General features: G+C 71.9%; 52 protein-coding genes and 1 pseudogene (1 of these 53 running past the window's edge). 25 read left to right on the top strand and 28 right to left on the bottom strand.

The annotated features are described in order from the left end of the window. The first annotated feature begins 123 nt into the window (after positions 1 to 123). Together ACTMTF_RS45355 and ACTMTF_RS45360 are read left to right on the top strand one after the other, a co-directional pair. A complete protein-coding gene (locus ACTMTF_RS45355; RefSeq protein ID WP_441116288.1) occupies positions 124 to 462 on the top strand; it encodes a YciI family protein in 339 nt (112 codons plus the stop codon). Beyond that, on the top strand, positions 459 to 1,667 hold the full coding sequence (locus ACTMTF_RS45360) for an RNA polymerase sigma factor (RefSeq protein ID WP_441116289.1): 1,209 nt from the start codon (positions 459 to 461) through the stop codon (positions 1,665 to 1,667). The genes ACTMTF_RS45355 and ACTMTF_RS45360 overlap by 4 nt, the downstream gene beginning before the upstream one ends. On the opposite strand, the gene ACTMTF_RS45365 is transcribed toward ACTMTF_RS45360, so the two are convergent. Further along, complete coding sequence (locus ACTMTF_RS45365) at positions 1,668 to 2,438, bottom strand: SDR family NAD(P)-dependent oxidoreductase (RefSeq protein WP_441116290.1); 771 nt, start codon at positions 2,436 to 2,438, stop codon at positions 1,668 to 1,670. A gap of 56 nt (positions 2,439 to 2,494) precedes the next feature. Between ACTMTF_RS45365 and ACTMTF_RS45370 the strand changes: the two genes are divergently transcribed. After that, positions 2,495 to 2,833 carry an ArsR/SmtB family transcription factor gene (locus tag ACTMTF_RS45370; RefSeq protein ID WP_441116291.1) on the top strand — a complete coding sequence of 113 codons (339 nt, stop codon included), beginning with the start codon at positions 2,495 to 2,497 and terminating at the stop codon, positions 2,831 to 2,833. 27 nt (positions 2,834 to 2,860) lie between these two features. Here ACTMTF_RS45370 and ACTMTF_RS45375 read toward each other — a convergent pair whose 3' ends face one another. Beyond that, a complete protein-coding gene (locus ACTMTF_RS45375) occupies positions 2,861 to 3,226 on the bottom strand; it encodes a YybH family protein (protein ID WP_441116292.1) in 366 nt (121 codons plus the stop codon). A gap of 70 nt (positions 3,227 to 3,296) precedes the next feature. Between ACTMTF_RS45375 and ACTMTF_RS45380 the strand changes: the two genes are divergently transcribed. Continuing rightward, the gene (locus ACTMTF_RS45380; RefSeq protein ID WP_441116293.1) at positions 3,297 to 4,193 is read left to right on the top strand and encodes a LysR family transcriptional regulator; all 897 of its coding nucleotides are present in this window, start codon (positions 3,297 to 3,299) and stop codon (positions 4,191 to 4,193) included. A 17-nt stretch (positions 4,194 to 4,210) separates the two neighbouring features. Here the strand turns inward: ACTMTF_RS45380 and ACTMTF_RS45385 are convergent. After that, a pseudogene (locus ACTMTF_RS45385) lies at positions 4,211 to 4,802 on the bottom strand (helix-turn-helix domain-containing protein). 208 nt (positions 4,803 to 5,010) lie between these two features. Between ACTMTF_RS45385 and ACTMTF_RS45390 the strand changes: the two are divergent. After that, positions 5,011 to 6,483, top strand: a complete 1,473-nt coding sequence (locus tag ACTMTF_RS45390) for an MFS transporter (protein ID WP_441116294.1) — start codon at positions 5,011 to 5,013, stop codon at positions 6,481 to 6,483. A 16-nt stretch (positions 6,484 to 6,499) separates the two neighbouring features. Beyond that, positions 6,500 to 7,297, top strand: a complete 798-nt coding sequence (locus ACTMTF_RS45395) for a DUF1684 domain-containing protein (RefSeq protein WP_441116295.1) — start codon at positions 6,500 to 6,502, stop codon at positions 7,295 to 7,297. A 30-nt stretch (positions 7,298 to 7,327) separates the two neighbouring features. Here ACTMTF_RS45395 and ACTMTF_RS45400 read toward each other — a convergent pair whose 3' ends face one another. After that, entirely contained in the window at positions 7,328 to 7,891 is a 564-nt protein-coding gene (locus ACTMTF_RS45400; protein ID WP_441116346.1) for a TetR/AcrR family transcriptional regulator, read from the bottom strand. Positions 7,892 to 8,011: 120 nt separating this feature from the next. On the opposite strand from ACTMTF_RS45400, the gene ACTMTF_RS45405 reads away from it, so the two are divergent. Further along, on the top strand, positions 8,012 to 8,797 hold the full coding sequence (locus tag ACTMTF_RS45405; RefSeq protein ID WP_441116296.1) for an oxidoreductase: 786 nt from the start codon (positions 8,012 to 8,014) through the stop codon (positions 8,795 to 8,797). 29 nt (positions 8,798 to 8,826) lie between these two features. Here ACTMTF_RS45405 and ACTMTF_RS45410 read toward each other — a convergent pair whose 3' ends face one another. Next, entirely contained in the window at positions 8,827 to 9,786 is a 960-nt protein-coding gene (locus ACTMTF_RS45410; RefSeq protein WP_441116297.1) for a helix-turn-helix transcriptional regulator, read from the bottom strand. A gap of 317 nt (positions 9,787 to 10,103) precedes the next feature. Here ACTMTF_RS45410 and ACTMTF_RS45415 point away from each other — a divergent pair, with 317 nt between their 5' ends. The 5 genes from ACTMTF_RS45415 to ACTMTF_RS45435 are packed head-to-tail and all read left to right on the top strand — an operon-like array spanning position 10,104 to position 22,672. Continuing rightward, a complete protein-coding gene (locus ACTMTF_RS45415; RefSeq protein WP_441116298.1) occupies positions 10,104 to 18,035 on the top strand; it encodes an SDR family NAD(P)-dependent oxidoreductase in 7,932 nt (2,643 codons plus the stop codon). A gap of 11 nt (positions 18,036 to 18,046) precedes the next feature. Continuing rightward, positions 18,047 to 19,066, top strand: a complete 1,020-nt coding sequence (locus ACTMTF_RS45420; RefSeq protein WP_441116299.1) for a 3-oxoacyl-ACP synthase III family protein — start codon at positions 18,047 to 18,049, stop codon at positions 19,064 to 19,066. A gap of 5 nt (positions 19,067 to 19,071) precedes the next feature. Further along, positions 19,072 to 20,778: a fatty acid CoA ligase family protein gene (locus ACTMTF_RS45425; protein ID WP_441116300.1), complete on the top strand. Its 1,707-nt coding sequence runs from the start codon at positions 19,072 to 19,074 to the stop codon at positions 20,776 to 20,778. Continuing rightward, complete coding sequence (locus ACTMTF_RS45430) at positions 20,775 to 21,761, top strand: NAD-dependent epimerase/dehydratase family protein (protein WP_441116301.1); 987 nt, start codon at positions 20,775 to 20,777, stop codon at positions 21,759 to 21,761. The genes ACTMTF_RS45425 and ACTMTF_RS45430 overlap by 4 nt, the downstream gene beginning before the upstream one ends. Continuing rightward, positions 21,758 to 22,672 (top strand): alpha/beta fold hydrolase, encoded by a 915-nt coding sequence (locus ACTMTF_RS45435; RefSeq protein ID WP_441116302.1) that lies wholly within the window; start codon positions 21,758 to 21,760, stop codon positions 22,670 to 22,672. Before ACTMTF_RS45430 ends, ACTMTF_RS45435 begins: the two co-directional genes overlap by 4 nt. 35 nt (positions 22,673 to 22,707) lie before the next feature. On the opposite strand, the gene ACTMTF_RS45440 is transcribed toward ACTMTF_RS45435, so the two are convergent. Together ACTMTF_RS45440 and ACTMTF_RS45445 are read right to left on the bottom strand one after the other, a co-directional pair. Beyond that, positions 22,708 to 23,151: an alpha/beta hydrolase fold domain-containing protein gene (locus ACTMTF_RS45440; protein ID WP_441116303.1), complete on the bottom strand. Its 444-nt coding sequence runs from the start codon at positions 23,149 to 23,151 to the stop codon at positions 22,708 to 22,710. A 304-nt stretch (positions 23,152 to 23,455) separates the two neighbouring features. Beyond that, complete coding sequence (locus ACTMTF_RS45445) at positions 23,456 to 24,100, bottom strand: dihydrofolate reductase family protein (RefSeq protein ID WP_441116304.1); 645 nt, start codon at positions 24,098 to 24,100, stop codon at positions 23,456 to 23,458. A gap of 175 nt (positions 24,101 to 24,275) precedes the next feature. On the opposite strand from ACTMTF_RS45445, the gene ACTMTF_RS45450 reads away from it, so the two are divergent. Genes ACTMTF_RS45450 through ACTMTF_RS45460 form a run of 3 tightly spaced genes read left to right on the top strand, consistent with a single transcriptional unit; the run spans position 24,276 to position 25,490 of the window. Then, complete coding sequence (locus ACTMTF_RS45450; protein ID WP_441116305.1) at positions 24,276 to 24,644, top strand: YciI family protein; 369 nt, start codon at positions 24,276 to 24,278, stop codon at positions 24,642 to 24,644. Positions 24,645 to 24,651: 7 nt separating this feature from the next. After that, on the top strand, positions 24,652 to 24,990 hold the full coding sequence (locus ACTMTF_RS45455; protein ID WP_441116306.1) for a YciI family protein: 339 nt from the start codon (positions 24,652 to 24,654) through the stop codon (positions 24,988 to 24,990). Then, entirely contained in the window at positions 24,987 to 25,490 is a 504-nt protein-coding gene (locus ACTMTF_RS45460; protein WP_441116307.1) for a sigma factor, read from the top strand. Before ACTMTF_RS45455 ends, ACTMTF_RS45460 begins: the two co-directional genes overlap by 4 nt. Before the next feature lie 10 nt (positions 25,491 to 25,500). On the opposite strand, the gene ACTMTF_RS45465 is transcribed toward ACTMTF_RS45460, so the two are convergent. Beyond that, positions 25,501 to 26,364, bottom strand: a complete 864-nt coding sequence (locus tag ACTMTF_RS45465) for an SDR family oxidoreductase (protein ID WP_441116308.1) — start codon at positions 26,362 to 26,364, stop codon at positions 25,501 to 25,503. Between the two features lie 125 nt (positions 26,365 to 26,489). On the opposite strand from ACTMTF_RS45465, the gene ACTMTF_RS45470 reads away from it, so the two are divergent. Beyond that, positions 26,490 to 26,885: a winged helix-turn-helix transcriptional regulator gene (locus tag ACTMTF_RS45470; RefSeq protein WP_441116309.1), complete on the top strand. Its 396-nt coding sequence runs from the start codon at positions 26,490 to 26,492 to the stop codon at positions 26,883 to 26,885. A gap of 2 nt (positions 26,886 to 26,887) precedes the next feature. Here the strand turns inward: ACTMTF_RS45470 and ACTMTF_RS45475 are convergent, their stop codons facing one another. Genes ACTMTF_RS45475 through ACTMTF_RS45485 form a run of 3 tightly spaced genes read right to left on the bottom strand, consistent with a single transcriptional unit; the run spans position 26,888 to position 30,110 of the window. Continuing rightward, complete coding sequence (locus ACTMTF_RS45475; protein WP_397015060.1) at positions 26,888 to 27,334, bottom strand: response regulator; 447 nt, start codon at positions 27,332 to 27,334, stop codon at positions 26,888 to 26,890. Further along, entirely contained in the window at positions 27,331 to 28,938 is a 1,608-nt protein-coding gene (locus ACTMTF_RS45480) for a sensor histidine kinase (protein WP_441116310.1), read from the bottom strand. Before ACTMTF_RS45480 ends, ACTMTF_RS45475 begins: the two co-directional genes overlap by 4 nt. Continuing rightward, complete coding sequence (locus ACTMTF_RS45485) at positions 28,935 to 30,110, bottom strand: PP2C family protein-serine/threonine phosphatase (RefSeq protein WP_441116311.1); 1,176 nt, start codon at positions 30,108 to 30,110, stop codon at positions 28,935 to 28,937. The genes ACTMTF_RS45480 and ACTMTF_RS45485 overlap by 4 nt, the downstream gene beginning before the upstream one ends. Before the next feature lie 298 nt (positions 30,111 to 30,408). On the opposite strand from ACTMTF_RS45485, the gene ACTMTF_RS45490 reads away from it, so the two are divergent. Further along, positions 30,409 to 30,831, top strand: coding sequence for a YciI family protein (locus tag ACTMTF_RS45490; protein WP_441116312.1), 423 nt, complete (start codon positions 30,409 to 30,411; stop codon positions 30,829 to 30,831). 9 nt (positions 30,832 to 30,840) lie between these two features. Continuing rightward, positions 30,841 to 32,079, top strand: a complete 1,239-nt coding sequence (locus tag ACTMTF_RS45495; RefSeq protein WP_441116313.1) for an RNA polymerase sigma factor — start codon at positions 30,841 to 30,843, stop codon at positions 32,077 to 32,079. A 33-nt stretch (positions 32,080 to 32,112) separates the two neighbouring features. On the opposite strand, the gene ACTMTF_RS45500 is transcribed toward ACTMTF_RS45495, so the two are convergent. The 8 genes from ACTMTF_RS45500 to ACTMTF_RS45535 all read right to left on the bottom strand — a co-directional run bounded on the left by ACTMTF_RS45500 (position 32,113) and on the right by ACTMTF_RS45535 (position 38,365). Then, positions 32,113 to 32,406: a DUF6204 family protein gene (locus ACTMTF_RS45500; RefSeq protein WP_441116314.1), complete on the bottom strand. Its 294-nt coding sequence runs from the start codon at positions 32,404 to 32,406 to the stop codon at positions 32,113 to 32,115. Beyond that, a complete protein-coding gene (locus ACTMTF_RS45505; RefSeq protein WP_441116315.1) occupies positions 32,394 to 33,044 on the bottom strand; it encodes a TetR/AcrR family transcriptional regulator in 651 nt (216 codons plus the stop codon). The genes ACTMTF_RS45500 and ACTMTF_RS45505 overlap by 13 nt, the downstream gene beginning before the upstream one ends. 70 nt (positions 33,045 to 33,114) lie before the next feature. Next, positions 33,115 to 33,636: a pyridoxamine 5'-phosphate oxidase family protein gene (locus tag ACTMTF_RS45510; protein WP_441116316.1), complete on the bottom strand. Its 522-nt coding sequence runs from the start codon at positions 33,634 to 33,636 to the stop codon at positions 33,115 to 33,117. 88 nt (positions 33,637 to 33,724) lie between these two features. Continuing rightward, positions 33,725 to 34,672 (bottom strand): DUF418 domain-containing protein, encoded by a 948-nt coding sequence (locus tag ACTMTF_RS45515; RefSeq protein WP_441116317.1) that lies wholly within the window; start codon positions 34,670 to 34,672, stop codon positions 33,725 to 33,727. A 66-nt stretch (positions 34,673 to 34,738) separates the two neighbouring features. After that, positions 34,739 to 36,856 (bottom strand): 2Fe-2S iron-sulfur cluster-binding protein, encoded by a 2,118-nt coding sequence (locus ACTMTF_RS45520; protein ID WP_441116318.1) that lies wholly within the window; start codon positions 36,854 to 36,856, stop codon positions 34,739 to 34,741. A 41-nt stretch (positions 36,857 to 36,897) separates the two neighbouring features. Continuing rightward, a complete protein-coding gene (locus ACTMTF_RS45525; protein ID WP_441116319.1) occupies positions 36,898 to 37,236 on the bottom strand; it encodes a transcriptional regulator in 339 nt (112 codons plus the stop codon). After that, positions 37,233 to 37,676, bottom strand: coding sequence for a hypothetical protein (locus ACTMTF_RS45530; RefSeq protein ID WP_441116320.1), 444 nt, complete (start codon positions 37,674 to 37,676; stop codon positions 37,233 to 37,235). The genes ACTMTF_RS45525 and ACTMTF_RS45530 overlap by 4 nt, the downstream gene beginning before the upstream one ends. Before the next feature lie 203 nt (positions 37,677 to 37,879). Then, entirely contained in the window at positions 37,880 to 38,365 is a 486-nt protein-coding gene (locus ACTMTF_RS45535; protein ID WP_441116321.1) for a winged helix-turn-helix transcriptional regulator, read from the bottom strand. A 280-nt stretch (positions 38,366 to 38,645) separates the two neighbouring features. Here ACTMTF_RS45535 and ACTMTF_RS45540 point away from each other — a divergent pair, with 280 nt between their 5' ends. From ACTMTF_RS45540 to ACTMTF_RS45560, 5 genes are all read left to right on the top strand, one after another. Continuing rightward, the gene (locus tag ACTMTF_RS45540) at positions 38,646 to 39,635 is read left to right on the top strand and encodes an alpha/beta fold hydrolase (RefSeq protein WP_441116322.1); all 990 of its coding nucleotides are present in this window, start codon (positions 38,646 to 38,648) and stop codon (positions 39,633 to 39,635) included. 332 nt (positions 39,636 to 39,967) lie between these two features. Next, complete coding sequence (locus ACTMTF_RS45545; RefSeq protein WP_397015089.1) at positions 39,968 to 40,294, top strand: PadR family transcriptional regulator; 327 nt, start codon at positions 39,968 to 39,970, stop codon at positions 40,292 to 40,294. Further along, entirely contained in the window at positions 40,291 to 40,647 is a 357-nt protein-coding gene (locus ACTMTF_RS45550) for a DUF1048 domain-containing protein (RefSeq protein ID WP_441116323.1), read from the top strand. Before ACTMTF_RS45545 ends, ACTMTF_RS45550 begins: the two co-directional genes overlap by 4 nt. Before the next feature lies 1 nt (position 40,648). Beyond that, on the top strand, positions 40,649 to 40,975 hold the full coding sequence (locus tag ACTMTF_RS45555) for a DUF1048 domain-containing protein (protein ID WP_441116324.1): 327 nt from the start codon (positions 40,649 to 40,651) through the stop codon (positions 40,973 to 40,975). 66 nt (positions 40,976 to 41,041) lie between these two features. Next, a complete protein-coding gene (locus tag ACTMTF_RS45560) occupies positions 41,042 to 42,631 on the top strand; it encodes an FAD-dependent oxidoreductase (protein ID WP_441116325.1) in 1,590 nt (529 codons plus the stop codon). 67 nt (positions 42,632 to 42,698) lie between these two features. Here ACTMTF_RS45560 and ACTMTF_RS45565 read toward each other — a convergent pair whose 3' ends face one another. The 3 genes from ACTMTF_RS45565 to ACTMTF_RS45575 are packed head-to-tail and all read right to left on the bottom strand — an operon-like array spanning position 42,699 to position 47,057. Further along, positions 42,699 to 44,414, bottom strand: a complete 1,716-nt coding sequence (locus tag ACTMTF_RS45565; protein ID WP_441116326.1) for an ABC transporter ATP-binding protein — start codon at positions 44,412 to 44,414, stop codon at positions 42,699 to 42,701. Further along, complete coding sequence (locus tag ACTMTF_RS45570) at positions 44,411 to 46,159, bottom strand: ABC transporter ATP-binding protein (protein ID WP_441116327.1); 1,749 nt, start codon at positions 46,157 to 46,159, stop codon at positions 44,411 to 44,413. Before ACTMTF_RS45570 ends, ACTMTF_RS45565 begins: the two co-directional genes overlap by 4 nt. 1 nt (position 46,160) lies before the next feature. Next, positions 46,161 to 47,057: an alpha/beta hydrolase gene (locus ACTMTF_RS45575; RefSeq protein WP_441116328.1), complete on the bottom strand. Its 897-nt coding sequence runs from the start codon at positions 47,055 to 47,057 to the stop codon at positions 46,161 to 46,163. Positions 47,058 to 47,174: 117 nt separating this feature from the next. Here ACTMTF_RS45575 and ACTMTF_RS45580 point away from each other — a divergent pair, with 117 nt between their 5' ends. Together ACTMTF_RS45580 and ACTMTF_RS45585 are read left to right on the top strand one after the other, a co-directional pair. Next, positions 47,175 to 48,209, top strand: a complete 1,035-nt coding sequence (locus ACTMTF_RS45580) for a PucR family transcriptional regulator (protein WP_441116329.1) — start codon at positions 47,175 to 47,177, stop codon at positions 48,207 to 48,209. Positions 48,210 to 48,284: 75 nt separating this feature from the next. Further along, positions 48,285 to 48,920 (top strand): TetR/AcrR family transcriptional regulator, encoded by a 636-nt coding sequence (locus tag ACTMTF_RS45585; protein WP_441116330.1) that lies wholly within the window; start codon positions 48,285 to 48,287, stop codon positions 48,918 to 48,920. Here ACTMTF_RS45585 and ACTMTF_RS45590 read toward each other — a convergent pair. The 6 genes in view from ACTMTF_RS45590 to ACTMTF_RS45615 are tightly spaced (at most 59 nt apart) and all read right to left on the bottom strand, a layout consistent with a single transcriptional unit that may run on beyond the window. Further along, positions 48,910 to 49,731 (bottom strand): SAM-dependent methyltransferase, encoded by an 822-nt coding sequence (locus tag ACTMTF_RS45590; RefSeq protein WP_441116331.1) that lies wholly within the window; start codon positions 49,729 to 49,731, stop codon positions 48,910 to 48,912. The two genes, ACTMTF_RS45585 and ACTMTF_RS45590, sit on opposite strands and share 11 nt — an antisense overlap. A gap of 59 nt (positions 49,732 to 49,790) precedes the next feature. Then, on the bottom strand, positions 49,791 to 51,236 hold the full coding sequence (locus tag ACTMTF_RS45595; RefSeq protein WP_441116332.1) for an ABC transporter ATP-binding protein: 1,446 nt from the start codon (positions 51,234 to 51,236) through the stop codon (positions 49,791 to 49,793). Continuing rightward, positions 51,233 to 51,937 (bottom strand): energy-coupling factor transporter transmembrane component T family protein, encoded by a 705-nt coding sequence (locus tag ACTMTF_RS45600; RefSeq protein ID WP_441116333.1) that lies wholly within the window; start codon positions 51,935 to 51,937, stop codon positions 51,233 to 51,235. Before ACTMTF_RS45600 ends, ACTMTF_RS45595 begins: the two co-directional genes overlap by 4 nt. 19 nt (positions 51,938 to 51,956) lie before the next feature. Next, positions 51,957 to 52,562, bottom strand: coding sequence for an MptD family putative ECF transporter S component (locus ACTMTF_RS45605; protein WP_441116334.1), 606 nt, complete (start codon positions 52,560 to 52,562; stop codon positions 51,957 to 51,959). Positions 52,563 to 52,588: 26 nt separating this feature from the next. Further along, positions 52,589 to 54,331, bottom strand: a complete 1,743-nt coding sequence (locus tag ACTMTF_RS45610; protein ID WP_441116335.1) for an ABC transporter ATP-binding protein — start codon at positions 54,329 to 54,331, stop codon at positions 52,589 to 52,591. Continuing rightward, a protein-coding gene (locus tag ACTMTF_RS45615) for an ABC transporter ATP-binding protein (RefSeq protein ID WP_441116336.1) crosses the window boundary here: on the bottom strand, positions 54,328 to 55,595 show its 3' portion. The gene runs 496 nt beyond the window's last position; only the last 1,268 of its 1,764 coding nucleotides appear in the window; the start codon falls outside the window, past its right edge — the gene reads right to left on this strand; it ends in the stop codon at positions 54,328 to 54,330. The genes ACTMTF_RS45610 and ACTMTF_RS45615 overlap by 4 nt, the downstream gene beginning before the upstream one ends.

Genomic DNA, 55,595 nt, shown 5'->3' on the forward strand with positions numbered 1-55,595 from the left:
CCCGGCGCTCTACGACGAGGCCCGCGCCCCGGTCGACGGCTACTACACCTGAGCCAGGACGGCTGTCGATTCGCGGGGATGTCGTTCGTATAGAAGGTGAGACAGCAAGGGAGGACATCCGCGATGAAGCAGTATCTGCTCAGCATCTACCAGCCCGACGGCGACCCGCCTCCGCCTGAGGTCCTGGAGCCGGTCATGCGCGATCTCGAAGCGCTCAACGCCGAACTCCGGGCGGCGGGCGCGTGGGTCTTCGCCGCCGCGCTGCACCCGCCCGGCACCGCCACCGTGCTGCGCCCGCAGGCGGGCGAGGTGCTCATGACCGACGGCCCGTTCACCGAAGGCAAGGAGCACCTGGGCGGGTTCACCGTCATCCAGGCGCCCGACCTCGACGCCGCCCTCGCCTGGGGCCGCAAACTCGCCCGCGCCACCACGCTGCCGATCGAGGTGCGGCCGTTCCAGTGACGTCCCTCTCGGCGATCGAAGGCGTCTTCACCCAGGAGTACGGGCGCGCGGTCGCCGTCCTGGTCCGCGTCTTCGGCGACATCGACATCGCCGAAGAGGCGGTCCAGGACGCCTTCACCGTCGCGGTGGACCGCTGGCCCGCCGAAGGGCTGCCGCCGAGCCCGGCGGGCTGGATCATCACCACCGCCCGCAACCGGGCCGTCGACCGCCTCCGGCGTGAGGCCTCCCGCCAGGACCGGCACGCCCAGGCCGCCCTGCTGCACGCCCGCGACGAACCCGTGGAGGAAGGCCCCGTGCGCGACGACCGGCTCCGCCTGATCTTCACCTGCTGCCATCCGGCGCTCGCCAGGGCCGCCCAGGTCGCCCTCACGCTCCGGCTGCTGGGCGGGCTCACCACCGCCGAGATCGCCCGCGCCTTCCTGGTGCCGGAGCCGACCATGGCCCAGCGCCTCATCCGCGCCAAGGGCAAGATCCGCGACGCTCGCATCCCGTACCGGATCCCGTACGAGGCCGATCTGCCCGACCGCCTGCAGGCCGTGCTGGCCGTCATCTACCTGATCTTCAACGAGGGTTACCTGGCCGGTTCGGGCGACCGGCTGGTCCGCGAGGACCTGTGCGCCGAGGCCGTCCGCCTCGGACGGCTGCTGGCCGAGCTCATGCCGGACGAGCCCGAGGTCGCCGGGCTGCTCGCGCTCATGCTCCTGCTGGAGTCGCGCCGCCCCGCCCGTGTCTCGCCGGACGGCGAGCTCGTCCTGCTCGCCGACCAGGACCACGGCCTCTGGGACCGGGCGCTGATCGCCGAGGGCCAGGAGCTGGTACGGCGCTGCCTGCGGCGTGGCCGGCCCGGGCCGTACCAGGTCCAGGCCGCGATCAACGCCGTGCACAGCGAGCCGCCCACCGACTGGAGGCAGATCGTGCTGCTGTACGACCAGCTCATGGCGATCGCCCCGAGCCCGATCGTGGCGCTCAACCGGGCCGTGGCGGTGGCCGAGGTCGACGGCCCGCAGCCGGCGCTCACCCTCGTCGACGCCCTCGATCTCGACGGCTACCGCCTGTTCCACGCCATCCGCGCCGATCTGCTGCGCCGGCTGGGCCGCGTCACGGAGGCGGCGTCCGCCTACGACGTGGCCCTCGACCGCACCGCGAACGAGGCGGAGCGGGCCTTCCTGCGACGAGCCCGGCAGGCGCTCGGCGGGTTCGCCTGATCAGACGAGCTCGTACCCGCCGTCGACCGTGAGAATCTGCCCGGTGAGCCAGGCGGTGTGGGCGTCGGACAGCCGCAGGATCCAGGCGGCCACCTCGGCGGGGTCGCCGCGCCGGCCGAGCGGGATGCGGGCGGCCTCGTCGTCCTTGATCTCGTCGATGACGGCCTGCGGCAGGCCGGCCGAGGCCAGGGCCTCGCTCTCGGTCGGGCCCGGGGCCACCGCGTTGACCCGGATGCCCTCCGGCGCGAGCTCCAGCGCCCAGCTGCGGGTGAGCTGCTCGATCGCGGCCTTGGTGGCCGCGTAGTGGGAGGCTCCCGCGATGGGCCGGTGGCCGAAGGTGCTGGACACGTTGACGATCACTCCGCGCGACGCCCGTAGGTGCTCCAGTGCGGCCGACGCCAGGAGGCTGGGGGCGGTGACGTTGGTGGTCAGCATGTCGGTGATCCGGGCGGCGGTGACCTCCGCGAGCGGCATCATCCCCGTGATGCCGGCGTTGTTCACCACGACGTCCAGGCGTCCCCATCGGTCGATCGCGGCCCGCACGACCTGGTCTGCCGCGCCCTCGGCACAGATGTCCAGGGGGAACGCGACGATGCGGGGGTGCTCGGCCTCGGTGGCGGCGAGGGCGTCGGGGCGTCGGCCGACTCCCAGCACATGGGCTCCGGCGCGGGCGAAGGCGATCGTGGCGGCGCGTCCGATGCCGGAGCCCGCGCCGGTCACGATCACGACCTGACCGGTGAAGTCGCCGGTCGTATGGTCGGGTGCAGTCACAGAAGGCTCCATCATTCGAAGTTCGACGAACAACGAACGAAGGTAGCATTGGAATCGTGAAGGATCCTCACCACCCCCACCCCTCCGAGATGACGCTCATCCGGGTCTTAGGCGCGATCAGCGATCCCATCCGGCTCGGGCTGGTCCGGGTGCTGGCCGATGACCGGGAGCGGGCGTGGGGCGAGTTGCGCGCGCCCGTCGCCAAGTCGACGCTCAGCCACCATCTGAAGGTGCTGCGGGACGCGGGCATCACCCGGACCCGCCAGGAAGGCACCCGCTGCTACGTCCGGTTGCGGCGCGCCGACCTCGACACCCGCTTTCCCGGCCTGCTGACGGCCCTGCTGCACGTCGCGGACGCCGACCGCGTCGGCGGCGAGGTCGGCGTCGCCGACTGAATCCGGGACGCGCTGTCGGTCGCGCTGTCAGCCGCGCGGGCTGACGAACTCGGGCTGGTCGAGCAGGCGGAGCCAGCTTCCGTCGGGCTGGCGCCGCACCACCTGCGCGCGGGCGCCCGCGTTGTCCTTCGGCGGGGTCGAGGTGAGCGCGATGTCGCCGCTGATCAGGGTCGGCAGCGGTTGTTCCTGCTCGAAGCGGGGCCGGTTGGCCAGCACCTTCTCCCACAGGGCGCGGATCGCCTCCCGGCCCACCGTCCGGCCGCCCGGCGGATAGGCCAGCACCGCGTCCTCTTCGTACAGCGCGGCGACACCGGCGGCGTCACCGGCGTTGGACCGCTCCACGAACAGGCGGGTGATGTCCTCGGGCCGCATGGCCTTCTCATATTCGGTCATGCTTTCAGGGTGGCAAGCACCTAGCCAGAAGTCCAACAGCTGCTTCTGATGGAAACTATGATTGCCAGTTATGGATCTGAGGCAGCTCGAATACTTCGTCGCGGTCGCCGAGGAGCGTAACTTCACCCGGGCGGCCGAGCGGGTGCACATCAGCCAGTCCGGCGTCAGCGCCCAGATCCGCCGGCTCGAACGCGAGCTCGGCGCGGAGCTGTTCGACCGCTCGGCGCGCGCCGCCACCCTCACCGTCGCGGGCAAGGCCGCGCTCGGGCCCGCCCGCGCCGCGCTCGCCGCCGCCGGCGCCGTCGGCCGCTCCGTGGGCGAGGTGACCGGCCTGATCCGGGGACGGCTCACCGTCGGCATGGTCATCGGCTGTACGGTCACCCCGCTGTTCGACGCCCTGGCCGCCTTCCACCGGGCGCATCCCGGCGTGGAGCTCTCGCTGCAGGAGGACAACTCCGACCGGCTCGTCGACGGAGTCCGGGCAGCGACCATCGACCTGGCGCTCGTCGGCACCGCGACCGCCACCCCCGACGGTCTGGACGCGCTGACCATCATCAGCGAGCGACTCGTCGCGGCGGTCCCCTCCGGGCATCCCCTGGCGAACCGGCGGCACGTCAGCCTGCGCGAGCTGGCCGACCACCCGATCGTCTGCATGCCACTGGGCACCGGCCTGCGCACGGTGTTCGACCAGGCGTGCGCGGCGCGGCACGTCCAGCCGGTGATCGCCCTGCAGGCCAGCGCCGCCGAGGCCATCGCCGACCTGGCCGCTCGTGGGCTCGCCGTCGCCGTCCTCAGCGAGTCGATGGCCGCCCGCTACCGCGACCGGCTCACCGCCCTGACCATCGACGACGTCGACACGCCCGCTCTGCTCGCCCTGATCTGGCAGGGCACGCACAACCCCGCCCTGCGCGAGCTGCTCGCCCACAGCCGAAAGGCGTTCGGCGAGCTCGGGGCCCAGCCGAAGTAGGCCCGGTTCGCGAAAGGTCAGCGGTCGTCCGGGCGTGGCCGGGCGCGGACGTGGGCGCGTTCCCCCTGAGGCCCGAACAGGATGAGCAGCTCGACCGGTGTGGCCCCGGCGTTGCCCATCCAGTGCGGGACCCGCGTGTCGAACTCGGCCACCTCACCGGACGCCAGCGTGAGGTCCCGGTCACCGAGCACGAACCGTAGCCGGCCGCTGAGCACGTACAGCCACTCGTAGCCTTCATGGCTCTGCAGATCGGGCTCGGCGGTGCCCGTCGCGCCGGGGATGATCAGCTTGTACGACTGGGTGCCGCCCGCCTTCTGGGTCAGCCGGATGTACGTCATGCCGTCGCGCCGGATCGGCCGCAGGTGGACGCGCGGGTCGCCGGTCTGCGGCGCACCGATGAGCTCCTCCAGCGGCATGCCGTGCGCCCTGGCCAGCGGCAGGAGAAGTTCGAGGTTCGGCCGCCGCAGGCCGCTCTCCAGGCGCGACAGGGTGCTCTCCGATATGCCGGTCTCCGCGGCCAGGTCAGCCCAGGGTCCGGCCGCGATGGCGGCGCAACCGCCGAAGCCTGGGGCCCATTGCCGTCAGCGCGGCGTCGAGATCGTCGTCCACAGTGGCCATCCTTGCTGACTCGGCAACGAGGAACACAGGCGCCGGGCACGGGTCCGCATCCGGCCATGGCGTCAACCATCCAGGTGCGCGCCGGAATTCCCCGCGGAGCGTCTCTTGCCGAGTCGGCAATTTCTTGTGCGTCCGCACCCGGAGGTGACGCAGACTCCCAGCCGCACGACGCCGGCCACTGTCAGAAAGGACGCTCACGATGAGCACCCGACCCCTCCAGAGCTCCGGGCACGATCCGGGCCACGACCGCGTCATCCCGCCGCCGCATCAACGGACGGCGGCCGGCGGCGACCACCCATCCGCCGCACCGCGACTGCGCTACCCGGCGGTCATCGTGCTGTCCCTCACCCAGCTCATCCTGGTGATCGACAACAGCGTGGTGAACGTCGCGCTGCCCCAGATCCGGCACGCGCTGGGCTTCTCGGCGACCGGCCTGTCCTGGGTGGTCACCTCCTACGCCCTGGTCTTCGGCGGTCTGGTTCTGCTCAGCGGCAAGGTGGGCTCGATCGTCGGCCCGCGCCGCACGTTGCTGATCGGCGTGTCGATCTTCACCGCCGCCTCCGCGCTGGGCGGTGCGGCCACGACGCCGGCGATGCTCATCGCCGCCCGCGTCCTGCAAGGTCTGGGAGCGGCCCTGGCCGCGCCGGGCACGCTCGTGCTGTTGATGTCGATCACCAGGCCGGGTCCGCAGCGCGCGCGGGCGATGAGCGTGTTCGTGCTGGCCATCGGCCTCGGCGCGGCGAGCGGTCTGGTGCTCGGCGGGGTGCTGACCACATCCCTGGGCTGGGAATGGGTGATGTTCGTCAACATCCCCGTCGGCCTGGTCGTCCTCGTGGGGGTACGCCTGCTGGTGCCGGAGGCGCCCCGCGCTCCGGCCCGCCTGGACGTCGGCGGGGCCGTCGCGTCCACGGCCGGCATGACCGCCCTGGTCTACGGCCTCGTCAACGCCGCCTCCCACGGCTGGGCCGACCCGGTCGTCCTCGGCTCGTTCGCGGTCTCGATCGCCGGGCTGCTCGCCCTGGTCCTCATCGAGCGGCGTCATGCCGCACCGGTCGTGCCGCTCGGGTTCTTCACGAGGATGCGCAGCGCGGCCCCGCTGCTGGCCATGATGCTGATCCCGGCCGGTCAGGCAGGCTTTCTCTACTTCGCCGCGTTGTTCACCCAGAACGCCCTGGGCTTCACCCCGCTCCAGACGGGGCTGTCCGTCCTGCCCTTCACCGCCGCGCTGCTCGTCACGAACCTCCTGACCAGCCGCCTGGTGACGCGGCACGGAGAGCGGATCATCGGTTCCCTCGGGATGCTCGGCCTGCTCGCCGGGCTGTGGTGGATGTCGCGGATCGATGCCGCCGACACCTTCGCCGGTGGCCTGCTCGGGCCGTTCGTCCTGCTCGGCCTCGGCGCGGGACTGACCGTCGCGCCGCTCACCGCCGTCATCATGCACCAGGCGCCGCCGGCCCAGGTCGGCGCCGCCTCCAGCCTCAACCAGGGGATGCAGCAGCTCGGCGGCGCGCTCGGCCTGGCCGTGCTGACCACGGTGTACGGCAGCGCCGCCGCGGGCGGAGCCGGTGAGGCGGGGGCGATCGCGACAGCCCTCACCGCCGGGGTCGCCTTCCCCCTGCTCGCCCTGACCCTCTTCGCGACGTGGGCCCGTCCTACGACCGACATCGAATAGAAAGTGGATGATCATCATGAGCGACGCACCCGTTCCCACCGGCCCGCAGGAGTTCACCCGCGCCTGGCAGGAGTGGCGGGCGGGCTGGGAGCAATGGCTCACCCGGCCTTTGGGCTGGCTGGCCGCCACCTCGCACGAATGGCTCGACGACACGCCCCGGAACCCCGCCGGGCTGCCTGGCCTGTGGTGGCAGCACGGGGACGCCCTCCACATCGACCCGCAGGGCTCCCCGATGGCCTTCGACGGTGAGGCCTTCACCGCCGAACGCCGGTTCGCCCTCGCCGGCGCCCCCGACGACCTCCGGGTCACCGTGGGGGACGTGGAGGTGGGCATCACCTACCGGGGCACGTACCTGATCGTGACCTACGACCCGAGCTCACCGGCGCGACGTGACTTCGACGGCGTGCCCGTTCACGAGCCCAGCCCGCGCTGGGTGATCCCCGGCCGCCTCGAACGCTACGACTCGCCCACGTCCGTGACGCTCGACTCCGTGGGCTGGGAGGCCCACCAGCACGACTCGCCCGGCCTGGTGCGCTTCTCGTACGCGGGCAGCGAGCACACCCTCCAGGTGATCGGCTCGCACGGGATGCTGCTCACGGTCTTCACCGACGCCACCAGCGGCGTCACCACCTATGGGGCGGGCCGCTCCCTGGACATCGCCGGCCCGGACGGCGAGGGCAACGTGACGCTGGACTTCAACCGCACGGTCAACCTGCCCTGCGCGTTCAGCGATCACTTTCCCATCTGCCCCGTGGCCCCGCCGGCCAACCGGCTGCCGTTCGCGATCGAGGCCGGGGAGAAGACACCCCACTGAGCGAACGGCACGCCCGGTCCTGTGACGCGGTCAACCGCGCCCGCCGAAACCGTGCAGCAGCGTGTCGACGAGACGAGCGGCCAGGGCGTCCGCGTCCTGGCCGTCGTCCTGACCCTCGTCCGGCTCCATCGCCGCCTCGTGGATGAGCGCGTAGTAGACGCGGCGCGCCCAGTCGAGATCGGTGTCCGCGCGGAGCAGGCCCGCCTCGCGCGCCCTGCGGAACATCTCGTCGCACCGCTCACGGACCTCGGCGTGCACGCGCGCGACCTCGGCATCGGCGGAAGCGGTCCGGCTCATCGCGTATCCCCAGTCGATCTTGACGCGGAGCACGTTCGCGGTCACTTGGTGCAGCGTGACCAGGGGCGGAGCCGTGGTCGTGTAGGCCGCATCGACGGCCTCGGCGAACCGCCGGGTGGCCCAGGCGGCCATCGCGTCGACGAGCGCGTCACGTGAGGCGAAGCGGCGGTGCACGGTCGTACGGGCGACCCCGGCGGCCTCGGCGATCTGCTCCATGCTCGCCGCCGGGTTCCGGCTGAGGACGCGTTCGGCCGCCTCCAGGATCGTCCGGACGGTTCGCTCCGTGTCCGAGCGCATCTTGTTCACCGCGCCAGGTTACATCAGTGTGCCTAGTCGGAGGTGACTTGCAACATTTATGTCGCAAGTTGTAGCGTCAGTGCATCGGAAGTGTCGCGACTTAGCGGAAAGGGTTCTGTCATGGATCTTGGACTGACCGGCAAGACCGCAGTGGTGACCGGCGCCAGCCGGGGGATCGGCCTGTCGATCGTGCGGGCGCTGACGGACGAGGGAGTGCGCGTGGTCGCCGGAGCCCGCACGCTCACCACCGAGCTGAAGGAGACGGGCGCACACGTCGTGACCGCCGACCTGTCCACCGCCGCGGGCGTCACCGCGTTGACCGAGCGGGCGATGGCCGAGCTGGGCGGCGTCGACGTCCTGGTCAACAACGTCGGCGGCGGCGAGGGGAAGGGGCAGGCCGGCGGGTTCCTCACCTTCGGCGACGAGCAGTGGCTCGGCACGTACGAGCTGAACTTCCTCAGCGCGGTACGCGTCACCCGGGCGACCCTGCCCAGCCTGGTCGAGCGGGGCGGCACGATCGTGAACATCTCCTCCACCAGCGCCCGGCAGCCGAGTGCGGGGCCGATCCCCTACACGACCGCGAAGGCGGCGCTGACGGCATTCGGGAAGGCGCTGAACGAGGAGTTCGGGCCGCGGGGCGTACGGGTCAACACGATCTCGCCCGGCGCGGTGCGAACGCCGCTGTGGGAGGGACCGCAGGGATACGGCGCGGAGCTGGCCAAGGCGCTGGGAGTGCCGCACGAGGAGCTGCTCCAGGCGATCCCGGGACAGTCCGGCATGACGACGGGCCGGTTCGTCGAGCCCGGCGAGGTGGCCGCACTGGTCGTCTACCTGGCCTCACCGCTCGGCGCCAGCATCGCCGGAGCCGACTACCTGATCGACGGCGGCGCGATCAAAACAGCCTGACCACCCGTCGAAGGCGTGCTGACACGCCGTCAGCCTTCCTGGGCGGCGGCCGTGTAACGCCGCGCCAGGTCGCGCAGGAAGGCCCGGAGCTCGGGCGGGTCGAGCACCTCGAAGGGGACCTCCAGGGTGCTCAGAAACGCGGCCAGATTGTGGAACGACTCTCCGCCGGTCTCCAGGACACAGGCCCCCTCGCCGTCGGCGCGCAGCAGACCGGCCGCCGGCGGAAGCCGCTCGAAGAGCGTCTCGTACGGCGCGTGCAGCCGTACGAGAGCCGGATGCCGGTAGGCGGTCGAGCCGGCGCCGCGCACGACGTGGGCCGCGGCGTCGCCACCCGGGGGCTCGCGCGGGGTGAAGCGGGGACCGTTCGGCGTGCGGGGCGTGATGCGGTCGGCGCGGAAGGTCCGCCAGTCGTCGCGGTCGGTGTCCCAGGCGAGCAGATACCAGCGCCGGCCGGTGTACACGAGACGGTGCGGCTCGGCCGAGCGGATGGTCACCGCGCCGTCATGGTCCCGGTAGTCGAAGCGCAGCCCCTCGTGGTCGCGGACGGCCGCGGCGATCACCGTCAGGGTCCCGGCGTCCACCATGGGGCCGCGCCCGGCGACCGACACCGTGGCGGCCCGTACCGCCTCGATGCGGTGCCGCAGGCGTGCCGGCAGCATCTGCTGGAGCTTGGTGAGCGCGCGCAGCGAGGTCTCCTCGATGCCGGTCACGGTGCCGCCTGCGGCGGCGTGCAGGCTGACGGCCACCGCGACGGCCTCCTCGTCGTCGAGCAGCAGCGGAGGCAGCGCCGCCCCCGCCCCGAGCCGGTAACCGCCCGCCGTCCCCGTGGCCGAGTGGATCTCGTAGCCCATGCCGCGCAGCCGCTCGATGTCGTTGCGCACGGTCCTGGTGGTGACGCCGAGCCGGTCGGCCAGCTCGGCGCCGGGCCAGTCGGGGCGCGCCTGGAGCAACGAGAGCAGGCGCAGCAGGCGGACCGAGGTTTCCAGCATCGTCCCAGCATGCCGGACCGGATCATCCTCATCGCCGAACAGGGGTCATCGGGATCTTCTCGGCGATGCACCAGCTGGACACTCCGTGCATAGGTTCAATTGCTCTATGTAACATCCCAGCCTCGCGCGTACGTCTCCGAGCCCCACCACACCATGCCTTAACGGGAGGCAACACCGTGACCGTGGAGGAACACGAACAGTTGCTGTCCAGTCACACACGGCTGTGGTGGCATGGGGTCGCGGGCGATCAGAAAGGTGACAGGATGAGCACAGGCGGTGGCGGTAACGGGCGGGTATGGCCTCGGCAGGCTGTAGCGGTGGTCGGAGTGGGGTGCAGGCTTCCGGGCGGCATCACGGACCTCGACGGGCTGTGGCAGGCCCTGCTGCGTGGCGACGACCTGGTCGGTACGGTGCCGCCGGACCGGTTCGAGGCCGAGCGGTACATCGACGAGAGCATCCCGAGACCGGACCGGAGCTACACCCGGGCAGGCGGGTTCCTCCGGGACATCGCCACCTTCGACGCCGCCTACTTCGGGATCTCCCCCAAGGAGGCCGCCTCGATGGACCCGCAGCAGCGGCTGCTGCTGGAGATGGCCGCCGAGGCGTTCGACGACGCGGGCATCGACCCGGCACGCCTGGCCGGCAGCGACATGGGAGTGTTCGTCGGCATCTCCGACCCGTCGTACGGTGTGCTCCAGGCGCTGGAACGCGGCTCCCTGGGCCCGTACAGCATGTCCGGGATGGCGCTGTCGATCGCCGCCAACCGGCTGTCACACGTCTTCGACCTGCGCGGGCCGAGCATGATCGTCGACACCGCCTGCTCGTCCTCGCTGCAGGCGGTCGAACGGGCCTGCCGGTCGCTCGCCGAGGGCTCCAGCCGGGTGGCCCTGGCCGGCGGGGTCAACGTGCTGCTCAGCCCCACGGGTTTCGTCGGGTTCAGCCAGGCGTCGATGCTGTCGCCCACCGGGCGGTGCCGCGCCTTCTCCGCCGAGGCCGACGGGTTCGTCCGCGCCGAGGGCGGCGGCGTGGTCGTGCTCAAACAGCTCGCCGACGCGCTCGCCGACGGGGACCGGGTGCACGGGGTGATCGTCGGCGCCGCCGCCAACAACGACGGTCACACCGTCGGGCTGGCCCTGCCCAACACCGACGCGCAGGAGGCGCTGCTGCGGCAGGTGTACCGCGAGGCCGGCATCGGGGCCGACGAGGTGGTGTACGTGGAAGCGCACGGCACCGGCACCCAGGCGGGCGACCCGGCCGAATGCCGGGCGCTGGGCCGCGCCCTCGGCACCGGCCGCTCGAACGGCGCCCTGCCGATCGGCTCGGTCAAGACGAACCTGGGGCATCTGGAGCCGGCCTCCGGCATGCCCGGGCTGTTCAAGGCGCTGCTGGTGCTCCGGCACCGGACCATCCCGGCGTCGCTGCACGCCGCCACGCTCAACCCCGCCATCGACTTCGACGGCCTCGGGCTGAACGTCGTCACCCGGCCGCGACCGCTGCCCGAGACGGAGGGGCGAGCGGTGGTGGGGGTGAACTCCTTCGGGTTCGGAGGCGCGAACGTTCACATAGCCCTGTCCGCCCCACCCGACCCCCGCCCGGCCCCCGTGACTCCCCCACCCCAGCCCGCCACCCGCACCCCCGTCGTTCCCAAGCCCACACCCCCTGACTCGGCGACGCTCGGCACGGCCGCCCTGGGCTCACCGGGCCCGGGGACTGCGCGCTCTGGGGTAGCCGCGGCCGGGGGAAACGGCTCTGGGGCTGTCGCCTCTGCGCAGGGAGGCGAGCGTCGGGCCGAGTCGGTCCGCGAGACCGGATCCGCTGGGCCGCTCCCGTTCGTGGTGTCGGCGCGCAGTCCGGCAGCGCTCGCCGACGCCATCGAACGGACCGCCGAGCACCTGGCGTCGATCGACGAACGGGACTTCTACGACGCCGCCTACACCGCGACCCGTCGGCGTGCCCTCCACCGGCATCGTGCCGTCGTCCTGGCCGACTCGGCAGCGGCGGCCGCCCTCAGCCTGTCCCACCTCCGCACCGCCACCCCGGACGGTCCGCCCGCCGCCGACCTCGGCCCGGAAACCGCCGCAAACCAGGTCAGAGAAGAAGGGGTGGCAGGCGGCAAACCCACCGCGAGCCCGCCGCTCGACGTACCGAAGGCAGTGGGCGATGTGCCGTCAGGAAGACCCAACGCGCTTACGACGGAGGACGACCCGCCGGCGGGAAGGCCCACCGCGCCTGCGACGACGGACGACGTGCCGTCAGGGGGACGCGACCCGGAGGCAGGGCTTGAGGTGCCCGTGGCGGTGGTCGGGGAGGTGGTGGAGAGGGGGCGGGTGGCGCTGGTGTTCTGCGGTAACGGGTCGCAGTGGGCCGGGATGGGCGCCGATCTGCTGGCCGACGGGACGTTCCGGGCCGCCGTGGAAGCGGTGGACGCCGAGCTGACACCTCGCCTGGGCTGGTCCGTGTTGGAGGAGCTGACACTGCCGGTGGCCCGGTGGCGGCTGTCGGCGACCGAGATCGCCCAGCCCCTGCTGTTCGCCGTACAGGTCGGCCTGGTGGAGATGCTGCTCGCGGCGGGTGTGCGGCCGGGCGCGGTGCTGGGGCACAGCGTCGGCGAGGTGGCCGCCGCGTACGCCTGCGGGGCGCTGTCGCTCGGCCAGGCGGCGCGGGTGGTCGCCGAGCGCGGTACGGCGCAGGCGGCGACGCGCGGGCAGGGCCGGATGGCCGCGGTCGGGCTGCCGGAGAGGGCCGCCCGGCAGCTCCTGACCGACTACCCGCAGGTGGAGGTGGCCGCGGTGAACTCCGACCGGGACGTCACCGTCGCCGGGCCGCAGGAGGCGTTGAAGCAGCTGGGCGAGGACCTGGCCGCACGCGCGGTGTTCTTCCGCGAGCTGGACGTGGACTACCCCTTTCACAGCGCCGCCATGGACCCGCTGCGCGAGCCGCTGTGCGCGGCGCTGGCGGACCTGCGGCCGTCGCGGGCCCGGATCCCCATGGTGTCGACCGTGACGGGCGACGTGCTGAAGGGCGAGGAACTGGACACGGCGTACTGGTGGCAGAACCTGCGCCGGCCGGTGCGGTTCGGAGCGGCGATGGAGCAGGTGCTCGCCGATGGGTTCGACGTGCTGGTGGAGGTGGGGCCGCATCCGGTGCTGCAGACGTACCTGCGCCGTGCCTCGGGCGCGGCCCGCGCCCGCACGGCCGTCGTGCCCACGCTGCGGCGCGCGAGGCCGGGGGCGCCCCAGATGCGCACCGCGCTCGCCCGGCTCGTCGCGGCCGGCGCCGAGATCGACTGGGACCACTACTTCCCCCGCCGGGGCGTGGTGTGGACGCTGCCGGCCTACCCGTGGCAGCGGCAGCGCCACTGGGCGGGCGGCCCGCTCTCGTGGGCGCCCGCGATCGGCGACCCGGCGATCCAGCACCCGCTGCTGGGCCAGCGGCTGCCGACGCTCGAACCCTCCTGGCACGGGGAGCTCGACCAGGCCCGGGCGCCCTGGGTCACCGACCACCGGGCGGGCGGGGCCGCCGTGATGCCCGCGACCGGGTACGTGGAGATGGCCCTGGCCGCCGGCCGGCTGGCGTTACCGGAGGCGGGCCCGGCGGTCGAAGTGGACCAGGCGGCCATCAGCCGTGCGCTGGTGGTGCCGGGGCCGAGCGCGGAGACGGTGTTCGTCCAGACCTCGCTGTCGGAGACGGGCACGATCACGGTGGCCAGTATGTCGTCGAGAGGGCAGGGCGCGCGCGAGCACTTCCGGGCCCGGGTGCGGCCCCTGCTGCGCCAGGCCCCGCCGCCGCTGGACGTGGCGGAACTGCGCGCCCGCATCAGCGCCCCGGTGGACGTGCCCGGCTACTACGCGCGGGCCGCCGAGGGCCGCATGGTGTGGGGCCCGAGGTTCCAGGTGCTGACGGGTCTGTGGACGGGTGAGCGCGAGGTGCTGGGCGCCTACGCGTGCCCGGACCAGCGCGACGAGCGCTACCAGGCGCATCCGGTGGTCCTGGACAGCGCGCTGCAGGCGGGCGTGGTGTGGCTGGTGGACGCGCTGCGTTCGGGCACCGGCTACATGCCGGCGGCGATCGGTGCGGTGCGGCTGTGGGGCAGGCCGGATCCGGATGGGTTCGTACACGTCCGTGAGCGGTCCGGCGACGCCGAGGAGGTCTGCTGGGACATCACGGTGGCCGGCGCGGACGGCCGGGTGACGGCCGAGATGGAGGGCGTCAGGCTGCGCCGGATGCCCGGCCTCCACGCCACCCCGGTCAGCCGCTACCACGTCGAGCTGCGGGCCGCGCCACGGCCGGGCGAACCGGCCGCCGCCTGGCCCGCGCCCGGCCCCGAGCGGCTCCTCGCCGACGCGGCCGATCGGCTCGCCGGCGTGCGGGCGCTCTGGCGGGAGCTCGACCATCCCGCGTACGCGGCCCGGCTCGAAGAGTCCTTCGCCCGTACGCTGACCGCCGCGCTGGTGGAGCTGACCGGCGGTGTCACGTCCGGCCTCACCGTCCACGACCTGTCTGTCGTGTGCCAGGAGCCGCACCACCGGAGGATGATCCAGGCGGCGCTGCCCCTGCTGGAACGGCACGGCCTCCTGGAACGCCCGGACGAGCGGCACGTACGGCTGACTCCGCAAGCCGGGCCGGACGGGGAGGGGCCGGACGCGGCGTACGGCGAGCTGGTCCGGGCGGGGACCTCGTTCGCGGCGCAGAGCGCGCTGGCGGTGCGGGGCGGGCTGCACCTGCGCGAACTGCTGCGCGGCGAGCGGTCGGCGGCCGACGTGTTCGCGGCCGGCGGGGCCACGGAGCTGCTGGACCAGTTCTACGACATCGGCCCCGCGAGCCTGTTCGGCAACCGGATCGCGCGGGCGCTCGTGGAGCGGGTCGTCCAGGAGTGGCCCGCTGACCGGCCGCTGCGGATCCTGGAGGTGGGCGCGGGGACGGGCGGCACCACCGCCGCGCTGCTGCCGGTCCTGCCCGCCGACCGCACCCACTACACGGTCACCGACGCCGCCGAACCGGCGCTGGCCCGGCTGCAGCAGCGCCTGTCCGGGGTGGACTTCGTCGACTTCGACCTGCTCGACCTGAACGGCGACCCCACGGCTCAGGGGTATCTCGCAGGCGGGTACGACCTGGTGGTGGCGGGTGGCTGCCTGCATCTGGCCCGCGACCTGACCGCCGCCCTGCGCGGGTTGTCCGCGCTGCTCGCGCCCGGTGGCAAGCTGCTCGTCGCCGAGCCGCACCGCGTGGAGTCCCTGCTGCCGTTCCTGGGGCTGATGCCTGACTTCTGGGACTTCGACGACCACGACGTACGACCGGACTCGCCGCTGTTGTCCTGGACGGGATGGCCGGAGCTCCTGTCCGAGGCCGGCTACACCGACGTCGTCCAGGCGGGCCCCGAGCCCGGCACGGGCGACTTCTCGGTGATGCTGGCCACGGCCCCTGACAGCCCGCTCACCGGCTCCGCCGGTGTTGACGGCCTCGGTCACGCTCTGCCGGCCGGCGCCGCGATCACCCGAACGGCGCTGCCGGACGTCGTGACCGGTGACGTGTGGATCGTCGCGGACGAGGACGGCCGCGATTCGCTCGCCGCCGCCCTGGGGTCGCTGCTGGAACGACGCGGCGCGCACGTGAGCCTGTCGCCGCTCGGCGACGACCCCGCCGGGTGGGCAGCCATGGTGCCTCCCTCCGCCGGAGCCGTCGCGTTCGCGATCGTGCTGGGCGACACGGCCGAAGCCGACGAAGAGGCCCCCGAGGCCGAGGTGGTGGTCGAGCAGATCACCCGGCGGGCCGCGGCGCTGCGCGCCATCACGCTGGCCTGCGAGGAGCTTCCCCAGGATCTGCGGGTCGCGCTGTGGCTGGTGAGCCGTCCGTGCGGCGCGCTGCCGGAGCCGGGGCTCGCCGACGGGCCCGTCCATCCGCAGGATGCCGCCACCTGGGGAACGACGCGCTCGCTGGGCAACGAGCAGCCCCGCCTCGACGTCCGGCGCGTGTGCCTGCACCGCACCGGTGACGACGGCCACGACGCGGCGCGACTGGCCGCCGAGCTGCTGACACCCGGCGAAGAGGACGAGATCCTCCTCACCCGGCGGGGACGCTTCACTCCACGTCTGGTCAAGACGGACGAACACGCTGTCCCGGCGTCCCCGGACACCGCCTACCGGCTCACCGTGCGCGACCCCGGCCTGTCGTACGGCCTGGCCTGGGAGCGGACCGAGCCGCCCACGCCGGGGCCGGGACAGGCGCTGGTCGAGGTGCGGGCGATCGGGCTGAATTACCGCGACGTGATGCGCGCGGTCAACCTGCTGCCGTCCGAGGCGGTCGAGGCCGTCTTCGGCGGTCACGAGCTGGGGCTGGAGTGCGCCGGGACCGTCACCGCCGTCGGGCCCGGCGTCACCAGGTTCAGGCCCGGCGACCGGGTGGCGACGGCCGGGCCTGTCGGGTTCGGCAGCCACGCGCTGATCGAGGAGTGGGTGACCATGCCCATCCCCGACGGCGTCACCTTCGCCCAGGCCGCCACCCGGCCCATGGCGTTCGCCACCGTGCACCACTCCCTGCACCACTGCGCCCGGATCAAGGCGGGCGAGACCGTCCTGGTGCACGGCGGGGCGGGCGGCGTCGGCCTGGCCGCGCTGGAGTACGCCCGGCTCGCCGGCGCCCGGGTGATCGCCACGGCCGGCACTCCCGCCAAACGCGACCTGCTGCGCGCCCTCGGGGCCGAGCATGTACTGGACTCACGCAGCCTGCGCTTCGCCGACCAGATCAGGGAACTGACCGGCGGCCACGGCGTGGACATCGTCCTGAACTCACTGGCCGGCGAGGCCATCACCCGCAGCCTGGAATGCCTGCGGCACGGCGGCCGCTTCATCGAGCTGGGCAAACGCGACATCTACGAGAGCAGGCACCTGCCGCTGCGCCCCTTCGGCGACAACATCTCCTTCTTCGGCGTGGACATCGGCACCCTGATGTGGAAGAACCCGGCCCAGATAGCCGAGCAGACACGATCCCTCTCCGACGCCGGCGCTCAGCTCCCCCTGCTGCCGCACACCGTCTACCCGGCCGAGCGCGTCGCCGACGCCTTCGCGCTGATGCGGCACTCCCGGCACATCGGCAAGGTCATCGTCTCGCTCGACCCGCGCGACGAGCCCGTCCTGGTACGGACCCGCCCGGGCCGGCCACACCCGGGTCCCGGCGGGACGTACCTGGTCACCGGCGGCCTGACCGGGTTCGGCGCGGCCACGGCCCGCCACCTGGCCCGCGCCGGGGTCCGCCGGCTGGCGCTGGTCGGCCGCCGGGGAGCCGGCACGCCCGGAGCTCCCGCGCTGCTGGAGGAGCTCAAGGCCATCGGCGCGGAGGAGGTCCGGGCGTACGCCGCCGACGTCACCGACCGCGACGCCGTGCGCGCGATCCTGCGTGAGCTTGACGAAGGCGGCCACCCGGTGCGCGGCGTCGTGCACGCCGCCATGCACCTCGACGACGCCGCGCTGGTCGACCTCTCCGACGACCGCGTCCGCGCGGTCCTGCGTCCCAAGGTGGCCGGCGCGCTGGTCCTGGACGAGCTCACCAGGGACCTGCCCCTGGACACGTTCGTCCTGTACTCGTCGCTGACCACGATCGGCAACATCAGCCAGTCGTCGTACGTGTCCGCGAACCTGTTCCTGGAGGCGCTGGCTCGCAGGCGGCGGGCCAGGGGCCGGCCCGCGCTCGCGGTCAGCCTCGGCGCGCTCGCCGGGACCGGCGTCCTGGCGGGCGGCACGCAGGCCCAGGCGCTGGCCCGGTTCGGCATCGAGTCGATGGCTCCCGGCCGGGCGCTGGCCGCCGTGGACGACATGCTCGGCGAGCGGGCCGACGTGGCGATGGTGGGCCGCTGCGACTGGGCCCGGCTCCGGCAGATGCTTCCCGGCCTGCGCCGGCCGTGGCTGTCGGCGGTGCTCCCGCCCGGCGCGGACCACGGCATCGGCACCGTCGACCTGCTGCCGATGCTGGCGGCGATGACCGGAGAGGAGGCCCACGCGTACATCGTCGAGCAGGTCACCGCGCTGCTGTCCGCCGTCCTGCTGATCCCCGCCGACGAGATCGCCCCCGACCGGCGGCTCGACGAGTACGGACTGGACTCGCTCATGGCCACCGAACTCCTGCTGTCCCTGCGGCACCAGTTCAACGTGGACATCCCGCCCATGGAGCTGATCCGCGGCGCCGGGACGGTCGCCGACATCGCCGCGACGGTCCTCCTCCACCTGGGGCTGCAGACCTCACGCCCGGCCTCCTAAGGAGATCCGCCATGAGCACCATCCATACCCGGCTGGCCGGGGTGGCCGCCCATCTGCCCGAGACCACGATGTCCACGACGGAGCTGGAGGACCTGCTCGCCGAGCGCAACCCCGCCCTGGAACTGCCCCGGGGTGTCATCCACAACGGCAGCGGGGTGCGCCGCCGGCACCTCGCCGCACCGCACGAGAGCCCCTCGGACCTGGCCGTCCAGGCCGCCTGGCGGCTGCTGGCGGAGCACGACCTGCGCGCGGACGACCTCGACCTGATCATCTTCGCGGCGGTGACGGTCGATCTCATCGAGCCCGCCACCGCCCACATCGTGGCGGCGAAGCTCGGCGCGAGCTGCCCGGTGTTCGATGTGCGCAACGCCTGCAACAGCGTGCTGAACGCGATCGAGGTGGCCGACGCGTTCATCTCGGCGGGCCGCTACCGGCGGGTCCTGATCTGCAGCGGCGAGTTGCCCACCGCCTTCATGCCGTGGACGCTCTCCAGCGCGGAGGAGTTCTTCACCATCGGCGCGGCGTACACGGTCTCCGACGCCGGGGCCGCCCTGCTGCTGGAACCCGCGACGACGCCGGGGGTGCTCGCCCACCGGTTCGCCGCCCACTCCCCCGGCTGGGACGCCGCGGTCGTGCCGCTGCTGAACGTGACCAGCGATCCGGCGGCCGACTGGCCGGTCATCCGGCCGCTCACCGTCGACGGGTTCAAACTGGCGCGCGGCATCGAGCGGACCGACCACGGCGTCTTCCACAAGCCGCTCAGTGACCTCGGCCTGACCTGGGACGACTTCGCGGTCATCTGCGTGCACCAGGCGTCGCTGCCCGCACTGTGGAAGTTCTGCGACCACGTCGGGATACCGCAGGGCAAGGTGGTCGTCACCATCGCCCGGCACGGCAACCTGGTCGCGGCCACGCTGCCCGTCCAGCTCGCCCAGGCGGTCGCGGCCGGGCGGGTGCGGCGTGGCGATCTGGTCGCGCTGGTGGGGCTGGCCAGCGGGTTCAGCGCCGGCATCGTCGTGGTGCGGTGGTGACGCCGGTGACGCCTGACACCATCCCGCCGGTCAGCGAACTCGTCACCCGCGCCCGGCGCTGGGTCCTCGACCGGCCCGGCGTCGTCGCCTGCCAGGTCGGCGGCCGGAGCCCCGAGGCCGTCAGCTACGGGGAGATGGCCAGGGCGGTGGAGGAGACCACGGCCGCCCTGGCCCACGCCGGGGTCCGGCCCGGCATGCGTACCGTGGTGCTGGTGTTCCCGGGGGTGGAGCTCGGGGTGCTGGCGTTGTCCCTGCTGGGGCTGGGGGCGGTGCCGGTGATGGTCGATCCGGGCCTGCCGTACGCCGCCGTCCGGCGCTGCCTGGACCGGGCCGCCCCCGAGGCCTTCATCGGCGTGCCGCTCGCCCAGGCGGCCCGGCTGGCGCTGGGCTGGGCCCGGCACAGCAGCCGCATCACGATCACGGTCGGCCCCGGCCGCCTGTGGCCGGGCCGGACCCTCGCCACCCTGCGAGCCGCAGTCGGCCACCCGCAGGACACCACCCCAGCGGACTCCCCGCCGTCCGGCGAGTCGGAAGGCGGGGCGCTGTTCGGTGGGGTGCGGTGGCGGGGGCCGGGGCCGGACGATCTGGCGTTGATCGCGTACACGTCCGGGTCCACCGGGCCGCCCAAGGGGGTGCCGCTGCGGCACCGGCACCTGACCGCGCAGCTCGATCTGCTCAGCGGGCTTGAGGTCGTCCGGCCAGGCATGCCGGTGTTGTCAACGTTCATCCCGTTCGCCCTGGGAGCGGCGGCGCTCGGCGCGACCGCCGTGCTCCCCGACCTGGACCCGAGGCGTCCCCTGCGGGTCAACCCGTCGACCCTGGTCGCGGACATCCAGCGGTACGGCGTGACCAGCGTGTTCGCCGCCCCCGCCCTGCTGGACCGGCTGGCCAGGCACTGCGTCGAGCGGGGCGTGGTGCTCGGCACGGTGGAGAGCGTGGCGGTGGCGGGCGCGCCGCTGCCGCTGCCGACGCTGGGACGTGTGCGCGCCTGCCTGCCCGCCGGCGCGCGGGTGCTGTCGGTGTACGGCGCGACCGAGTGCCTGCCGGTGGCCGCCATCGAGGGCCGTGGCCTGGTCGCCGGGCACACGGCGTACCCGGGGGCGGGGACCTGCCTGGGCCTGCCGGTGCCAGGAGCCGAGGTCCGCGTCATCGGCGTCACCGACGACCCGATCGGTCAGTGGAGCGACGACCTGCCCGTACCGCCCGGCGTGGTCGGGGAGATCGTCGTCGCCTCCCCGGCGGTCAGCGACCCCTATCTCGACGATCCCCGGGCCACCGAGCTGGCCCGGATCGGCGACGGGGGCCGGGTCTGGCACCGCATGGGCGATCTCGGCCACCTGGACGAGCAGGGGCGGCTCTGGTTCGCTGGCCGTAAGTCCGAGCGGGTCCGTACCCGGGACGGCGACCTGTGCACCGACCACGTCGAGTCCCTGCTCGCCGGGCTGCCGGGAGTGCGCCGTACCGCGCTGGTGGGCGTCGGCCCGGCCGGCGCGCAGCGGCCCGTCCTGGTGGTGGAGCGGGAGCCGGGCGCCCGGCGCGCCCGCGTGCGAGCCGCCGTCCTGGAGGCGGCCGGGCGACATCCCCGCACCGCCGAGCTGCGGGACGTGCTGTTCCACCGCGGCTTCCCCGTGGACGCCCGGCACAACAGCAAGATCCGCCGGGGCGTGCTCGCCGTCTGGGCGGCCCGGCGGCTGCGCGGGGGGTGGCGATGAGGGTCCTGGTGACGGGTGGCGGCGGTTTCCTCGGCCTGGCCGTGTGCCGGCGCCTGGCCGCCCGTGGCGACACCGTGCACACGCTGCACCGCCGCTACCACCCCGAGCTGGGCGCGCTGGGCGCCGTCCAGCATCTGGCCGACATCCGGGACCGGACGGCGGTGCGAGACGCGGTCAGCGGATGCGAGGCCGTCGTGCACTGCGCCGCCAAGGCCGGCGCGCACGGCCCGGACCGCGAGTTCCAGGAGATCAACGTGTACGGCACCCGCAACGTGCTGGACGCCTGTGAGCGGAGCGGCGCGCGGCTGGTGCACACTTCCTCGCCCAGCGTGGTGCACGCCGGGCGGGATCTGGAGGGCGTGGACGAGTCCATCCCCTACGCCCGCCACTTCCCGGCGGCCTACCCGCGCACCAAGGCCCTGGCCGAGAAGCAGGTCCTGGCCGCCACCGTCCCGGCCGTCGCGCTCCGCCCGCATCTCATCTGGGGCCCCGGCGACCCGCACTTCCTGCCGAGGTTCGCGGCCAACCGTCACCGGCTGTGGCTGCTGGGCGGCGCCGACAAGACCATCGACACCGTCTACGTCGACAACGCCGCCGACGCCCACCTGCTGGCCCTGGACCGGTTGTACGCGGGCTCGCCGCTGTGCGGCCGGGCGTACTTCATCACCCAGGGTGAGCCGTGCGGCTTCGGCGTCTGGGTCAACGCGCTGCTGTCCGCGGCCGGACTGTCGCCGGTGCGCCGCAGGTTGCCGGTCGGCCCGGCCCGGCTGGCGGCCGGGCTCCTGGAGCTGGCCTACGGCCTGGCCGGGGCGGCAGGGTTGCGCGGCGAGCCGCCGCTGACCAGGTTCCTGGTGGAGCAGGCGTCCACCGCGCACTGGTTCGACATCTCCGCCGCCCGCCGCGACCTCGGCTACCGGCCGCGCGTCAGCATGGCCGAGGGCCTGGCCCGCCTCACCGCCCACCTCTCGGAGGCCGCCCGGTGACCCGGTTCCCCGGATACCCGTTCACCTCTCACTGGTACGCCCACCCCCACGGCCTGCGCCAGCACTACCTGGACGAGGGGACGGGCCCGCCGGTGCTGTTCCTGCACGGCAACCCCTCGTGGAGCTATCTGTGGCGGCGGCCGATCCTGGCGCTGCGGGACCGCTACCGGTGCCTCGCCCCGGACCACATCGGCATGGGCCTGTCGGACAAGCCCGCCGCCGGCCACTACCGCCACACCCTCGCCTCGCGCGTCGACGACCTCGACGCCCTGACCGGCCATCTCATCGCGGCCCAGGGCGTCCCCGAGCACGGCTGGACGCTGGTCATGCACGACTGGGGCGGGCCGATCGGCATGGCGTGGGCCCGCCGCCACCCCGACCGCGTCGCCCGCCTGGTCGTGCTCAACACCGCCGCCTTCCCCAACCCGCACGGCCGGCGCGTGCGTCCCGAGCTGCGGCTGCCTCTCTGGCTGCTGCGCCGCACCCCGCTCGGGGCCCGGCTGTTCCTGCGGCACAACGCCTTCGCGCGCGGGGCCACCTGGCGTCCGCTCGGCGTGCGCCGCCGCATGCCGGCCGCCGTGCGCGCGGCGTTCCTGGCTCCGTACGCCCGGCCCGAGCACCGGCTCGCCATCCAGCTCTTCGTCCACGACATCCCGCTCACCCCCCGGGACCCGGCCTGGCCGATCCTGTGGGACACGGGCCGGGAGCTGGACCGGTTCGCCGATCGGCCCGCGCTCATCGGGTGGGGGCTGCGCGATCCGGTCTTCGACCCGGCCATGCTCGCCGAGTGGCGCCGCCGCCTGCCGCGGGCCCGCACCCACGTCTACCCCCATGCGGGCCACTACGTGCTGGAGGACGTCCACGAGCAGCTCGTGCCCGCCATCCGCGACTTCCTCTGGGACACCGGCTGAGGCCCCCTCGGTGGTTCAGCTGCCCAGGGCCGCCTTCAGCACCGCGATGGCCTGGGCCGTGGCGGCCGCGCGGCGTGGGTGTCGCGCACCGGGTTGAGCATCATGAAGTCGTGAATGATGCCGTTGTAGCGGACGCTGGTGGTCGGCACCCCGGCCGCCGTCAGCTTGCGGGCATAGGCCTCGCCCTCGTCGCGCAGCACGTCGTCCTCGTCGACGATGACGAAGGCCGGCGGCAGACCCGCCGGCTCCTCCAGGGCGGCGCGCAGCGGTGAGGCGGTGATCTCGGCGCGCTGCGCGGGCTCGTGGGCGTAGGCGTCCCAGAACCAGGTCATGCCCTTGGCCGTCAGGAACGGGCCGTCGGCGAACTCGCGGTAGCTGTCGGTGTCCTGGGCGGCGTCGGTGACCGGGTAGTACAGCGACTGTTGCACGAAGGTCACGTCGCCGCGCCGTTTGGCGAGGATGGTCAGCGCGGCGGTCATGATCCCGGGCGATGACGGCCGCCTACCGGCCACTCCTGGAGCCACTCGGGGTGACGTACCCGCAACCCCAGCGACGAGCGCACGGTCATCGTCAGCCTCACCGACGAGGGCGACGCCCTCCGGGCGCACGCTCCCCGCATCTACCAGGCGATCTGCGACATCTTCGACTTCACCCCCGAGCGCGCGGTGGCCGCCCAGACACTCCTCCAGTCCGTCGTCGACCGCGCGAACCAGACCACGGAGGGCGTACCGGCGACATGAGCGCTCATCGCGGCAAGTGCGTGCGATCGTGCGAGGTCAGTGGTCATCGTCTCCAGAACAGGAGGTGAGTGACTCCGCTGGGGCTCGGTACAGCCTCCAGGTGGAAGCGGTCGAGCATGTCCGTGTGGCTCTCCCACAGTCGCTCACCTCGACCGAGGTCGACGGGCGCGACGGCGATGTGCATCGTGTCCACCAGGTCGGCTTCGATGAACTCGCGGACGGTGGCGACTCCGCCGCCGAGGCGCACGTCCCGGCCGTCGGCGGCCTGCCTCGCGCGCGCCAGCGCCTCGGCTGGCGTCGCGTCGAGGAAATGGAAGGTGGTGTCGGCCAGGGTGAAGGACGGGCGTTCGTGGTGGGTGAGCACGAAGACCGGTGTGTGGAACGGCGGGGTGTCTCCCCACCATCCCTGCCACTCGTGGTTCTCCCAGGGGCCACGCTGGGGGCCGAATTTGTTACGCCCCATGATCTCCGCTCCTATGTTGCGGGTGTGGTCGCGGGTCAGGTAGTCGTCCAGGCCGCGAGTGCCGCCAGGGTCGGTGCGGTTCACCCAGCTGGCGGTGGCACCCGCCCAGGACCAGAGGGCGGCGGGGTCTGCGTGGCCGAAGGGCCGGTCCAAGCTCTGCCCCTCGCCGGCACCGAACCCGTCCCGGGACACGTTGAAGCACTGCACCCTCAACTGCTGCGACATGCATCCTCCTTGGAAACCAACTTCTTACGGAACGCCCAGGCCAGGCGCCCTTTCCGGGAAGTAGTCGGAACAGTGGGGAGATTCTTGCGGTCCGGTACCGCAAGAATCCGGCACCGGCGTCGACTCCATGGTGAACGGCGCTTCAAGGGTGCCGCCCGACCATCGAAGGAGACACATGAAATTCTTGCTGATCATGCACAACAACCCGCAGATCTGGGATGCGCTGCCCGAGGAGGTGCGCAACGAGGTGATGAGGGGCCACGGCGCGTTCATGGAGACCGTCAAGAAGTCCGGGGAGATGATCGGCACCACCGCGCTGGCCGACCCGTCGCAGAGCGCTGTTGTCAGAGTCCGGGGCGGCGTCCCGGCGGTGACGGACGGGCCCTACCTGGAGGCCAAGGAGTACCTCGGCGGCTACTACCTGGTGGAGTGCGACAGCAGGGAGCGTGCCCTGGAGCTGGCCGCGCTCATTCCGGACGCCGGCGTCGAGGGCCTGGGCATCGAGGTCCGGCCGGTGGTCTACGCAGGCACGGCGGACGGCTGAGCACGCGGTGAAGTTCCTGCTGAATCTCTACCTGAACGTGGCGGACCTCCCGGCGGAAGGGTTCGACCATGAGGAGTTCCTGGCCACGGCCGGGCAGGCAGGGGAACTGATCAGTGCCCACGCGTTCTCCGATCCTTCCATCAGCGCCGTCATCAGGGCCAGGGGCGGCGGGGTGACAGTGACCGAGGGCCCGTACCTGCGGATCTCGGATCATGTCGCCGGCCAGTACGTGGTCGACTGCGAGAGCCGGGAGCGTGCGGTGGAACTGGCCACCCTCATATCGAGCGGTCAGGTCGGCGGCGTGGAAGTGCGGCCGCTGATGGACTCGGCCGGGATGGAGATGTGAGCGCGTCCGAACGCTCCGGGGACCTGCTGCGTGAACTGGCGCCGCAGGTCCTCGGCGTGCTCCTGCACCGGTATGGCGGGTTTGAGGAGTGCGAGGACGCGGTGCAGGAGGCGTTGCTCGCGGCCGCGATGCAGTGGCCTGCCCAGGGCGTCCCGAACAGCCCCCGGTCCTGGCTGGTGACCGTCGCCTCCCGTCGCCTGATCGACCAGGTACGCAGCGAGCAGGCTCGCCGCCGCCGGGAGACGACCGCGGCGGTACGGGAGGCGCCGGACGTCGGCCTCGCGCCGGCACCCGGCGCCGAAAGCCCTCGCGACCCCCGGATGGCCCGTCACCACCGCCTCTACGCCGTGCGCGCCCACCTGCAGGAGCTGGCCGGCGAGTGCGCTGCCGCGCGAGAGAACTACCGGCTGGCGGCCCGACGTACCACGAGCCTTCCCGAACAGCGCTACCTACGGGCCAGGGCAGGCAAGCTGGAGCACGAACATCGCCGCGAGATGTGACCGCGGGGCGTCAGCTCTGCCCAAGGGCTGACGTGATCGCGTCGGACAAGGTGGTGGTGGGGCGGCCGATGAGGCGTCCCAGGTCGCCTGAGTCGGTGAAGAGCTCGCCGCGGCCGAGCCCCAGGTCGGCGTCGGCCAGGACCTCGGCGTAGTCCTTCGGCAGACCCACGGATGTGAGCAGCTCCGCGAAGCGCTGGACCGGCATGTCGTTGTAGACGATCTCGCGGCCCGAGGCGGTGGAGAGCCGGGCGGCCAGCTCGGCGAGGGTGAACGCCTCGTCGCCGCCGAGCTCGTACACCGCGCCGGCGTGCCCCTCGGTGGTCAGCACGGCGGCGGCCGCCTGGGCGTAGTCGGCCAGGGCCGCGGCGCTCACCCGGCCGTCGCCGGCGCTGCCCGCCACGCTGCCGTGCTCCAGGTAGCCGGAGAGGCCGGAGGTGTAGTTCTCCAGGTACCAGCTGTTGCGCAGGAAGGTGAACGGGGTGCCGCTGTCGCGCAGGTACCGCTCGGTCTCGCGGTGCTCGGCGGCGAGCCGCATGTCGGCGGTGTCGGCGTGGGTGATGCTGGTGTACGCCACCAGGGAGAACCCCGCCGCGCGGGCGGCGTCGATCGCCGCGCGATGGCCGGCGAGGCGCCGGCCGACGGTGCTGGTGGAGACGAGCAGCAGCTTGTCCCCGCCCGCAAAGGCCGCGGCGAGCCCGTCGGGCTCGTCGAAATCGGCCCGGCGCACGGTCACGCCCCGGTCGGCCAAGTCCTTGATCTTCTGGATGTCCCGGCCGGTGGCGACGATCTCCGTCGGGGTGACTCCCCGCTCCAGCAGCGCCTCGACGACGAGACGGCCGAGCCGGCCGGTGGCCCCGGTGACGACCAGTGACATGCGTGTGCTCCTCAGCATTTCGGATGAAGGGCGCGCCTCGCGCCCCAGGACAGTAGACCGCCTGTACTCTCCGAAGGGAAGTGGCCACCTTCAAGTAAGGTACGAACCGGATAGGAAGTGTCCAGGTGGAAAAGCAGCCATGGGATCCTTACGCGCACAAGTGCCCGTCGCGTGAGTTGCTCGACCGCATCGGGGACAAGTGGACCGTGCTCGTGCTCGGCGCGCTCGGGGAGTCCCAGCCTCAGCGGTTCATGGCGCTGCGCCGGCGGCTCACCGGCGTCAGCGAGAAGATGCTCACGCAGACGCTGCGCGGCCTGGAGCGCGACGGGCTGATCCACCGCACCGTGTTCGCCACGGTGCCGCCCCGGGTCGAATACGGGCTCACGCCGCTCGGTGAGACCCTGCGCCCCGTGCTGGCCGCGCTCAAGGAGTGGTCGACCGAGCACATGGCCGACGTCCTCGCCGGCAGGGCCGCCTACGACGCCGCCAAGGCAGAGGACCTCAGCGACGCGCGCGTCTGACGTCAGGTGTGGGTACGGCCGGGCAGGCGCACCACGGTGACGAAGAACTCGTCGATTTGCCGGATGACGGACATGAACTGGTCCAGGTCGACGGGCTTGGTCACGTACGCGTTCGCGAACAGCTTGTAGCTGCGCAGAATGTCCTCTTCGGCGGAGGACGTGGTGAGGATCACCACGGGGATGGCCCGCAGCTCCGGATCGCTCTTGATCTTCTCCAGCACCTGACGGCCATCGTACTTGGGCAGGTTGAGGTCGAGCAGGATGAGATCGGGCCGCGGCTTGCCGGCGTGCTCGCCCCGCTGGTAGAGGAAGTCGAGCGCCTCCAGGCCGTCGTGGGCGACGTGGAGGGTGTTGCCGATCTTGTTGTCCTCGAACGCCTCCCGCGTGATGAGCTCGTCGCCGGGATCGTCCTCGACGAGGAGCACCTCGATGGGCTGGCCGATGGTCATGAACTGATCCCTCTCGTGGTGCTGGTGGCGGCGGCGAGGCGGGTCTCCGACGACGGTGTGTCCGTGCGGAGCGTGAAGCAGATGCGGGTGCCGTCGCCGCTGTAGGAGGTGTCGAGCCAGATGCGCCCGCCGTGGTTCTCCACGATCTTCTTGCACATGGCCAGCCCGATGCCCGTGCCGCTGTAGGCCTCACGGCTGTGCAGGCGCTGGAAGATGACGAAGATCTTGTCGGCGAACTCGGCCTCGATGCCGATGCCGTTGTCCATCACGCAGAAGCGCCACTCCTTCTCCTCCACCTGCTCGCACTCGACCCGGATGACCGGCGGGCGGTCGGGGTGGCGGAACTTGACGGCGTTGCCGATGAGGTTCTGCCAGAGCAGGGACAGCAGGGTGGGATCGCCGGTGATCTTGGGCAGTGGATCGGGCCGCTCGATGACCGCGCCGGTCTCCTCCAGGGTGGCCGCCAGGTTCTGCAGCGCCTTGTCGAGCTTGAGCTCCATGTTGACGGGCCTGCGGGCGTCGTAGAGGCGGCCCACCCGCGAGTAGCTCAGCAGGTCGTTGATCAGCCCTTGCATGCGGGTGGCGCCGTCGACGGCGAAATGGATGTACTGGGCGCCACGCTCGTCGAGCACGTCGCCGTAGCGCTTGGCCAGCAGCTGGCAGAAGGTGGCGATCTTGCGCAGCGGCTCCTGCAGGTCGTGGGAGGCGACGTAGGCGAACTGCTCCAGTTCGGCGTTGGAGCGGCGCAGCTCGACCGCCTGCGCGTCCAGGTCGGCGGCCTGGCTGCTCAGCTTGGCCTGTTGCTCTCGCGAGGACTCCAGCGCCGCGACGATCCTGGTGCGCATCGCCTCCACGTCGAGGGCCACCTCACGGATGTCGGCGGGGCCGTGCGCGGGAATGTGATGGTTGAAGTCACCCGCCGCCACGTGCCGGGAGGCCACCCGCAGCTCGTCCAGCGGCCGGCCCACGGCCCGGCGGAGCAGCACGGCGATGGCGACGCCGAAGATCAGGAAGAAGATCGGCATCGCGATGAACGCCCAGTTGCGCAGGTTGTCCACGTAAGCCAGCTCGGACCTGGCCTCCTGCCGCGCCACGGAGAGCCGGTCGTTCTGGGCGGCCAGCAGGTCGCGGACCTTGTCGAAGGCGGGCTTGCCGCTCTCCGCCCGCGCCGCGGTGATGTCCTTGCCCGCCTCCTTGTCGGCGATGAGCGGCTCGGCGTACTCCTCGCGCCACGCCGCGGCCGCGTCGCGGATCTCGTGCAGGCCGTTGACGAGCCCGGGCCGGTCGCGCAGCAGGCTCTCGATCCGCTCGTACTGCCGCCGCTCCGCCGCGATGCCACTGGCGTACGGCTCCAGGAACTGCCGGTTGCCGGTGAGCAGGAAACCGCGCACGCCGGTCTCCTGGTCGACCAGGAGCGTCTGCAGCTCCGTACCCTCGATGCGGGCGGGCGAGAGGCGGTCGATGAGGTGGTCGGAGAGCCCGTTGGTGCGCTCCAGCATCACCGCGCCCACCACGGTGCAGATCCCGACGACGATGGTGATGGCGGCGATCATCACCACGAACCAGTGGTGCACCGTCAGCCGCCGCCAGCCGCTCCCTGTCATGAGTCCTCTCTCCAGCGAAGGTGGACGACGGCCACGTCGTCGGCGGAGGCGTTGGGGGCGGTGGCCTCCTCGGCGCCGGCGATCAGCGCGTCCACGAACTCCTCCCCGCCGAGGTGCGCGCACCGGCGGGCCACGTCCAGCAGGCCCTGCTCCCCCAGCCAGCGGGGCTCGGCGCCGGGCAGGCGCCGCTCGAACAGCCCGTCGGTGAAGAGGGTGAGGCCGCCGCCTTCCGGCAACTCGATCACGCCCTCGCGCCACTCGGCCTCGATGGGCAGCCCCAGCGCGGGGCCGTGCCCCGGCTCGGCCCAGGACATCTCGTCACCTGCGTGCACCAGCAGCCCCGGATGGCCGGCCCGCCACACCCTGACCGTCCGCTGGTCGGGCTCCAGCATGAGGGTGGACACCGTCGTGAAGACCTCGGAGTCGCCCCGCTCGGCCCGCAGGATCCGCTCGAGCCGGCCCAGCAGCGCCGCGCCGGTCAGCCCGCTGAGCACCAGCGTCCGCCAGGCGATCCGCAGGCACACACCCAGCGCCGCCTCGTCCGGCCCGTGGCCGCAGACGTCGCCGATCACTGCGTGCACGACCTTGTCGTCGGCCTCGACCACGTCGAAGAAGTCGCCGCCGAGCGTGCCCGAGACACGGCTGGCCCGATAGCGGGTCGCCACCTCGATCGGCATGTGCTGCAGCAGCGGGGTCGGCAGCAGGCCGCGCTCCAGGCGGGAGTTCTCCTTGGCGCGCATGCGTTCGGTCTGCAGCGCGACCGCCGCCTGCTCGGCCTGCTTGCGCTGGATCGCGTAGCGCAGCGCCCGGCCCAGCCACTCGCCTTCGACCTGGCCCTTGATCAGGTAGTCCTGCGCGCCGGCGGCGACGGCGGCGAGCCCCGCCCGCTCTTCTGAGCGGCCGGTCAGCACCACGACGGCGGCGTCACCGCTGGCCTCGCGCATGACCGTCAGCGCGGACAGGTCGTTCGCGTCGGGCAGGCCCAGATCGAGCAGCACGCACTGCACCCTGTGCCCGGCCAGCACCTGCCGCGCCTCGTCCAGGGAGCGCGCCCACTCCAGGCGCACCGCCACGGCGCTGTCCTCAAGCAGCTCCCGTACGATCAGCGCGTCCTCGGGGTCGTCCTCGACCAGCAGGACGAGCGGCAGAGCATGCGGATCTTCGTGGGCCATGTCGGCACCGCCATCCCTTCTTGACAGCGCCGAGCGCTGGTCGTCCGCCACCCGTGAACGGACAGTGCACAGGAAATGCTCGCCAGAAGCGCGCCTAAAAGCCCATCCCATAACTATCTGGACACAGCATAAGGCTCCTCCGGCATCGCTCACGGCGTCAGGAGGGCAGGCTCTCCCTGAGACCATGAGGGCCGAATCGCCGGCTTCTTTCCGGGCACGGATGTCCGGGCCGGGCGGCCGGCTCCGACGTCTCCGGCGAGCGGCACCGAAGGAGCCGCCGGCGGAGAAGGGAAGAACCATGAAGTACATGATCATGATGTACGGGTCGCAGCAGGACTTCGACATGCTGTCCGGCAAGCCCGGCGAGGGCCCCGCCTGGACGGGCGAGGACCTTGAGGCGCTGCACGCGTTCATGACGGAGTGGAACGGCGACCTGGTCCAGTCCGGGGAGTTCGTCGACGCCCAGGGGCTCACCGCACCGGTGCACGCCAGGCGGGTGCGGCTGAAGGACGGCGTCCCCGTCGTGACCGACGGCCCGTACGCCGAGACGCAGGAGGTCCTGGCCGGGTACACGATCGTCGAGTGCGAGAGCTTCGACCGGGCCACCGAGATCGCCGCGCGCCTGGCCGACACCCCGCACCCGGAGGGCACGGTCCTGCAGAACGAGTGGTACGTGGACATCCGGCCGATCGTCGACTCGTTCGCCGACCTGGAAGGCTGACCCGCCGCCGTGACCGCCGACGGTGTCGAGGGCCTGCTGCGCGAGTCGGCGCCGCAGGTCCTCGGCGCGCTGGTGCGACGCTACGGGCACTTCGACACCGCCGAGGACGCGGTGCAGGAAGCGCTCCTGGCGGCCTCCGTACAGTGGCCACGAGAAGGCGTGCCGGACAGTCCGCGCAGCTGGCTGATCACCGTCGCCTCGCGCAGGCTGACGGATCTGCTCCGCGCCGAGCAGGCGCGCCGCCGGCGCGAGGACACCGTCGCCGGGTGGCGGCTGCCCGGCGAGCGGTCGGCGCCCGCCGCCGACCGGCCGCCGGTGCCGGCCGACGACACGCTCGTGCTGCTGTTCATGTGCTGCCACCCGTCGCTGTCCCCGGCCTCGCAGATCGCGCTCACCCTGCGCGCGGTCGGCGGGCTGTCCACCGCGGAGATCGCCCGCGCGTTCCTGGTCCCCGAGGCGACCATGACCCGGCGCATCAGCCGGGCCAAGCAGCGGATCAAGGACAGCGGCCTGCCGTTCGCCATGCCGCCGGCCGCCGAACGCGCACAGCGGCTCGGCGCGGTGCTGCACGTGCTCTATCTGATCTTCAACGAGGGGTACGCCAGCACCTCCGGCCCGCTGCTGCAGCGGGTGGAGCTGTCGGTGGAGGCGATCCGGCTGGCCCGCACGGTCCACCGGCTGATGCCCGGCGACGGGGAGGTGGCGGGGCTGCTCGCGCTCATGCTGCTGACCGACGCCCGCCGCCTGGCGCGCACCGGGCCCGGCGGCGAGCTGATCCCGATGGCCGAGCAGGACCGCGGCCTGTGGGACGCCGCCCAGATCGCCGAGGGCGTGGCGCTGGTCTCGGCCGCGCTCCCCAGGCGGGAGATCGGCCCCTACCAGCTCCAGGCGGCCATCGCCGCGGTCCACGACGAGGCGCCGAGCGCGCGGGAGACCGACTGGCCGCAGATCGTGGCGCTGTACGAGGTGCTGATGCGGATCGCGGACAACCCCGTGGTGAGGCTGAACCACGTCGTGGCGGTGGCCATGGCGCGTGGCGCGAAGGCCGGGCTCGACCTGCTGGACGAGCTCACCGCCGACGAGCGGGTGGCCGGCGACCACCGGCTGTACGCGGTCCGCGCGCACCTGCTGGAGATGGCCGGGGACCGGACGGCGGCGCGGGAGGCCTACGAAGCGGCCGCCGGGCGCACGACCAGCCTTCCCCGGCAGCGCTACCTCCACGGCAGGGCGGCCCGCCTGGCAGACTGATATCTGCAGCTCCCGGTGCTGACTTCCTGAAGCTCAGCCGCGCCCCTTGCGCCGGATCTTGATGGCTCGCATGTCCGTCACCGCGATCCGGAGCAGCCGGTAGGGCAGGCCGTGGGCGTCCAGGGCGGCCAGCGCGCCCCGGGTGGCCTCGGCCTCGCCGTCGTCGGGGCCCGCCGGCACCTGGCAGCGGAAGGTGAACGCCGACAGGGCGTCGTCGTGCGTGAACGTCCCCTCCTCGGTGAAGGCGGTCCGGCTCGCTGCCAGCACCGCGTCCCGGCCGGCCTCGCTCAGCCCGTCGAACGCGCCGGAAATCGTCACTCTGAACATGGTCGATCCTTTCGTACGGCATAGGAGAGGACACGTTCGCCGAGCGTGTCCTCGATGACGTCCAGCAGCTCCAGCACGGCCTCGGCGATCACCTCCGGGCTCTCCCCCGCCGTGGTGCGCCTGCCGATCTCCGTGAAGACCAGCGCGTGCAGGGAGCCGAGCTGCCAGGCCACCACCCTGGGCAGCGGGTCGCCGGGCGCGGCCCCGGTCTCCTCGGCCAGCGCCAGGGCGAGCGCCTCGGTCATCTGCCCGCCGAGATCCTCGAGCCTGGCCGCCAGCGTGGGCGCGGCCCGCATCATCTCGAAGACCCGGCCGAACCCCTCGGTCAGGCCGAGCTTGCGATCCCGGCCGCGGACCTCCTCGCGGAGCCGGTCGAGGACGGCCCGCGCGGCGGCCGTACCAGGGGGGCGGTCGCGCACCATGACGGCCAGCCGCTGCGGCGAGGCCTGGTCCGGCGGCAGGACCAGGTCCTCCTTGACCTGGAAGTAGTTGTAGACGGTGTTGACCGACACCTCCGCCGCCGCCGCGACCTCGGCGATCGTGACGTGGTCGAACCCGCGCGCCACGAACAGCCGCATGGCGGACTCGGCGATGTGCTGCCGAGTCCGCACCTTCTTCCGCTCCCGCAACCCGCTCATGGGACGAAAGTTTAACCACACTCCAAACTTGGAGTCGGCTCCAAGGATGCGCGGGTGAACCGACCCGTGGTCAGCTCGCGGTGAGCTTCGCGAGATCGGCGGCGTAGACGGTCATCCAGTGCGGATGCAGCCGGTAATAGACCACGTCGTCGTCCCAGTCGAAGGCGTCTTCGCCGTAGAAGTCCTTGAAGTACGCGAGCAGGTCCGGCCAGTCCGCGGCCGGTTCGCCGTCGCGGGGATTGAGGATCTCTACCCTCCCGTGCGTGAACACGCCCAGGTCCTCGCCACGCAGGTGCGCGGCGCTGGCGGCGGGCCGGGCGGCGAGATGGCGGGCCTTGGCGGCGCCGCGCGCGGTGCCGAAGTGCCACTTGCCGTGCAGGAAGTGCCCGTCCACGCCGCTGATCCGCGGCTCGCCCGCCGCCGTCACGGTGGACAGGGCGAGGGTGCACATGCCGGTGAGAACCTGGGTGAGCCGCTCCGCAGTCAGGGTGCGCTCACCGCTGATGATCGAGCGGAGGTGCGAGGTGGAGCGAGCAAGGGAGGCGTCCAGGAGCGCCTGCAGCTCTTTGAGCTCTTCTGGTGTTTCGAGCATGGTGGTCCTTGTCTGTCCGTGGGCCGGTCGACCGATCGGTGACACATCCTCGCCCCGAATCCCGACACCTTGTGTCGTATTTCTGCCTTCAGTTCGTGACGATGCGCAACGGTGAGCGGTGCAGCCAGGTGGCCCAGCGCCAGAGCCATTCGACGGGGCCCTGGCGGTAGCGGCGCAGCCAGAGGATGGCGAACAGCCACTGGGCCGCGAGGATGGCTCCCGCGGTGAGGTACGCCACCGTCAGGGACCGGCCGATCGGCACGCCCAGGAGGTGAACGGCCGCCAGGACGAGGAGGGTGGCGGTCAGATAGTTGGTCAGCGCCATCTTGCCCAGTGGTGCGAAGACGGCTCGCAGCGCCGGTCGCAGTGGCGTTCTGAGCAGGACCAGCAGGGCGCACACGTACACCCCGACGAGCAGCAGATCGGCGAGGCCGGCCGCGAAGGACGGTTGCGCCCCGGACTGTACCCACCGGGCGGAGGCCGTCGCCGCCGCGAAGAGCAGGCCCAGCAGGAGCGGTACTCGGGTGGACCGCTCGATCCGATCGATCACCCCGTATCGGACCAGGGCCGCGCCCAGCAGGAACAGCCCGGCGATCAGCAGGGGTCCGCCCATGCCGAAAGCCAGCGCCGCCGGGATGAGCACGCCGGCGAGGCCCGCCATGGCCCACCGCGGCAGCCAGGTCGAGGGCAGCAGCACCAGCAGGCCGACGACGGCGTAGGAGGTAAGGATCTCGCCGCGCCACAGCAGCGCGTGCACCAGGCCGATCGCGAGCAACGCCACAAGCCGGCGCAGCAGGACCAGCCGTGGACGGGGAGCGCGGCTCGTGGCGGAGTCCAGCAGCAGCGCGAACCCGATGCCGAACAGCAGGGAGAAGATCGGCAGCCCGAGCCAGGGATCCCAGTCCCCCATGGGCTGAACCGCGACGGCGGAGGTGCCGCCGGCTATGAGCTGGATATTGGCGAGCAGGATCTCGCAGAGCGCGAACCCGCGCAGGACGTCCAGCGCGTCGATACGCGATCGGCCGGGGCCGGTCATCGCGGGGCCTCCCCCGCCGTCGCCTCTGCGCGGGCGAAGGGGGCGCCGGGAGCTACCGGAACGTGATCATTGCATGGCATGAACCTCATCTTGGGGATGCGGCCCGGTGCGGACATCGACCATAAGTGGTGTCTCACCGTCGGTGACAGTACTTTCGGCCGGGTTGATCGCGACGGCGGTGTCGGTCAGCGGATAGGAGACGCAGGCGAGGACGCCGCCGTCCTCCACGGTGCCCCGCACCTCGCCACGGAGGAGCTGGATCCGGCATTCGCCACAGCTGCCGACGGTGCACGAATAGGGCATTGGCACGCCTGCGGCGAGGCCGGCGTCGAGCATGGTCCGGCCGGCGGCGACCACCACGTCACCGACGTCCTCGACCGTCATCGTCCGCGCGGCCAGGTCGGGAGCCGCCGTGGGCGCGCTGGTGAAACGCTCCTCGTGCAGGCGGTCCGAGGCGACGCCGAGGCCGGTGAGACACTCACGGACGCTGGTCAGCATGGCCGCCGGTCCGCAGAGGCAGTAGTGGGCGCGATCTGAGCGGGGCAGGTGGTCGGGGCCGATCCGGCCGGTGCGGCCGGTCCAGCCCGGGCCGGGGCGAGACAGCACGTGGTGCACGGTGAGACGGCCGGGATGGGCGTCCTGGAGTGCCGCGAGTTCGCCGGCGAAGATGATGTCGGCCTCGGTGCGGTTGCCGTACAGCAGGGTGATCGTGGCGTCGGGTGAGGCGGCGAGCACCGTACGGATGATGCTCATGAGCGGCGTGATGCCGCTGCCTGCGCCGATCAGGACGTATTCCGCGCCGGCCGCCGAGGGATCCGTCACGCGGAAGGTGCCGGACGGCCCGAGGACGCGCATCTCGGTGCCGGCGCGGGCGTGGTCGTTGAGATGGGTGGAGCAGAGCCCGTCCCGTTTGACGGTCAGCGCGAGCCGGTCCGCGCCCGGGACGGAGGTGGCCGAGTAGGCGCGCCGGACGGTGCGCCCGTCGATCTCCATGATGAGGGTGTAGAACTGGCCGGGTGCGAACCCGGTGTCGGCCCCGGACAACACCAGCGTGACCGCGTCAGGCGTCTCCCGGACCACAGCGATGACCCGTACCGGCCGCCCGGGACGGGAGTCGGACGCCACGCCGTAGCCTTCCTTCTCCAGCGCGCGGCGGTAGGTGGCGTCCATGAGCCGCCGGCTCAGCCGGGGGAACGCGGCCAGCAGCCTGGCCGGCCAGCGCAGCGCCGGCTTCATCGTGCCGAGCTGCCGTGTCGACGACGCCATCAGCTCGGACAGCGTGCCCGCGTCGGCGCGGTTGGCACGGTCCCAGACGTTCGCGGCCGCTACGGCCTGGTTGTGCCGCACCTCGGCCCGCTCGACGGTGACGATGAGGGCGGTCCGCGGGACGGCGCCGCCCAGCGCCAGGTCCGCCAGTAGCTCGGCGTCGTCCGTGACCATGGCGGTGCCGCTGACGTGCAGCACGTCCGTACGGCCGGGAACGAGCATCGCGGCGGAGAACCGGTCGTCGGCCAGCAGGTTGTGCGAGGTGTCCGCCCGCTTGTTGCCGAGCCGGTCCGGGATGACCAGCGTGTGCCCGTCGATCACCCGGACGAAGCCGGGCGTGTCACCGCGCGGGCTCGTGTCGCTGCCTCGGTCACCGTCCCAGGAGGACACGACCATGAACGGCGTGGCCCCCAGGAAGCCGGCGACGCCCGCGCCGGTCAACGGCCCGCCGGCCACCGCGCGAACGGACGCCGCCGGAACGACCGGATCCCACAGCCGGGACCGGAGAATCGCCCGTGCGCAGTGGATGTAGGCCTGGCTGATGTCGACGACGATCCGGCCACGGGATCGCTCTGATCGCTCTGACCGCTCGGCTCGCTGGGCGACCGAGCCGTTCAGCCGGAGCGTCTCGCCTACGCCGGGCAGCAGGAAGACGAAGGAGACCGGGCCCGACGCGTCCACCTCGGAGGCGAAGCTGATCCGCGTCGGCGATTCGACCTCGGCGAAGCCGGGCCTTCCACCGACCACCGTCGTCCTGAGCCGCCCGTCGTCGTCACGGTGGCCGAAGCCAGCGAGCGGCGCGATGGCGAGCATGTGCCGGCAGGCCTCGTCCAGGTGCGCGAGCTCCTTCATCATCACGAGCGCCGGTGGGCGGCCGACGATCGCTTCGAGCTGCGCCACGGTCGTGATCCGGTTCATGGGTCGGTGGTTCTCCCTCGTCGACGGTAAGGCCTGCGTCGTCACTGGATTAGTCCCCACTCGTTCGACGTCTCCGGCGAACCGACCGGTGTGCCCGGTGCGGCGAGAAGTTCCTTGAGCGCCTGGACGTGCCCGGCATAGGCACGACGGCCCTCGGCGGTGAGGCTCACCCAGGTCTTCACCCGACCCCGGCCGGTCGGCTTGGAGATGGCGACGTAACCGGCGTCCTGCAGCACCTTCAGATGTTTGCTCAGCACCGAGTCGGCAACGCCCAGAATGTCCCGCAATACCGCGAACTCGGCGGTGGACGAGGCGGCGAGAAGCGCGCAGATCCGCAACCGGTTCGGCGCGTGCACCACCTCGTCGAACCGCGCGGTCATGCGCCTGCCCTCAGATGGGCCCGCAGCGCGATGTCGAAGCGCCGGCTCAGCGCGATGGTGGCGGCGAACCCTGCCACGGCCAGGCACCACACCGGCCATCGCAGGCCGGTCAACGCCCCGATGCCGAAGGCCGCGACGGCCGACAGGACCGTCAACCCACCCAGCGCGGCGACCCACCGGCCGGCGGGGCCCGCTTCGGGGCCGGCCACCCAGACGCCGATCACGTGGCGATAGGCGCTGATGAGCGCGTCGCAACCGGCGATGAGCAGCACGCCGCCGCCGACCTTGACCACGGTGTCCCCGAGCCCGACCGCGAGCACGAAACCGGCGATCAGCAGTCCGAAACCCGGGTGATACCACCACGGGGTGATCAGCCGGTCGGCGAGGGCCGCGCGGGCTTCAGCAACGAGAGACAGACTCTCGGCACTATTGCTTTCCATGGTGGAAAGCCAATCACATTCCAACTTGGAAAGTCAACGCACGGCCCAGCTCGGGACGGCGGCCGAGCGTGGCGAGATGGCCGTCGGCGGCGGCGCCGCCGACGGCGGTCAGCTCTGACGGACAGTGTGGCGCCGCCGGTCAGCTCTGACGGACGGTATGGCCCCGCCGGTCAGCTCTGACGGACGGTGTGGCGCGGGCCCGCTCAGCGGCCCGGGTAGCGGTCGCGCATGGCCGAGCTCGCGCCCGGGCCCGCCGCGAAGACGTACGTGTCGCTGTCGTCGAGCCGGCGTCCGGTCCTGGCGTCGACGATCACGGGCTCGACCTCTTCGCCGCTGTTCGCGTCGACGAGGATCATGCTGCGCTTCTCGGGCGCGAGCCGGGCATTGCCCCATGCGGCCAGCGCCAGGATGACCGGCCGCAGAGAGCGGCCGAGGTCGGTCAGCACGTACTCGTGGCGGACCGGATTGCTCTGGTACGGCCTGCGCTCCAGCAGTCCGTCGGCCACGAGGGTCTTCAGGCGGGCGGTGAGCATGCTGGAGGAGATGCCCAGATTCTCCTGGAACTGGTCGAAGCGGGTGTAGCCGTCGAAGGCGTCGTGCAGGATCAGCAGCGTCCACCACTCACCGACGTGCTGCACCGTCGTGGACAGGGGGCATTCCCGGTCCTCCAGCCTGATCCGGTTTGCCACGTGACCATCCCCTGCCGTTAAGGGTCGCAACCAGTGGCTCCTATTTTAGCAGTTGCAGGAGTGTCGTCACGGCCCGGAAACCGAGAGGTGGGCGCGTTCGCCCTGAGCGCCGAAGAGCATCAGCTCGACGTCGGCCGGCACGTCACTCCGAGGCTCGACCCTGCGCCCATCTTGCGGATCCGCAACTTCCTTTGCACGTTTCGCACGGCCGCCCACATTCTTGCTCCTGGCCGGAGCAGCGCCGGCGATCACGCGAAACCCTGACTTGAGGAGAATGGGCATGGCCCTGGACAGACGCAGGTTCTTGGCCGTCGGCGGCGGGGCCGCCGCGATGGCGGCCACCGGCCTCGGCACGGCGTGGGCGGCGAGCACCACCGACCGGAAAGCGGCGCACGACGCGATTCCGCAGCCGTCCTTGCGCGGCTTCACCAGCGGCTCGGTGGTGGCCAACGGCATCCGCCAGCACTACGTCGCGGGCGGCACGGGCGAGCCGCTGGTCCTGCTGCACGGCTGGCCGCAGACCTGGTGGATGTGGCGCAAGGTCATGCCGGCCCTGGCCGAGCATTTCCGCGTGATCGCGGTCGACCTGCGCGGCATGGGCGGCACCGCCAAACCGCCCAGCGGCTACGACAAGAAGAACATGGCCAAGGACATCCACGAACTGATCCGGGCGCTCGGCTACCGCTCGGTCAACCTCGCCGGACACGACATCGGGTCGATGGTGGCCTACAGCTTCGCGGCCAACCACCCCGCCGCGGCGAGAAAGGTCGCGTTGCTCGATGTGCTGCACCCCGACGACAGCTACTACGAGTTCCGGATGCTGCCACGGCCCGGGCAGTCGGCGGCGAGCCCGTGGTGGTTCGCGTTCAACCAGGTCCGCCAGCTCCCCGAAGAGCTCATCGCCGGCCAAGGCCGGGAAGTCGTCGATTGGGTGTTCGATTATCTGCTCGTCGATCGCGGCGCGATCGACGACAGGTCACGCGCCGTCTTCGGGCGGAACTACTCCTATCCGGCCGCCATCCGCGGCGGGAACAGCTGGTACCAGGCGTTCAGCCAGGACATCGCCGACCTGAAGACCTACCGGCCCGTCGGCACCCCCCTGCTGGGCCTCGCCCACCCTGGCTACTTCCCGCTGATGCGGGCCACGCTGCCCAAGCAGGGCACCGACGTACGCGTGGCCGAGATCGCGGGCACCGGGCACTACCTGGCCGAGGAGCAGCCGTCCGAGGTGATCCGGCATTTCCTCGACTTCTTCGGCCGAAGGAGGTAGGCGTTGCCGGCCGATGCCCGGCGGGCCTACAAGGACTCCTTGCTGGACGAGTGTCGCTCCTGGCACGTCACCTATGTCGAAGACGTCTGGTTCGACGAGGCGATCACCAGCCGGTCGTCCAAAAGATCGGGATCCCCGCCACGCCCGGCCGCTCCTTCACCCTCGCGCAAGGGGACACTGCGCCTTCAGCTATTCAGTGTTGCTATATACCAGTAGTCAGTGATACTTTGTACCAGTAGTAAGCAACGCTAGGTAGCTGAAGGTCTGTGCCCGGCCCACTACTCTGTAGTACTCGGTACTACCGCATGCCACCAGATCGAAGAGGACCCACGATGGACGACCTGACGGAGATGCTGAAGGGCACGCTCGAGGGCTGCGTGCTCGAAATCATCGGCAGCGAGGAGACCTACGGGTACGCCATCACGCGTCGGCTGAACGAGCTCGGCTTCGCCGACGTCGTCGAGGGGACGGTTTACACCATCCTGCTGCGGCTGGAGAAGAACGGGCTCGTCCAGGTGACCAAACGACCGTCCGGACTGGGCCCTCCGCGCAAGTTCTACGCGCTCAACGACGCGGGGCGCGAAGAACTCGTGAAGTTCTGGGCGAAATGGGAGTACGTCACCTCACGGATCGACAAGCTCAAGGAGGGCGGGAGATGAACATCTGGGAGACCATGACGGGCAGCGATCTCACCAGGGAGTGGAAGGCGTTCGAAGTACGGGCCGAGGCCTTGCCGGCCGACTACCGGGCGGCCTGGGAACAGATCAAGTGCCATCTTTTTCCTTACGGCAACTTCACAGGTCGCAACCTGATGCCGATTCTCGACGGTGCTCTGGGGCTGCTCGAAGAGACAGCGGCCGATGGGCAGAGCGTTCACGAGGTGCTGGGTGACGACATCCAGGGTTTCTGCGCGGCGCTGGCCGGCGGAGAAGGGGCCCGGACCTATCGCGACCGGTGGCGCGAGCAGTTGAACAGGAACGTCGCAAGGAAACTGGGCCGGCTGGGAGGCTGATGTGGGCATCCACGACATCATCGAGGGCAAGAAGCAGTGGCGGGCGCACGTGGCGCGGGTCAAGGCGCTCCCGCCGGACTACCAGATCGTCTATAAGGAAATCCAGCGCTACCTTTTCAAGATCGGACCGATCGAGATGTCCGACGGGTCCCTGCTCTCCGGGATCGTCGACTTCTTCGAGGAGGGTGTCGCGGCCGGCAAGGGAGTCCTCGAACTCATCGGCACCGACGTCGCCGCCTTCTGCGACGACCTGGTCAAGGACTCGCGCACCTACGCGGACCTCTATCAGGAGTCCATCAGCGCGAACCCCGGCACGGCGGAGAAGTAACGGCCGTTTTTGCCGAACCAGCAAGAGAATTTGCCGTACGGTCGGCGTTGAGCCGACCATCTACGCATGACGACAACAGACATCCCGCGCAACGGGGACAAGCGATTCGACGTGGTGGTCGTGGGCGGCGGCGCCGCTGGGTTGAGCGGTGCGCTCGCGCTGGCCCGGGCGCGCCGGTCGGTGCTGGTGATCGACGCCGGTCAGCCGCGCAACGCCCCCGCGTCCCACGTTCACAACTACCTCGGGCGTGAGGGCACCCCTCCGTCCGAGCTGCTGGCCATCGGCCGCGAGGAGGTGACCGGGTACGGCGGCGAGATCCTGTCCGGTGCCGTGGTGGCGGCCGAGCGTCTGGAGGAGGGCGACTTCCGGGTGACGCTCGCGGACGGGTCCTCGGTCCTGGCGCGGCGGTTGCTGGTGACCACCGGGCTGGTGGACGAGCTGCCCGAGGTGCAGGGGCTCGCCGAGCGGTGGGGCCGCGAGGTGCTGCACTGCCCCTACTGCCATGGCTGGGAGGTGCGCGGCGAGCGGATCTCGATCCTGGGCACCGGCCCGATCGCGGTGCATCAGGCGCTGCTGTGGCGGCAGTGGAGCGACCGGGTGACGCTGCTCCAGCACACGGCGCCGGACCTGACCGCCGAGCAGGCGGAGCAGCTCGCCGCCCGCGACATCACCGTGGTGCGGGGCAAGGTGAGCGCCCTGGACGTGACCGACGACCGGCTCACCGGGATGGCCATGGCCGACGGCCGGGTGATCCCGTCCGACGCCGTGATCGTCGCCGCCCGCGCCACCGCCCGCGCCGGCGTGCTGGAGAGCCTGGGCCTGGAGACGGTCGAGCAGGAGATGTTCGGGCACGCGGTCGGCACCTACGTGCCCGCCGACCCGGCGGGGGCGACGGAGGTGCCGGGTGTCTGGGTCGCCGGCAACGTCGCGACCTTGACCGACGTGGTCATCACCGCCGCCGCCGCGGGCCTGCGCGCCGCGGGGGCGATCAACGGCGACCTGGTCGCCGAGGACACCCGTCTCGCCGTCGCCGCCCGGCGGGCGCAACAGGAGTTCTGGGACTCCCACTACGGTGAGCGGCCGCAGGTCTGGAGCGGGAACCCCAACGCCATCCTGGTCCGCGAGACTGCGGACCTGAAGCCGGGCACCGCCCTCGACCTGGGATGCGGCGAAGGTGCCGACGCCATCTGGCTCGCCGGCCGATCCTGGCGCGTCACCGCCGTCGACATCTCCGGGGTGGCCCTCGAACGCGCCGCCGGGCACGCGGAGCAGGCGGGCGTCGCCGACCTCATCGACTGGCAGCGCCACGACCTCGGCATGTCCTTCCCCGAAGGGGTCTTCGACCTGGTCTCCGCCAGTTTCCTGCACTCCTACGGCGACATGCCGAAGGAGCGGATCCTGCGCACCGCCGCCTCGGCCGTCGCCCCCGGCGGGGTGCTTCTGGTCACCGGGCACGCCGGCTGGCCGTCCTGGCAGCAGGATCCGCACCCGGACGTGCACTTCCACACCCCCAAGGAGGTCCTGCGGGCCATCGAGCCGGCGGACGGGGAGTGGGAGGTGCTGCTCTGCGAGGAGCACGAGCGTATCCAGAACACGCCGGACGGGACGCCGGGAACACGTACGGACAACGTCCTGAAGATCCGCCGGCTGCGCTGACCGGCACGCCGACCGAGCTGCCCGCCCTGGGGCGGGAGCTCGGGCCGGTCGAGCAGCACGAACCGGCTCATTCACCTGCGACCGGTGTCATGGACAGGTGCCAGAAGTCGGCGTAACGACCGCCTCGGCGCAGCAGCTCGTCGTGGCCGCCCTCCTCCACGATCCGGCCGCCGTCCAGGAAGACGACGCGGTCGGCGCGCTGGACGGTCCGCATCCGGTGCGCCACCATCACCACCGTCCGGCCCGCCAGCAGGCGCTCGACACCCTCGTGCACGGCGGCCTCGTTCACCGGGTCCAGGGCGGAGGTCACCTCGTCGAGCAGCACGACGGGCGCGTTCTTCAGCAGCGCTCGCGCGATCGAGACCCGCTGGCGCTCACCGCCTGACAGCAGCGCGCCACCCTCGCCGACGTTCGCCGCCCAGCCGCCGGGCAGCCGCTCGATCACCTCGTCCAGCCGCGCCGCGGTCGCCGCCGCGCGCACCTCGGCCTCACCGGCATCGGGACGGCCGAGACGGACGTTCTCCTCGATCGTGCCGTCGAAGAGATAGACGTCCTGGAAGACGATGGCGATCCGGGCCATCAGCGCCTCGGTGTCGATGGCACGTACGTCCACGCCTCCCACGCGCACCGCGCCCGCGTCCACGTCGTAGAACCGCGCGAGCAGCCGCAGCAACGTGGTCTTGCCCGCCCCCGACGGCCCGACGACGGCGAGCCGCTGTCCTTCCGGCACGGACAACGAGACGTCGTCGAACACCGTACGGTCGCCATGCCGGAAGGTGACGGACTCGAACTCCAGGTCATGGCCCGCGGGCTGGACCGGATCGGGAGCCTCCGGCAGCGGCTCGGTGCGCAACACCTTGTCGAGCCTGTCCAGCTCGGACCGCGCGCCGCGGAGCTTGCCGCCGATGTCCGACAGCGACAGCAGCGGATCGGCGCACCGGGCGGCGAGCACCAGGATCGCCAGCACCTCCGCCGCGCCGATGCTCCCGCCCAGCGCGAGGTACGCGCCCAGGGTCAGCAGCACGGTGAAGATCGTCTGCACCGCGAGCGTCAGTCCCACCGTGCCCGGCAGCGCCGCCAGCACCGTCCGGCGGGACGCGCGCTGGACCTCCCGCAGCGAGTCGTCCAGCAACGTGAAGCGTTCGGCGGTCCGGCCGCCGGCTCGCAGCACCGGCTGGGCTTGGAGATATTCGATGACCCGCCCGGTGGCCTCATGGTCGCGTTCGTGACGCTCGGAGTCGGCGGCGGACATCGAGCGCGCGGTCCAGGCCTGGATCGCCGCCACGACGGGCGCGGCGACCAACGCGGCCAGGCCCAGTTGCCAGGTGAAGGCGAGCATCACGGCGACGATCGTCAGCGGAGTCACCAGGGCGGAGATGAACGGGCCCAGCAGATGCGCCGCCACGCCCATCGCCGCCAGGAGGCCGCGGCCGGCCATGACGGACACCTCGCCGACCCGGCCGGCGGTGTACCAGCCGATGGGCAGCCGGGCCAGATGCTCGCCGAGCCGGTGATACATGCCGCGCAACATCGTGGTCCCGACTCGCATCCCGGACAGATCGCTGATGTAGCGCAGCACCGCGTAGCCCGCGACCGCGGCGCCGAACGCGATCAGCCAGGGCCGCGCATCCGCGGGCTCGCTGCCGAACAGTGCCCGCAGCACCGGAAACAGCAGCGCGTAGGACAGCCCCTCGGCTATCGCCGTCAAGGTCATCAGGGCCACGGTGCGGCGCATCGCCTGGGCGTACTCGTGTCCCAGCACGCGCAGCAGCATGCGGATCATCGGGGCTCGCCTCCTTGCGGTACGCCCTCGTAGTGGGTGATCGCCGATCGGTGGGCTCGCCGGAAAGCGGCGAACTTCCCGTCCTGTTCCAGCAGCTCGGCGGGCCTGCCGCGCTCGACGATCGACCCGTTCTCCAGCATCACGACGAGGTCGGCGTCGGCGACCGTCTCCAGGCGATGGGCGATGACCAGGATCGTCCGTTCGCCCTTCAGCGTCGCCAGGGCCCGGCGCACCGCCTGCTCGGTCTGCGGGTCGGCGAAGGACGTCGCCTCGTCGAGCACCAGCACCGGCGTGGCGGCGAGCAGCGCGCGGGCGAGCGCGATCCGCTGTGCCTCGCCGCCCGACAGCCGGGCGTCCTCACCGATCACCGACTCGTAGCCGCGCGGCAGTTCGGCGATGCGATCGTGAACGGCGGCCAGCCGGGCGGCGCGCACCACGTCGTCGCGGCCGGCATGCGGTACGGCCAGCGCGATGTTGTCCGCGACCGAGGCGCGCAGCAGGCGAACGTCCTGGAAGACGAAGGAGACCAGCCGGTAGAGCTCCCGGCTGCCGATCTCGCGCAGATCGACGCCGCCCAGGACGACCGAGCCGTGGGTCGGGTCGAAGAACCGCGGCAACAGCTGGACCAGCGTGGACTTCCCGCTTCCCGACGGCCCCACGATCGCGGTGACCGTCCCCGGTTCGAGCACCAGGTCGATCCCGCGCAGCACCTCGTGACCGGTTTCGTAGTGGAAACGAACGTCACGCAGTTCCACCCGGTGTCCCTGGGGTGTGACCGGGTGCGCGGGCTCCGGCAGCGACGGCACCTCCAGCACGTCACGGATCCGGCCGACCGCGCGGCCGGCGGCCTGCATGTCGTCGAAGCCGTGGCCGAGCGCCGCCACCGGAGCCGTCAGGCCCAGTCCCAGCAGCAGGAAGGGCAGCAGATCGGCCGGCGCCATGCCGCCGGACGTGATCAGAGCCGTACCGCCGATCAGCACGACGAGCAGCACGAACGGCGGCGACAACGCCAGCTGCATCCCCGCGGCGACCACGGACATGCCGCGCACCCACCGCAGGAAGACGCTGACGAAGTCGTCGGCGGCCGTGAGGAACCTGCGGTGGGCACGCGCGCTTCCGCCGAACGCCTTGACCACCGAGATCCCTTGCACGAACTCGACGACCGAACTCGCGATCCGCCCCATGGCCGCGTCGAACTCCTCCTGCTCGCGCAGCCGGGCGGGGAGCATCAGCAGCGGGACGAGAGCCACCGCCATCAGTACCGGGATCAGCGTGATCAGCGTGAGCCGCCAGTCGACGGCGAACAAATAGACCAGCGACACCAGCGGCACCACGAACGCGGAGACGAGCTCGCCGGGGGCGTGGGCGATGAACGGGTGCACGGCGCTCACGTCCTCCCCCACCACCCTCGTCAGCTCGCCGGTCCGGCGCCGGGAGAACCAGCCGATCGGTACGCGTCCGAGCCGCGCCGCCAACTGCCGGCGTAACGACAGCTGTACCTGGTCGTCCAGGATGTGCCCGAGCCCGGACGACGCGGCCGTGAACAGCAGCCGGACGAACAGGCCGACCGCACCCACGGTCACGGCGAGCCAGACCTGGCCATGATCGATCGGGCCGGGCGACAGCAGCGTGCGACCCAGTTCGACCACCGCCAGCAGCGGCGCCAGCCCCGCGACCGCGCCGATCACCTGCAGGATCACCACGGTGGCGAAACCCCACCCGTAGGCGCGCAGCAGCCCTGTCATCTCATGCGGCCAGGGCGCGGCGCAGGGCGGCGCCCAGCTCGGCGATCTGCCGCTGCGACACCTCGGCGGACAGGATGGCCTGCGACCCGTGGAAAGTGCCGGGCCACTGGTGCAACTCGACCGACACCCCCGCCTGCAGCATGCGCAGCGCGTAGTCGATGTCCTCGTCGCGGTTCGGGCAGAACTCCGCGGTGGCGACATAGGCGGGTGGCAGACCGGACAGATCGGTCGCCCGCGCCGGGGCGGCGTACGGTGTGGCGGGCGTGGACCCTAGATAGTGCCCCCACAGTTGGGCGGCCTTGTCGTGGTTCATCCAGGGGGTGTCGGTGAAGTTCCGCGCCGACCACGTCTGCAGCCGGTCGTCGAGACCGGGCTGGTTGAGCAGCTGGAAACAGATCGGTGGCCCCTGCTCGTCCCGCGTCCGCAGCGCCACCGCGGCCGCGAGCCCCGCGCCGGCGCTGTGACCGCCGACCGCGATCCGCGCCGGGTCGATGCCGAGCTCGGCCGCGTGCTGAGCCGTCCAGGTCAGGACGGCGTGGACGTCGTCCAGAGCGGCCGGGAACGGATTCTCGGGGGCCAGGCGGTACCCCACAGAGATCACCACCGCGCCGGAGCCGTCGGCCAGCCGGGCGGCCCACGGGTGCTCGGTGTCCAGGTTCCCCATGACGAATCCGCCGCCGTGCATCCAGATGATGGCGCCCTGCGCCAGGTGCGGCCGATAGATGCGCACCGGCACGCCCGGATCGGCGGGCACCGTGCGGTCCTCGACCTCCATGGCCGAGGTGTCCGGTGCAGGCAACGCGGTGGCCAGCTGGGCGAAGCCCGCACGCGCGGTGACAGGGTCGCCCAGGTCGGCCCGGGGGAACAGCGGGACGAATGCTTCGAGTTCGGGATCCATGCCCACCATCCTCGGGGTCGTCACCCCCGAGAGCCCGCGCCATCTGTCGGGATTCCGGCCCCGATCACGCGCCGATCGGCGCACGGCTTTCCGCCGGGCAGCCCCTATCCTCCTGTCATGGAGGCACTGGCTGTACGGCTGTCGCACCTCGATACGGAGGCCGGGGGCGCGATCCGGGTCGTCATGTTCTACGACACGCTGATGCGCCGGCGGGTGGATCTCCCTGCGCTCGCGCGGGCCTCGGCGGGCCTGGCCGAGTGCGTGGCCGGGATCCGGCTCCACGGCACGGGGCGGGCGATCCGCATGTCGCCCGACGGCAGGGAGGCGTCCGGCCCGCCGCTGCCCGCCTCCACCACGGAGCCGATCACCCTCGACGAGGAGGAGATCGGCACGGTCTGGCTCGAACGCCCCGGCCCGCCGAATCCCCTGGACGAGGTGCTGCTGGACCGGCTCGCCATCGCCGCCGCGGGCGTCGTCGAGCGGTACGGCCCGGCCCGCACCACCATGGCCGATCCCGCCCTGATCGAGCTGGTGATCAGCTCCGAGAACGACGACGCGGCCAGGGCGCGGGCGCTGCGGCTGCTCGGGTTCGCCGCCGGCATGCCGGTCCGTGTCGTCGCCGTACGGTCGCGGCTTCCCCTCGACCAGGTCAGCGGCCTGGTCTGCCCGGCTCGCCTGGTGAAGGCGGCACCGGTGGCCGACGTGGGCGTCATCCTGGCCACCACCATGGACCCGGCCCGCTTCCCGGCAGGGGTGCACGCGGGCATCGGCGCCGCCGAGAGCCCCGAGCGATCCTGGCGCGAAGCCCGTACCGCCCTCCGCTTCGCCACCCCACGCCGGCCGGTCGTCCACTACGCCGACCTGGGCGTGCTGGCACTGCTCGCGGAGGTGCCGCAGGACGCCGCGCGGGACAACGCCGACGTGATCGCCATCGCCCGGATCGCCAGCAACCCCGAAGATCTGGACACGCTGGACGTCTACTGCGCCACCGGCTCCCTGCGCCGGGCCGCCGACCTGCTCCACCTCCACCACAGCAGCGTCGCCCGCCGCCTCGAACACCTCGGCAGAACCCTGGGCATCGACCTCACCGAGCCCACCGGGCTGACCCGGGCCAGGCTCGCCCTCATCGCCTGGCGGCTCCTCGACGACTGAGCCGAAACCGGACTGATGGGTCCACTATCGGTATGCTGGTCCCGGACGATGACCGCTCCCCCCGGAAGGTCCCGCATGCGTACGCTGACGCCGAAAGGTGCTGCCACCCGGCAGCGGATCGTCCAGGGCGCGGCCTTTTTGATGCGCGAGCGCGGCCCCGCCACCGTGGGCCTGGACGACATCCGGGCGGTCACCGCGACGAGCAAGAGCCAGTTGTTCCACTACTTCCCGGCCGGCAAGGCGGACCTGCTGCTGGCGGTGGCCCGGCATGAGGCCGATCAGGTGCTGGCCGACCAGCAGCCGATGCTCGGCGACCTGACGACCTGGCCCAAATGGGAGGCCTGGCGCGAGCGCGTGATCGACAAATACGCCACCCAACGCCAGAAATGCCCCCTGTCGGCGCTCACCGGCCTGCTGGGCCTGGCCGACCCGGCCGTGCGCGAGATCATCATCGATCTGTACGACCGGTGGCAGGCCCACATAGCCGCCGGCGTGCGGGCGCTCAGGGACAGTGGCGAGATCGCCGCCGGGATCGACGTCGACCACGCCTCCACCGAGATTCTCACCGCCATCTCCGGCGGCGCCACGATGCTCATCGCGACCGACCGCATCAGCTACCTGGAGATCAGCCTCGGTGAGGCCGTCAACGGCCTGCGCCCGGCCCGCGTAGACCCGCGCGTCGGGCGAACGGATCGGGGACTCACGGCTTGACGGCGACACCGCAGTACGCGTCCACCATCTCGGGAACGCCGAACACCTCGGACTCCACCCCCCACCGGGAGACCGACACGACACCCGGATCGATGAGCCGCAGACCGTCGAAGAAGCGCGTGATCTCCTCGGGAGTGCGGAGCCGATAGTCGTAGACCTGCCCCTCCTCCACCAGGTGCGCGGCCTCCGCGGCCTCCTTCGGCTTGACGGTGTTCGTGCCGTCTTCGAGGATCAGGTAGCTGCCCGACGGCAGGGCCGCCATCAGCTGCTTCGTCAGCGCGTACGCCTGCTCGTTGTCGGTGATCGTGCCCATCACGCCGAGCAGCATGAGCGCGGTCGGCCGGCTGAGGTCCAGCGTTCTGGCCGCGTGGGTCAGGATGGCGTCCGGGTCGCGTACGTCGGCTTCGATGTAGTCGCAGGCGCCGTCGGGGTGGCTGGCGAGCAGGGCTTGGGCGTGGACCAGCACCAGCGGGTCGTTGTCGACGTAGACGATGCGGCTGGTCGGGTCCACTCGCTGGGCGACGTCGTGGGTGTTGTCCGCCGTGGGTAGCCCCGTCCCGATATCCAGATATTGTCGGATTCCTGCCTCTTCGGCCACATAACGAACGGCACGTCCTAAAAAGGCGCGGGCGTGGAGGGCGATGTCCTTGATTCCGGGATAGACGTGCTGCTCAAGATGTTCGGCGGTAGCCCTGTCGACCTGGTAATAGTCCTTTCCGCCGAGCAGGAAGTTCCAGACTCGGGCCTGATGTGGCGTGGTGGTGTCGATCTCCGCGGAAGGACGTCGGGGAGAGGCCGACTCATCGGTCACAAAGACTCCTGCGGGCGCTAGGTATGACGGCTTCTCACAGTTTGTCCGCCTTCACCCTCTCAGCGCCAGAGCGAGTCGACAGGACGCAGCTTGAGCTCCTGGTCGGTGGCCAGGGCGAGGAGTTCGTCGTCGTGGCTGACGAGGAGCACGACGGCGCCATCGGCGGCGAGGTCGCGCATGACCTGGGTGATGGAGTGCAGGTGACGACGGTCGACGCCGGAGCTCGGCTCGTCGAACACCACGATCCGGCGGGCGCTGAGCCGAGCCGCCGCGACGACGAGTCGCTGCTGCTGCCCGCCGGACAGGGAGAGCGGGTGGCGGCCGGCCAGGGAGTCGAGGCCCAGATCCCGCAGCAGCTCGCGGGAGCGGGAGCCCAGGTCCGGCCCGGCGCCCAGCCGGAGCTCGGCCTCGACGCTGTCGGTGAACAACTGCCGTTGTACGTCCTGCATGACGATCGCGCTGCACCGCTGACGTCGGGTCCGGCCGAGTCGCCGCCCGTCCAGAAGTACGTCCCCTTCGTGGCGTTGCAGGCCGGTGAGGATCCGGGCCAGGGTGCTCTTGCCTGCGCCGTTCGGCCCGGTGATCGCGATGATCGTTCCCGGAGGCAGGTGAGCCTCCTCGATGTCGAGCACCCGGCGGCCGCGGAAGGCGCAGCGGATGCCGCGCAGGGTCAGGCCGGTCGCGGCCGCCCCGGCCCTGGCAGGCGCGGCGGCACGATCGACGCTCGGCCCGCGCGCATGGGCCGATGGGGGTGTCCGGCGCGCGGGCGGAGTGTGGCCGCGGAGGCCTTCCGCGCTCAGGGCGTCGTCGTCCAGGGCGGCGAACTCCTCGCCTGACCATTCGGCGTCGACCCGGCCCTCGCGCATGGCGATGACCCGGTCGGCGAGGCCGCGCAGGAAGTGCAGCCGGTGCTCGGCGATGACGATGGTGGCCCCGTCGGCGCGCAGCCGGGCGAGCGTGGCGGTGAAGCGTCCGATCGCGGCGGCCGAGAGGTTGGAGGTGGGCTCGTCGAACAGCAGCAGAGACGGGCGGTGGGCGGACGCGGCGGCGCAGGCCACCTGTTGCTGCTGGCCGCCGGACAGGTCCTGCAGCCGGCGGCCGGTGAAGTCCCGCAGGCCGTGCTCGTCGAGCGTCGCGCTGACGCGGGCCCGGATGCTCTCCGGGGGTTCGCCGAAGTTCTCCAGCGCGAAGGCCAACTCGGTCTCGGTGCCGTCGGTGAAGAACTGGCGGCGGGGATGCTGGAGCACGGTGCCGGTGCGGCGGCCGAGCCGATCGAGCGACAGGTCGGTCACGGCCTGCCCGTCGAGGTGCACGACGCCGTCGAGCCGCCCTTCGTGGAAGTGCGGGATGAGCCCGTTCATGAGCCTGAGCGCGGTGCTCTTGCCGGATCCGCTCGGGCCGCACAGCACGACCGTCTCCCCTCGCCGTACACGCAGGGAGAGGCCGTCGAGGGTGGGCGCGTCCGCGCCGGAGTAGGTCCAGCGCACATCCTTGATGAGGATCATCGGCCGGTCACCCACAGCAGGGTGGCGGTGCTCAGCGCCGCCACGACGAGCGCGGCGGCGAGGTCGGCGGGCCCGAGGCGCGGCGGGCGCAGGGCGGTGGGCCGCGTGGCCGAGCCCAGCCCGCGCAGCAGCGCGGCGGCGGAGAGGTCCTCGGCGACGCGCAGGCTGGAGGCGATCAGCGGAACCGTGAAGAGCTCGATGCTCAGTGCCGGATGGCGCAGCATGCCGCCCCACCCGCCGATCCTCCGTAGGCGCATGGCATCGCGCACGGCACGGGCCTCGGCGACGATCGTGGGCAGGAACCGGAGCATCACGGCGGCGGGGACGGTGATGGCGCGGGGGACGCGGGCGGCGCGCAGAGCGGCGGTGAGCTCGGTGGGCGTGGTGGTGCGCATCAGGTGCAGCGCGATACCGCCGATGGCGACGAACCGGAGCAGGAACGCCGCGATGGTGGCGAGCATCGCGATGACGGGATGCGGCATCGCCGGCGGCAGGAAATAGGCGACGGCCGCGATGGCGGCGGCGACGAGCGGCAGGGCGAGCGCGCGGGCCCACGCCCTCTCACTGAGCGCGAGGAGCGTGCCCAGGACGAGAGCGGCGGGCAGCGCGGACGCGCCGCCCGGCGCCATGACGACCAGGCTCGCGCCGAGCACCAGCGCCACCTTGGTACGGGGGTCCAGCCGGAGTGCGACGCCGCTCACGCGCTTGGCCCGCCGGAGGTCACGCGAGTCCCGCCTTCTCGAAGTGCTTGCGCGTCAGCCGCAGGCCGAGCACTCCGCCGGCCAGGCCGAAGACGACCGTGGAGACGTCGAACGCGACCAGCGTCACGGGAGACAGCAACGCCTGCATCTGGCTGATGTAGTCGGCTCCCATCACCTGCATCGAAGGGCTGGAGAAGTAGTCGTCGCGGGCGTAGAACAGCGGCATCAGCGGCCCGGCGTACCAGGCGGAGTAGACGGCGTAGGCGAGCACGCTCAGCCGGCGGGAGCGGTAGCGGCCCGCCCAGATGATCGCCTCGGCGATGAGCGCGCACCCGACGGTGATCGCGAAACTGATCGGCGGATGTCCGGTGAGCAGCAGCATCCCGGCGGTGACGATCGCGAAGACCGTCACCATGCCCGCGTGGCGGACCCGGGTGAGGAACAGCGTGAACGGGATCCCGCCCGCGACGATGCTCGCGGCCAGGGCGACGAGCATGACGGCCGGGTTGATGAAGCCGAGCATGTTGATCGCGTACACGATGACGAGATAGAGGGCGCCGAACACGCCGATGTTGATGAGGTCTTTCGGGCTCATGCGCAGGTCGAGGCTGTGGGTGGCGGCCATGGGGGTTCCTTCCGTGGTGGAGGGCGTCAGCGGAGCTGCCAGCCGCGAGCGCGGACCCGCTCGTTCCAGAAGCGCGCGTAGGTGCCGCCGGCGGCGAGGAGGGTGTCGTGATCGCCCTGCTCGCTGATCCGCCCCCGCTCCAGGACGAGGATCCGGTCGGCGGCGACGACGGTCGACAGGCGGTGGGCGACGACGAGGACGGTACGGTCGCGGGCGAGCACGCCGATGGCGTCGGCGACGGCCGCCTCGTTCGCCGGGTCGAGAGCGGCGGTGGCCTCGTCCAGCAGCACGATCGGCGCGTCCTTGAGCAGTGCGCGGGCTATCGAGACCCGCTGCTTCTCCCCGCCGGACAAGGTGGACCCCGCCTCGCCGACCCGGGTCTCCCAGCCGTCGGGCAGGCGCTCGACGACCTCGTCCAGGCGGGCGACGCGCGCCACCCGCTCCAGGTCGGCGTCGGAGGCGTCCGGGGCGGCCATGCGGAGGTTGTCGGCGATCGTGCCCTCGAACAGGTAGACGTCCTGGAACACCTGCGCCGTCAGCCGGGACACCCCGGCGCTGCCGAGCTCGCGTACGTCGTGGCCGCCGATGCGGATCGAGCCTTCGCCGACGTCGTAGAAGCGGCCGATGAGCTTCAGCAGGGTGCTCTTGCCCGAGCCGGACGGGCCGACGACGGCGGTGAAGCTGCCGGCGGGGATGACCGCGTCGACCGCGTCGATGACGGTGGGGCCGTCGTCGTAGCCGAACCGTACGCCGCGCAACTCGATGTCGGAGCCGGCCGGTTCGGCGGGCCGGTCGGGCTCGGGCAGCGGCGGCACCGCGAGCAGCGCGCGCACCCGGCCGATGGCGTCGGCGTTGACCTGCACGTGACCGGCGAGTTCGCCGAGCTGGGAGATCGGGTCGAGCATGCGCAGGGTGACGATCAGCAGGCCGATCATGACCGCGACGGTCATGGTGCCCTGCAGGGTGAAGGCGACCGTGAGCGCGATGACGGCCGTAACGACCAGCTGCAGGGTGCCGAAGAAGGCGATGAGCCCCCACGCCCCGCGGATCGTCAGCCGGGACTGCGAGCCCTGCTGGCGGACGAGTGACTCCTCCAGCGTGCCGAGCTCCGGCCGGTCGAGCACGCCGTAGGCGCGCAGCGTCGGCTGCTGGCGCGCGTACTCGACGATCCGCGACGCGGTCGCGCCGATGTCACGCTCGTAGTCGTCGTCGTTGCGGCGCACGATCACCATGAGCAGCCGCAGCGCGAGCGCGCACAGCACCGCCCCGACGGCGAAGGCGACGCCGATCCGCCGATCGAGCACGAAACTGCCCGCGATCATGGTCACCGGCGCGGTCAGCCCGACGACGACGTGGCGCAGCAGGTGCGCGGGGATGTTGGCGATGTCCATGGTGCCCTTGCCGAGCATCCGCCCGATCGGCCCTGTCCGGTCGCCGCGGAACCAGCCGATCGGCAGCACCGCGAGATGGTTGCCGATCCGCTCGTGGAAGCCGGTGAGCACGTCCGTCCCGACGAGGTAGCCCAGGGAGGTGCTCCAGGCCAGGAGCGCGTGGTGAGCGGCGACCGCGGTGACGATCGCCCCCAGCCAGAACCAGAACCCGCCCCAGTCGGCGGGCGACGCCGCGAGGGTGGCGACGAGCGGGGCCACGAACAGGAACCCCAGCCCTTGCAGGACTCCCTGGCCGGCCTGGGCCGCCAGCATGACGCGCAGGTGCCGGCGGCCGCGCGGGTCGAGCAGCTCGAACAGGTAACGGATCATGGCGATCATCTCTGCGCCTCCAGCCCCTGAGCGGCGTCGGTGCGCGCCCGCTGATCGTGGTCCCACAACCGTGCGTACAGCCCGTCGCGGGCACGCAGCTCGTCGTGCCGGCCCCGCTCGACCACGCGGCCGCCGTCGAGCACGACGATCTGGTCGGCGCCTCGGATAGTGCTCAGCCGGTGTGCGATGACGAGCACGGTGCGATCCCGGGCGACCTCGCTGAGCGCGTCCTGGATGCGCGCCTCGCTGTCGGGGTCGGCGCTCGCGGTGGCCTCGTCCAGCACGAGCACCGGCCGGTCGGCGAGGATCGCCCGGGCGATGCACACCCGTTGCCGCTCGCCTCCGGACAACTCCGCGTCCTCGCCCACCAGGGAGTCCAGGCCGCGCGGCAGTTCCTCGATCCGGTCCAGGATCTGCGCCTGGCCGGCCGCGGCGCGGACGGCCGCGTCGTAGGCGTCGGGCCGTGCCAGGCGGATGTTGTCCCGGATGCTCATCCGCAGCAGGGTCGCGTCCTGGAAGACGAAGGCGACGTGCCGGTACAGCTCGGCGGGATCGATGCTCCGCAGATCGACGCCGTGCAACCGCACCGATCCCTCCTGGGGGTCGTCGAATCGGGGCAGCAGCTTGGCCAGCGTGGACTTGCCGGATCCGGAGGGGCCGACGAGCGCGGTGACCGTGCCCTGTTCGAGGTCGAGGTCGACGCCGTCGAGCGCGACCGTGTCGCCATAGGCGAACCGGACCCCGCGCATCCGCACCACCGGTCCGGAGGCGCCGGCATCGGGCACCACCGGGTCGGCCGGCACGGGCAGTTCGGGGCCGGAAAGGACCTCGCGGATGCCGCGCGCCACGCCCAGCGCGGTGACCAGGGGGTGCACGGACATCATGACGGTCATCAGCCCCGCGGTGGTGACGGTCCCGAAGACGAGGAACGCGACGAGGCTCACCAGCGGCAGCTGGCCGGCGGCGGTGAGCACGCCTCCCACGGCCGCCATGACGACGAGCACGCTCGGCGGCGAGATGAGGATCTCCGCGATGACGCTCGCGACGCTCGTCGACCTGGCCCAGTCGAGGAAGAACCGCGCGAAGCTCTGCGACACCTCCTGGAAGCGGCGACTGGCCGTGCCCGGAGTACCGAACGCCTTGACGACCCCGATGCCGTTGACGAACTCGACCGCGGCGCCGCTCAGCCGGGTCAGCCAGGCCATGAACTCCGGATACTTCGTCCCCGCCCCGGCCATCGCACGCTGGTAGGCGATCAGGCCGATCACCAGCG

It is taken from the genome of Nonomuraea sp. ZG12, assembly GCF_052068115.1.
Taxonomy (GTDB): Bacteria; Actinomycetota; Actinomycetes; order Streptosporangiales; family Streptosporangiaceae; genus Nonomuraea.

Excerpts from the sequence above, each read along its gene's own strand:
- ACTMTF_RS45545 (WP_397015089.1), top strand. The coding sequence starts at position 39,968 with ATGGACGACCTGACGGAGATGCTGAAGGGCACGCTCGAGGGCTGCGTG.
- ACTMTF_RS45525 (WP_441116319.1), bottom strand. The coding sequence starts at position 37,236 with ATGACCGCGCGGTTCGACGAGGTGGTGCACGCGCCGAACCGGTTGCGG.
- ACTMTF_RS45585 (WP_441116330.1), top strand. The coding sequence starts at position 48,285 with ATGCGTACGCTGACGCCGAAAGGTGCTGCCACCCGGCAGCGGATCGTC.
- ACTMTF_RS45510 (WP_441116316.1), bottom strand. The coding sequence starts at position 33,636 with ATGCTCGAAACACCAGAAGAGCTCAAAGAGCTGCAGGCGCTCCTGGAC.
- ACTMTF_RS45480 (WP_441116310.1), bottom strand. The coding sequence starts at position 28,938 with ATGACAGGGAGCGGCTGGCGGCGGCTGACGGTGCACCACTGGTTCGTG.
- ACTMTF_RS45570 (WP_441116327.1), bottom strand. The coding sequence starts at position 46,159 with ATGACAGGGCTGCTGCGCGCCTACGGGTGGGGTTTCGCCACCGTGGTG.
- ACTMTF_RS45485 (WP_441116311.1), bottom strand. The coding sequence starts at position 30,110 with ATGGCCCACGAAGATCCGCATGCTCTGCCGCTCGTCCTGCTGGTCGAG.
- ACTMTF_RS45430 (WP_441116301.1), top strand. The coding sequence starts at position 20,775 with ATGAGGGTCCTGGTGACGGGTGGCGGCGGTTTCCTCGGCCTGGCCGTG.
- ACTMTF_RS45530 (WP_441116320.1), bottom strand. The coding sequence starts at position 37,676 with ATGGAAAGCAATAGTGCCGAGAGTCTGTCTCTCGTTGCTGAAGCCCGC.
- ACTMTF_RS45395 (WP_441116295.1), top strand. The coding sequence starts at position 6,500 with ATGAGCGACGCACCCGTTCCCACCGGCCCGCAGGAGTTCACCCGCGCC.
- ACTMTF_RS45440 (WP_441116303.1), bottom strand. The coding sequence starts at position 23,151 with ATGACCGCCGCGCTGACCATCCTCGCCAAACGGCGCGGCGACGTGACC.
- ACTMTF_RS45575 (WP_441116328.1), bottom strand. The coding sequence starts at position 47,057 with ATGGATCCCGAACTCGAAGCATTCGTCCCGCTGTTCCCCCGGGCCGAC.
- ACTMTF_RS45390 (WP_441116294.1), top strand. The coding sequence starts at position 5,011 with ATGAGCACCCGACCCCTCCAGAGCTCCGGGCACGATCCGGGCCACGAC.
- ACTMTF_RS45580 (WP_441116329.1), top strand. The coding sequence starts at position 47,175 with ATGGAGGCACTGGCTGTACGGCTGTCGCACCTCGATACGGAGGCCGGG.
- ACTMTF_RS45355 (WP_441116288.1), top strand. The coding sequence starts at position 124 with ATGAAGCAGTATCTGCTCAGCATCTACCAGCCCGACGGCGACCCGCCT.
- ACTMTF_RS45445 (WP_441116304.1), bottom strand. The coding sequence starts at position 24,100 with ATGTCGCAGCAGTTGAGGGTGCAGTGCTTCAACGTGTCCCGGGACGGG.
- ACTMTF_RS45405 (WP_441116296.1), top strand. The coding sequence starts at position 8,012 with ATGGATCTTGGACTGACCGGCAAGACCGCAGTGGTGACCGGCGCCAGC.
- ACTMTF_RS45595 (WP_441116332.1), bottom strand. The coding sequence starts at position 51,236 with ATGATCCTCATCAAGGATGTGCGCTGGACCTACTCCGGCGCGGACGCG.
- ACTMTF_RS45560 (WP_441116325.1), top strand. The coding sequence starts at position 41,042 with ATGACGACAACAGACATCCCGCGCAACGGGGACAAGCGATTCGACGTG.
- ACTMTF_RS45540 (WP_441116322.1), top strand. The coding sequence starts at position 38,646 with ATGGCCCTGGACAGACGCAGGTTCTTGGCCGTCGGCGGCGGGGCCGCC.
- ACTMTF_RS45550 (WP_441116323.1), top strand. The coding sequence starts at position 40,291 with ATGAACATCTGGGAGACCATGACGGGCAGCGATCTCACCAGGGAGTGG.
- ACTMTF_RS45400 (WP_441116346.1), bottom strand. The coding sequence starts at position 7,891 with ATGCGCTCGGACACGGAGCGAACCGTCCGGACGATCCTGGAGGCGGCC.
- ACTMTF_RS45520 (WP_441116318.1), bottom strand. The coding sequence starts at position 36,856 with ATGAACCGGATCACGACCGTGGCGCAGCTCGAAGCGATCGTCGGCCGC.
- ACTMTF_RS45375 (WP_441116292.1), bottom strand. The coding sequence starts at position 3,226 with ATGACCGAATATGAGAAGGCCATGCGGCCCGAGGACATCACCCGCCTG.
- ACTMTF_RS45605 (WP_441116334.1), bottom strand. The coding sequence starts at position 52,562 with ATGGCCGCCACCCACAGCCTCGACCTGCGCATGAGCCCGAAAGACCTC.
- ACTMTF_RS45380 (WP_441116293.1), top strand. The coding sequence starts at position 3,297 with ATGGATCTGAGGCAGCTCGAATACTTCGTCGCGGTCGCCGAGGAGCGT.
- ACTMTF_RS45420 (WP_441116299.1), top strand. The coding sequence starts at position 18,047 with ATGAGCACCATCCATACCCGGCTGGCCGGGGTGGCCGCCCATCTGCCC.
- ACTMTF_RS45500 (WP_441116314.1), bottom strand. The coding sequence starts at position 32,406 with ATGTTCAGAGTGACGATTTCCGGCGCGTTCGACGGGCTGAGCGAGGCC.
- ACTMTF_RS45565 (WP_441116326.1), bottom strand. The coding sequence starts at position 44,414 with ATGATCCGCATGCTGCTGCGCGTGCTGGGACACGAGTACGCCCAGGCG.
- ACTMTF_RS45475 (WP_397015060.1), bottom strand. The coding sequence starts at position 27,334 with ATGACCATCGGCCAGCCCATCGAGGTGCTCCTCGTCGAGGACGATCCC.
- ACTMTF_RS45465 (WP_441116308.1), bottom strand. The coding sequence starts at position 26,364 with ATGTCACTGGTCGTCACCGGGGCCACCGGCCGGCTCGGCCGTCTCGTC.
- ACTMTF_RS45515 (WP_441116317.1), bottom strand. The coding sequence starts at position 34,672 with ATGACCGGCCCCGGCCGATCGCGTATCGACGCGCTGGACGTCCTGCGC.
- ACTMTF_RS45450 (WP_441116305.1), top strand. The coding sequence starts at position 24,276 with ATGAAATTCTTGCTGATCATGCACAACAACCCGCAGATCTGGGATGCG.
- ACTMTF_RS45490 (WP_441116312.1), top strand. The coding sequence starts at position 30,409 with ATGAAGTACATGATCATGATGTACGGGTCGCAGCAGGACTTCGACATG.
- ACTMTF_RS45610 (WP_441116335.1), bottom strand. The coding sequence starts at position 54,331 with ATGATCGCCATGATCCGTTACCTGTTCGAGCTGCTCGACCCGCGCGGC.
- ACTMTF_RS45505 (WP_441116315.1), bottom strand. The coding sequence starts at position 33,044 with ATGAGCGGGTTGCGGGAGCGGAAGAAGGTGCGGACTCGGCAGCACATC.
- ACTMTF_RS45410 (WP_441116297.1), bottom strand. The coding sequence starts at position 9,786 with ATGCTGGAAACCTCGGTCCGCCTGCTGCGCCTGCTCTCGTTGCTCCAG.